47 protein-coding genes and 3 tRNA genes (2 of these 50 running past the window's edge) are annotated in these 56,988 nt (G+C 68.6%); 31 read left to right on the forward strand and 19 right to left on the reverse strand.

The genetic code is table 11. From position 1 onward, the window contains the following. The 4 genes from U1F38_RS13420 to U1F38_RS13435 form a co-directional block, all read left to right on the forward strand. A protein-coding gene (locus U1F38_RS13420) for an anti-sigma factor family protein (protein WP_409987574.1) crosses the window boundary here: on the forward strand, positions 1-348 show its 3' end. 450 nt of this gene lie to the left of the window's left edge; only the last 348 of its 798 coding nucleotides appear in the window; its start codon lies beyond the left edge, outside the window; the stop codon is at positions 346-348. 224 nt (positions 349-572) lie between these two features. Continuing rightward, positions 573-1,583 carry a MerR family transcriptional regulator gene (locus U1F38_RS13425; RefSeq protein WP_409987575.1) on the forward strand — a complete coding sequence of 337 codons (1,011 nt, stop codon included), beginning with the start codon at positions 573-575 and terminating at the stop codon, positions 1,581-1,583. A 39-nt stretch (positions 1,584-1,622) separates the two neighbouring features. Next, positions 1,623-2,498, forward strand: coding sequence for a class I SAM-dependent methyltransferase (locus U1F38_RS13430; RefSeq protein ID WP_409987576.1), 876 nt, complete (start codon positions 1,623-1,625; stop codon positions 2,496-2,498). Positions 2,499-2,538: 40 nt separating this feature from the next. Continuing rightward, positions 2,539-3,846 carry a tetratricopeptide repeat protein gene (locus tag U1F38_RS13435; RefSeq protein WP_409987577.1) on the forward strand — a complete coding sequence of 436 codons (1,308 nt, stop codon included), beginning with the start codon at positions 2,539-2,541 and terminating at the stop codon, positions 3,844-3,846. Positions 3,847-4,085: 239 nt separating this feature from the next. Here U1F38_RS13435 and U1F38_RS13440 read toward each other — a convergent pair whose 3' ends face one another. Next, complete coding sequence (locus U1F38_RS13440) at positions 4,086-7,406, reverse strand: UvrD-helicase domain-containing protein (protein ID WP_409987578.1); 3,321 nt, start codon at positions 7,404-7,406, stop codon at positions 4,086-4,088. A gap of 148 nt (positions 7,407-7,554) precedes the next feature. Continuing rightward, positions 7,555-10,089 (reverse strand): PD-(D/E)XK nuclease family protein, encoded by a 2,535-nt coding sequence (locus U1F38_RS13445; protein WP_409987579.1) that lies wholly within the window; start codon positions 10,087-10,089, stop codon positions 7,555-7,557. 105 nt (positions 10,090-10,194) lie between these two features. Here U1F38_RS13445 and trxA point away from each other — a divergent pair, with 105 nt between their 5' ends. Both trxA and rho read left to right on the forward strand, forming a co-directional pair. Further along, entirely contained in the window at positions 10,195-10,527 is a 333-nt protein-coding gene (gene trxA / locus U1F38_RS13450) for a thioredoxin TrxA (protein WP_409987580.1), read from the forward strand. 245 nt (positions 10,528-10,772) lie between these two features. Further along, entirely contained in the window at positions 10,773-12,038 is a 1,266-nt protein-coding gene (rho, locus tag U1F38_RS13455) for a transcription termination factor Rho (RefSeq protein ID WP_409987581.1), read from the forward strand. Between the two features lie 155 nt (positions 12,039-12,193). Here rho and U1F38_RS13460 read toward each other — a convergent pair whose 3' ends face one another. Next, positions 12,194-13,507 (reverse strand): MFS transporter, encoded by a 1,314-nt coding sequence (locus U1F38_RS13460; RefSeq protein ID WP_409987644.1) that lies wholly within the window; start codon positions 13,505-13,507, stop codon positions 12,194-12,196. A gap of 257 nt (positions 13,508-13,764) precedes the next feature. Here U1F38_RS13460 and U1F38_RS13465 point away from each other — a divergent pair, with 257 nt between their 5' ends. Together U1F38_RS13465 and U1F38_RS13470 are read left to right on the forward strand one after the other, a co-directional pair. Further along, complete coding sequence (locus tag U1F38_RS13465) at positions 13,765-14,019, forward strand: type B 50S ribosomal protein L31 (protein ID WP_409987582.1); 255 nt, start codon at positions 13,765-13,767, stop codon at positions 14,017-14,019. 79 nt (positions 14,020-14,098) lie between these two features. Then, positions 14,099-15,805, forward strand: a complete 1,707-nt coding sequence (locus U1F38_RS13470) for a hypothetical protein (RefSeq protein ID WP_409987583.1) — start codon at positions 14,099-14,101, stop codon at positions 15,803-15,805. A gap of 28 nt (positions 15,806-15,833) precedes the next feature. Here the strand turns inward: U1F38_RS13470 and U1F38_RS13475 are convergent, their stop codons facing one another. The 3 genes from U1F38_RS13475 to U1F38_RS13485 all read right to left on the reverse strand — a co-directional run bounded on the left by U1F38_RS13475 (position 15,834) and on the right by U1F38_RS13485 (position 18,604). Beyond that, positions 15,834-16,589 (reverse strand): tyrosine-protein phosphatase, encoded by a 756-nt coding sequence (locus tag U1F38_RS13475; RefSeq protein ID WP_409987584.1) that lies wholly within the window; start codon positions 16,587-16,589, stop codon positions 15,834-15,836. Positions 16,590-16,782: 193 nt separating this feature from the next. Continuing rightward, positions 16,783-18,111, reverse strand: coding sequence for a tRNA (N6-isopentenyl adenosine(37)-C2)-methylthiotransferase MiaB (gene miaB, locus U1F38_RS13480; protein WP_409987585.1), 1,329 nt, complete (start codon positions 18,109-18,111; stop codon positions 16,783-16,785). An 88-nt stretch (positions 18,112-18,199) separates the two neighbouring features. After that, entirely contained in the window at positions 18,200-18,604 is a 405-nt protein-coding gene (locus tag U1F38_RS13485) for a hypothetical protein (protein WP_409987586.1), read from the reverse strand. 203 nt (positions 18,605-18,807) lie between these two features. On the opposite strand from U1F38_RS13485, the gene sufB reads away from it, so the two are divergent. The 6 genes from sufB (at position 18,808) to sufT (ending at position 24,851) form a co-directional block, all read left to right on the forward strand. Continuing rightward, a complete protein-coding gene (gene sufB, locus U1F38_RS13490; protein WP_409987587.1) occupies positions 18,808-20,301 on the forward strand; it encodes a Fe-S cluster assembly protein SufB in 1,494 nt (497 codons plus the stop codon). Between the two features lie 74 nt (positions 20,302-20,375). Next, positions 20,376-21,140, forward strand: a complete 765-nt coding sequence (gene sufC, locus U1F38_RS13495) for a Fe-S cluster assembly ATPase SufC (RefSeq protein ID WP_409987588.1) — start codon at positions 20,376-20,378, stop codon at positions 21,138-21,140. A 2-nt stretch (positions 21,141-21,142) separates the two neighbouring features. Next, entirely contained in the window at positions 21,143-22,396 is a 1,254-nt protein-coding gene (locus tag U1F38_RS13500) for a SufD family Fe-S cluster assembly protein (RefSeq protein WP_409987589.1), read from the forward strand. Continuing rightward, on the forward strand, positions 22,389-23,660 hold the full coding sequence (locus tag U1F38_RS13505) for an aminotransferase class V-fold PLP-dependent enzyme (RefSeq protein ID WP_409987590.1): 1,272 nt from the start codon (positions 22,389-22,391) through the stop codon (positions 23,658-23,660). The genes U1F38_RS13500 and U1F38_RS13505 overlap by 8 nt, the downstream gene beginning before the upstream one ends. Before the next feature lie 178 nt (positions 23,661-23,838). Next, the gene (gene sufU, locus U1F38_RS13510; RefSeq protein WP_409987591.1) at positions 23,839-24,303 is read left to right on the forward strand and encodes a Fe-S cluster assembly sulfur transfer protein SufU; all 465 of its coding nucleotides are present in this window, start codon (positions 23,839-23,841) and stop codon (positions 24,301-24,303) included. Beyond that, on the forward strand, positions 24,300-24,851 hold the full coding sequence (sufT, locus tag U1F38_RS13515; protein WP_409987592.1) for a putative Fe-S cluster assembly protein SufT: 552 nt from the start codon (positions 24,300-24,302) through the stop codon (positions 24,849-24,851). The genes sufU and sufT overlap by 4 nt, the downstream gene beginning before the upstream one ends. Before the next feature lie 74 nt (positions 24,852-24,925). Here the strand turns inward: sufT and U1F38_RS13520 are convergent, their stop codons facing one another. Both U1F38_RS13520 and U1F38_RS13525 read right to left on the reverse strand, forming a co-directional pair. Continuing rightward, positions 24,926-25,219, reverse strand: a complete 294-nt coding sequence (locus tag U1F38_RS13520) for a DUF2249 domain-containing protein (RefSeq protein ID WP_409987593.1) — start codon at positions 25,217-25,219, stop codon at positions 24,926-24,928. A 43-nt stretch (positions 25,220-25,262) separates the two neighbouring features. Next, on the reverse strand, positions 25,263-26,474 hold the full coding sequence (locus U1F38_RS13525; protein ID WP_409987594.1) for an NnrS family protein: 1,212 nt from the start codon (positions 26,472-26,474) through the stop codon (positions 25,263-25,265). Between the two features lie 273 nt (positions 26,475-26,747). Here U1F38_RS13525 and U1F38_RS13530 point away from each other — a divergent pair, with 273 nt between their 5' ends. From U1F38_RS13530 to U1F38_RS13540, 3 genes are all read left to right on the forward strand, one after another. Next, positions 26,748-29,228 carry an adenosylcobalamin-dependent ribonucleoside-diphosphate reductase gene (locus U1F38_RS13530; RefSeq protein WP_409987595.1) on the forward strand — a complete coding sequence of 827 codons (2,481 nt, stop codon included), beginning with the start codon at positions 26,748-26,750 and terminating at the stop codon, positions 29,226-29,228. A 6-nt stretch (positions 29,229-29,234) separates the two neighbouring features. Further along, entirely contained in the window at positions 29,235-29,759 is a 525-nt protein-coding gene (locus U1F38_RS13535; protein WP_409987596.1) for a peroxiredoxin, read from the forward strand. 299 nt (positions 29,760-30,058) lie between these two features. Beyond that, complete coding sequence (locus tag U1F38_RS13540; protein WP_409987597.1) at positions 30,059-31,033, forward strand: tripartite tricarboxylate transporter substrate-binding protein; 975 nt, start codon at positions 30,059-30,061, stop codon at positions 31,031-31,033. 25 nt (positions 31,034-31,058) lie between these two features. Here the strand turns inward: U1F38_RS13540 and ettA are convergent, their stop codons facing one another. Continuing rightward, complete coding sequence (gene ettA / locus U1F38_RS13545; protein WP_409987598.1) at positions 31,059-32,720, reverse strand: energy-dependent translational throttle protein EttA; 1,662 nt, start codon at positions 32,718-32,720, stop codon at positions 31,059-31,061. Between the two features lie 368 nt (positions 32,721-33,088). Between ettA and U1F38_RS13550 the strand changes: the two genes are divergently transcribed. Further along, the gene (locus U1F38_RS13550) at positions 33,089-34,885 is read left to right on the forward strand and encodes a DEAD/DEAH box helicase (RefSeq protein WP_409987599.1); all 1,797 of its coding nucleotides are present in this window, start codon (positions 33,089-33,091) and stop codon (positions 34,883-34,885) included. Positions 34,886-35,005: 120 nt separating this feature from the next. Here the strand turns inward: U1F38_RS13550 and U1F38_RS13555 are convergent, their stop codons facing one another. Next, complete coding sequence (locus tag U1F38_RS13555) at positions 35,006-35,389, reverse strand: hypothetical protein (RefSeq protein WP_409987600.1); 384 nt, start codon at positions 35,387-35,389, stop codon at positions 35,006-35,008. A 153-nt stretch (positions 35,390-35,542) separates the two neighbouring features. Between U1F38_RS13555 and U1F38_RS13560 the strand changes: the two genes are divergently transcribed. From U1F38_RS13560 to gloA, 7 genes are all read left to right on the forward strand, one after another. Further along, positions 35,543-36,409: a hypothetical protein gene (locus U1F38_RS13560; protein WP_409987601.1), complete on the forward strand. Its 867-nt coding sequence runs from the start codon at positions 35,543-35,545 to the stop codon at positions 36,407-36,409. 187 nt (positions 36,410-36,596) lie between these two features. Continuing rightward, positions 36,597-37,196, forward strand: coding sequence for a sigma-70 family RNA polymerase sigma factor (locus U1F38_RS13565; protein WP_409987602.1), 600 nt, complete (start codon positions 36,597-36,599; stop codon positions 37,194-37,196). Between the two features lie 145 nt (positions 37,197-37,341). Then, positions 37,342-38,754 carry an ankyrin repeat domain-containing protein gene (locus U1F38_RS13570; protein ID WP_409987603.1) on the forward strand — a complete coding sequence of 471 codons (1,413 nt, stop codon included), beginning with the start codon at positions 37,342-37,344 and terminating at the stop codon, positions 38,752-38,754. 92 nt (positions 38,755-38,846) lie between these two features. Further along, positions 38,847-39,308 (forward strand): hypothetical protein, encoded by a 462-nt coding sequence (locus U1F38_RS13575; RefSeq protein ID WP_409987604.1) that lies wholly within the window; start codon positions 38,847-38,849, stop codon positions 39,306-39,308. A gap of 126 nt (positions 39,309-39,434) precedes the next feature. Then, positions 39,435-40,220, forward strand: coding sequence for an SDR family NAD(P)-dependent oxidoreductase (locus tag U1F38_RS13580; protein WP_409987605.1), 786 nt, complete (start codon positions 39,435-39,437; stop codon positions 40,218-40,220). Between the two features lie 136 nt (positions 40,221-40,356). After that, positions 40,357-41,181 carry a metallophosphoesterase gene (locus U1F38_RS13585; protein ID WP_409987606.1) on the forward strand — a complete coding sequence of 275 codons (825 nt, stop codon included), beginning with the start codon at positions 40,357-40,359 and terminating at the stop codon, positions 41,179-41,181. A 185-nt stretch (positions 41,182-41,366) separates the two neighbouring features. Then, entirely contained in the window at positions 41,367-41,780 is a 414-nt protein-coding gene (gene gloA, locus U1F38_RS13590) for a lactoylglutathione lyase (protein WP_409987607.1), read from the forward strand. A 69-nt stretch (positions 41,781-41,849) separates the two neighbouring features. Here gloA and U1F38_RS13595 read toward each other — a convergent pair whose 3' ends face one another. After that, positions 41,850-42,395 (reverse strand): OmpA family protein, encoded by a 546-nt coding sequence (locus U1F38_RS13595; RefSeq protein ID WP_409987608.1) that lies wholly within the window; start codon positions 42,393-42,395, stop codon positions 41,850-41,852. 140 nt (positions 42,396-42,535) lie between these two features. Here U1F38_RS13595 and U1F38_RS13600 point away from each other — a divergent pair, with 140 nt between their 5' ends. Continuing rightward, positions 42,536-43,195, forward strand: coding sequence for a gamma-glutamylcyclotransferase (locus U1F38_RS13600; protein ID WP_409987609.1), 660 nt, complete (start codon positions 42,536-42,538; stop codon positions 43,193-43,195). Then, complete coding sequence (pdxH, locus tag U1F38_RS13605; RefSeq protein WP_409987610.1) at positions 43,192-43,827, forward strand: pyridoxamine 5'-phosphate oxidase; 636 nt, start codon at positions 43,192-43,194, stop codon at positions 43,825-43,827. Before U1F38_RS13600 ends, pdxH begins: the two co-directional genes overlap by 4 nt. A 237-nt stretch (positions 43,828-44,064) precedes the next feature. Here pdxH and U1F38_RS13610 read toward each other — a convergent pair whose 3' ends face one another. Next, positions 44,065-44,325 carry a TIGR04438 family Trp-rich protein gene (locus U1F38_RS13610; RefSeq protein WP_409987611.1) on the reverse strand — a complete coding sequence of 87 codons (261 nt, stop codon included), beginning with the start codon at positions 44,323-44,325 and terminating at the stop codon, positions 44,065-44,067. A gap of 107 nt (positions 44,326-44,432) precedes the next feature. Here U1F38_RS13610 and U1F38_RS13615 point away from each other — a divergent pair, with 107 nt between their 5' ends. Continuing rightward, positions 44,433-44,744: a c-type cytochrome gene (locus U1F38_RS13615; protein WP_409987612.1), complete on the forward strand. Its 312-nt coding sequence runs from the start codon at positions 44,433-44,435 to the stop codon at positions 44,742-44,744. Positions 44,745-44,811: 67 nt separating this feature from the next. Here U1F38_RS13615 and acs read toward each other — a convergent pair whose 3' ends face one another. Further along, positions 44,812-46,794 (reverse strand): acetate--CoA ligase, encoded by a 1,983-nt coding sequence (acs, locus tag U1F38_RS13620; RefSeq protein ID WP_409987613.1) that lies wholly within the window; start codon positions 46,792-46,794, stop codon positions 44,812-44,814. Positions 46,795-47,136: 342 nt separating this feature from the next. Between acs and U1F38_RS13625 the strand changes: the two genes are divergently transcribed. Next, positions 47,137-47,739, forward strand: a complete 603-nt coding sequence (locus U1F38_RS13625; RefSeq protein ID WP_409987614.1) for a TIGR00645 family protein — start codon at positions 47,137-47,139, stop codon at positions 47,737-47,739. Positions 47,740-47,805: 66 nt separating this feature from the next. Here U1F38_RS13625 and fumC read toward each other — a convergent pair whose 3' ends face one another. Further along, a complete protein-coding gene (gene fumC / locus U1F38_RS13630) occupies positions 47,806-49,200 on the reverse strand; it encodes a class II fumarate hydratase (RefSeq protein WP_409987615.1) in 1,395 nt (464 codons plus the stop codon). Between the two features lie 109 nt (positions 49,201-49,309). Here fumC and U1F38_RS13635 point away from each other — a divergent pair, with 109 nt between their 5' ends. Together U1F38_RS13635 and U1F38_RS13640 are read left to right on the forward strand one after the other, a co-directional pair. Continuing rightward, on the forward strand, positions 49,310-50,890 hold the full coding sequence (locus U1F38_RS13635) for a fumarate hydratase (protein WP_409987616.1): 1,581 nt from the start codon (positions 49,310-49,312) through the stop codon (positions 50,888-50,890). Between the two features lie 217 nt (positions 50,891-51,107). Further along, positions 51,108-54,485 carry an alkaline phosphatase family protein gene (locus U1F38_RS13640; protein ID WP_409987617.1) on the forward strand — a complete coding sequence of 1,126 codons (3,378 nt, stop codon included), beginning with the start codon at positions 51,108-51,110 and terminating at the stop codon, positions 54,483-54,485. A gap of 213 nt (positions 54,486-54,698) precedes the next feature. Here U1F38_RS13640 and U1F38_RS13645 read toward each other — a convergent pair whose 3' ends face one another. The 5 genes from U1F38_RS13645 to lon all read right to left on the reverse strand — a co-directional run. Next, entirely contained in the window at positions 54,699-55,325 is a 627-nt protein-coding gene (locus U1F38_RS13645; protein WP_409987618.1) for a DUF6806 family protein, read from the reverse strand. 25 nt (positions 55,326-55,350) lie between these two features. After that, positions 55,351-55,443 (reverse strand) — tRNA-Leu (locus U1F38_RS13650). Positions 55,444-55,525: 82 nt separating this feature from the next. Then, positions 55,526-55,599, reverse strand: a tRNA-Cys gene (locus U1F38_RS13655). An 87-nt stretch (positions 55,600-55,686) separates the two neighbouring features. Continuing rightward, positions 55,687-55,762, reverse strand: a tRNA-Gly gene (locus tag U1F38_RS13660). Between the two features lie 83 nt (positions 55,763-55,845). Then, positions 55,846-56,988 carry the final stretch of an endopeptidase La gene (lon, locus tag U1F38_RS13665; protein ID WP_409987619.1) on the reverse strand. 1,323 nt of this gene lie beyond the right edge of the window, so only the last 1,143 of its 2,466 coding nucleotides appear in the window; its start codon lies off the right edge, out of view; it ends in the stop codon at positions 55,846-55,848.

The raw sequence follows: 56,988 nt of genomic DNA on the forward strand, positions 1-56,988 counted from the left end.
CTGGTGCAGTGGCTGTCCAAGCGGCTGGGCACCGCGCTCAAGGTGCCGGTGCTCGATGAGCAGGGCTTTCATCTGGTGGGCGGGCGCCTGCTGCCGGGCGAGGCCGGCCAGGCGCGCGCGCAATTCATGTACCAGGACGCCGCCGGCCTGCGCCTGACGCTGTACGTCTCGGTGCTGGCGCACCCCGGCACCCAGCCCGCCGCGCCCGCCGCGTTTCAGTGGACCGCCGACGGCGCCACCCAGGGCTTCTACTGGATCGACGGCCACCAGGGCTACGCCCTCAGCGCCGCGCTGCCCCGCGAGCGGCTGCATGCGCTGGCCGAGGTGGTTTATCGGCAGTTGGAATGAGGTCGAATCTCCATTTCAACACCCAATCACACCCACTATTTTTTGCGCGCTTTTGAGCAGTTTGAAATGAGTGGAACTGGGCGTGCCATGGGTTGGTGTGAGCCGACCCTTCGAACAACTTTCCCCGAGCCATACGAGAGTTGACTCGGCGAGAGTGAACTCTTGGGAGCTCGTGCTCAAGTCTCCGCTGCATCCATCGCGGGCAATGCGCCGATACTCCGCTCATGCTTCTCAAGGTTGGTGAACTGGCCAAGCGCAGCGGTCTGACTGTGCGCGCACTGCATCACTACGACAGCATCGGGCTGCTGCACCCCTCTGGGCGCTCCGAAAGCGGCTATCGGCTGTACAGCCGTGACGATGTCGCACGACTGCATGGCATCCAGACCCTGCGCCGCATGGGATTGTCCCTTGGCGATGTCGCGCACTTGCTCGACGGCGGCGCCGTCGCGCTGCCGGCCATCCTCGCGCAGCAGATCGGCGCACTGGATCAGGAGATTGTCCAGGCCCAGGCACTGCGCGAGCGACTTACCGTCATGCAACTCATCCTCGCGAGCGGCGGCCAACCTGAAATCGACGACTGGCTCGCCAGCCTGTCGATGATGAGCACGTTCGAGCAGTACTTCAGCGCTGGCGAACTCAAACTCATCTTCGCGCGGTGGAAGCGCACCGCGGCCGAGTGGCCACCATTGGTGCAGGCGATCCGCGACATGATGGCGCGCGGCGTGCCGCCCGATTCGATCGAGTTGCAGCCGCTGGCGCGACGATGGATGGACGTGTCCGCGCGTTGGATGAACGGCAACGTCGCGCTCCTGACCCGCTGGCGCAGCATGCTGCTCGAGCACCCCAGCCTGCCACTGCCCGGCGGGATGAATCGGACGTTGTTGGAGTACATCGATCAGGCGACTCAGGTGCGATTGAGCGTGCTGGCCAAGTACCTCAGTGCGGATCAGTTTGAACGCCTGGACAAGACACTGGATCCGGAGTGGCGCGCGCTCAGGGAACGCGTCGAGCGCTTGATGGCTGAGGGTGCGCCGCCACATGCCACGCAAGCGCGCCAACTGGCGCGCGAATGGCGGACCCTGCTGGAACGGATGGCGCGGCATGACTCAGCGTTGGGCGCCCGGCTGCTCGCCGCGTACGAGAACGAACCGCTGATTCGGGCAGGAACCGTCTTGACGCCGGAAGTGTGGTGCTATCTGGACCAGGCTGCGGCCCTTGACCCTGACGCAACGTGAGGGTGGACTATGACGCCTTCAGAACCACTGGAGGCACAAATGTCCAGCTTGCCGATCAACATGGTTCGCCAGGGTATTCCGAGCCGTTCCGCCATGGCGGTCGCCTCGTTGCGCGCAGCGCACCAATTGCTCGACGAGCCGCTGGTCCATCCTGACCCGATTGCACTGCCTCTGCTGGGAGCGCCAGCCCAGGCCGCGCTGCGAGACGACCCGTTCCGGCTGAACGATCCGCTGTCCCGAGGCCTTCGCGCCGCCTTGGTCGTGCGCAGCCGATTCGTCGAGGATGAGCTCTCGCGCTGCGTCGCGGCCGGTGTACGCCAGTACGTCATTTTGGGCGCCGGTCTCGACACCTTTGCGTATCGCAACCCATACTGCGATGAGGGCCTGCGGGTGCTCGAGGTGGACCACCCTGGCACGCAACGCTGGAAGCAGCAGCTGTTGGCCGAGGCTGGCATCGATGTGCCTCCGTCGCTGGCGTTTGTGGCGGTGGACTTCGAGCGCGACGATCTGGGCGCTGCGTTGCAGTGGTCGGGCTTCAGGGTCGATCAGCCCGCTTGCATCAGCTGGATGGGCGTCACCATGTACCTGACGGCCAACGGGGTGCTGAGCACGCTCCGCACGCTGGCAACGTTTGCCGCAGGCAGTTGTCTGTGCTTCGACTACCGCGTTCCGGTGTCGATGCTCAACCCAATCGAGCGCACTGTCAGCGACGTTGTCGAGCGGCAGGTCACCGCGGTCGGAGAACCGTGGCTGTCGACCCTCGATCCAGTGCATTTGCAAGCTCAGCTGCTCGAGCTGGGTTTCAGTTCTGCGCACAGTGCCACGCCGGACGAACTCAACGAGCGCTACTTCGCACGTCGCAAGGACGGATTGCGTACCGGTGGAAGTGTTCGCATCATGTGCGCGAATAAGTGAATCCAACCGCCAGTAGTCGCAAACGCCAAGGAGACCTCAAATGAAGACAACGGCCCATACCATGATGCTTGAAGATCGCTACGGACTTCACCTGTCCACATCGAACGCTGACGCCCGCGATGCTTACGTCGCGGGCGTTGACAGCGTGATTTCCGGAGTTGCGGGCTACCGCGAGTCGTTGGCACGTGCGCTCGCGCTCGATCCCTCTTTCGCACTGGCCCATGCCGCGCTGGCCCGCGGGCTGTTCCTCGATGCCGAGGTCGGGCCCGCGAGAACGTCGGCAAACACCGCCCGCGCGCTGTGCGATCGGGTTTCGGAGCGCGAACGAAGCCACATCGACACGATCTGCCTCGGCATCGAAGGCAAGCCCGCGCTCGCGCGCGAAGCGATGCTCAAGCACCTTCGCACTTGGCCTCGCGATGCGATGGTGCTGGCTCCGGCCACCAGCGTGTTCGGGTTGTACGGCTTCAGCGGCGACGCGGACCACGAGGAGCAACTGTACGAGTTGCTCGAGTCACTGGCGCCGGCGTATGGAGAGGACTGGTGGTTCGAGACCGTGTACGGATTCGCGGCCTGCGAAACGGGTCGTCTGAATCTTGCCTGGACCTTGATCGAGCGCAGCCTCGCGAAGAATCCGCGTCATGCACATGCCGCGCACTTCCGGACCCACGTGATGTATGAGCGCGGCGAGATCGGCGAGGCGCTCGAGTATCTGGAAGCGTGGATGCCTGGTCTGGACCCGCGCAGCCTCACACGTTGCCATCTGTCATGGCACGTCACGCTTGCTGCTCTGGCGGCTGGTCGCCACGAGCGCGCTTGGCAAGCGTATCGCGCGTCCGTGCATCCGGGCGGCGCCTGGGGCCCGCCGCTCAACGTCGGCACCGATGCGCCTTCTTTCCTCTGGCGCGCGGAGCTGGCGGGGCAACCTCGCTCCGAGCAGCTCTGGCACGAGGTGCACGACCATGCGCTGCATCACTTTCCGACCGCCGGGATCGCGTTTGCCGACGTGCACAGCATGATCGCGTGCATCGTTGACGGCGATACCGATGCGCTCGGGCGACGTGCTGACGAGATCCGCCAGCGCATCGCGGACGGCCGCTACCCTGCGGGAGAGGTGGTGCTGTGGATTGCCGAGGGCTTCGCCGCATACGCCGCCGGGCACTGGGGCGAAGCGATCAGCGCCCTCGAGCGCGCGCTTGCTCAGACCGTGCGCATCGGCGGCAGCCGGGCTCAGCGCGATCTGGTGGACTTGACGCTTCTGGCTGCCTACCTCAAGGCTGATCGCAGCAGTGCGGCCGCCCATCTCGTCGAGCGACGAATGCATCTTCCGCAGCTACTGAATCGATAGCTATCGCCGTTCGCCTGGTGAGGTCGCCGAGTATCGGCTTTCGTGCGCTGCGAGCGCAGTGATTCAACGGCGTTTCCTCGACACCGGTGTCCCAAACCCTTTGCGGCTACTTGGGATTTGAGCGCTGATGCCCGCAGTGCAGCGGTAGTCGTCTCTCATAGGCTGCCGACTTTCGGCCAGCCTGTCGACTCTGGACAATGGCCCATCGACGGCTTCTTCTTGGCCATTTGCGGCATTCCTCACCCCACCACCCTCCCCTCCCCACTCAAAAACGCCACCCGCACCGCCTGCCCCGGGTGCAGGCGCTCGACGGCGGCGCGGTAGCCGGCCAGCTGGTCGACCAGGGCCGCGTCGCGCTCAGGGTGCGCGGCGCTTTTGTAGTCGAGCACCCACCAGGCCTCGGGGCCGTGGGGGCCGGCGCGGCGGCGCACCAGGCGGTCGATGCGCCGGCGCTGGCCCTGGTGCACCAGCTCGACTTCGTCGAAGGCTTCGATCACCTCGTCGGCGTCCCAGGCCCAGGCGGCTTCGCCGGTGAGGATGCGGCGCGCCATTTGCTCGGCGAGCGCGGCCTGGGCGGCGCTCAGGGCAAAGCGGCGCCGGGCCTGCGCGGGGCGCTCGGGGCGCCAGCCGGCGGGGGTGTCGCCGGCGTGCTCCAGCAGCCAGTGCATGGCTTCGCCGATGCGTGATGCGTCGTCGGAGGCGGCTTCACTTTTGCCCTCGAATGCTTCTGATTTTATAGCTTCTTGCGCTGGCAGGACGGGCGCTGGCGGCAGATCGAGCATGATGAATTCTGCCTGGGCCTGACCGGGGTGCGCGGATGCGGGGGCCGGCTCGGGCACGGGCAGTTCTTGCGCCTGCGGCTGCAGTTGCAGCCACCAGCTGTGCGGCGCCTGCCCGTGCGGCGTGACGCCGGAGAGCACCAGGCGCTGGCGCGCGCGGGTCATGGCGACGTACAGGGCGTTTTGCTCTTCGCGCGACTGGGCAGCGGCCTCGCTGGCGGCCAGCGCCAGCGCGCTGGGCGGCGGCGCGCTGCCCTTGGCCAGAAAGACCAGGCTGCGGGGCACGCGCTGCTCGCCCGGCCAGTCGAGCAGCACGGCGGGCTCGCCGCGCTCCTTCTTGACGGAGGCGGCGTCCAGCAGCAGCACCTCGTCGGCCTCCAGGCCCTTGGCGCCGTGCACCGTCAGCAGTTGCACGGCCTCGGGCGCGGCGTGGCGCGGCACGGGCAACTGCTGGCGGCGCAGCGCGCGCAGCCACTGGTACGCGGTCAGAAAGCGCCCGCCCTGCACGCCCAGGGCGGCGGCCAGCAGCGCGCGCAACTGCGCCAGCACGTGGGCGCGCTCGGGCGCGGGGGCGGCAGCGGCAAAGCGCGCCAGCGCGTCGCGGTGGCTGTAGATGGCTTGCAGCGCGTCGTGCGGGGGCAGGCTCAGGAGCCACTGGCGGTATTGCATCAAATCGGCGTGCAGCGCTTGTCCACTGTGCGCAAGCAGCTCTGTTGTTGATAGCACATCAAGCCATGCCGGGCGCGGCTGGCCGGGCGCTCGCGCGGCCTGCACGGCCAGTGCCAGGCGCGTGAGGTCTTCGTCGCCCAGGCCAAACAGGGGCGACTTGAGCGCGCGCGCCAGCGCCAGATCGTGTCCGGGCGAGACGAGCGCATCGACCAGGGCCAGCACGTCCTGCACGGCGGGCTGTTGGCCCAGCATCTGCTTGTCGGGCTGCTCGCAGGCGATGCCTTGCGCGCGCAGCTCGACCTGCAGCGCCGTGAGCGCCACGCGCTGGCGCGCCAGCACCATGATGTTTTCGGGCTGAACGCCGGCGGCCACGCGCAGGGCGATCCAGCGCGCGGCCTGGCGGCATTCGAGCGTGCGCAGGGTTTCGTCCAGCACGCGGCGCGGGGTGCTCAGGCTGTCGCGCCAGGCCGGCCCGTCGCCGGTGTCGGCGCCGGCCTTGTCCGGGCGCGGGATCAGGGGCAAGGCCTGCACCCAGCCGTCGGCCGCGGATTCGGTGCTGTGCGCGCGAAAGCCGTCGAAGCGGCCGTCGGCCTGGGCCTGCTGCATGACGGCGTTGACGGCGCCCAGCACGGCGGGGGCGTTGCGGCGCGTGTGGTCGGTGGCCAGGCGCTCGCCGCCCAGCGCCTGCACGACGAACTGCTGCGCGTCGATGAAGACCTGGGGGTCGGCGCGGCGAAAGCGGTAGATGCTTTGCTTGGGGTCGCCCACGATGAACACGCTGGGCGCAGCGGCACCGCCGCCCGCGCCGGCATAGCCTGCCAGCCAGGCCTTGAGCGCCTGCCATTGCAGCGGGTTGGTGTCCTGAAACTCGTCGACCAGCAGATGGCGCACGCGCGCGTCCAGGCGCTCCTGCACCCAGGCCGAGATGTCGTGGTCGTCCAGCAGGATGAGCGCGGCGCGCTCGACGTCGTTCATGTCCACCCAGCCGCGCTCGCGCTTGAGCTGGGCAAAGCTGGCGATGAGCTGGCGCGTGAGGCGCGCCATGCGCTGGTGGTGCTGCCACGCGTCGTGCTGCTGGCTGGCGAGCAGCAGGCGCTGCAATTCGGGCTCGGCCTGCTGCGCCGCCTCGAACTTGGTCAGGTGCGCGGTCAGACGGTCTTCCTTGGCCACGAAAAGCGCCTTGCGCAGCGCGGTCAGTCGCTCCTGCGCGTCGGGCTGCTCGAAGGCGTCGATGATCGCGTCCGCGGCGGCGCGGGGAGTCTTGTTTTTTTCTGCGCCCAGGGCCTTGGCAAAGGCGAGCCAGCGGGCGCGCGCCGCATCGCTGGTCAAGGCATCGCAGGGGCGCTCGAAGCCGGCCAGATCGGGCGCCAGCACGTCAAAGCGCGGCACCGCCTCTTGAACATGCCCGGCCTGGTCGGCCAGCTGAAACTCGACCCGGCGCGCCAGCGCGGCGGTCAGCGCCTTGTGGGCCTGGGCGCGGCCCAGCGCGCGCACCAGATCGGCGTAGTCATCGCGCAAGCCGGCATCGGCCGCCACCTGCCGCAGAAACGGCCGCCACAGCTCGGCCACGGCGTCTTCGTCGTCCTCCAGCAGCTCATAGGCCGAGGGCAGCCCCAGCTCGTGCAGCACCGCCAGCGGGGCCGTGCGCAGCAGCGCGGCAAACCAGCTGTGAAAGGTGCGGATCTGCACCGGGCGACCGTGGGCGAGCAGGGATTGATACAGATTTTGTAGCTGCTCGCGCTGGACGGACGCGCGCTGCGGCTCGATTCCTCTTGCAATCAGCTCATCGTGCAGGCGCTGCTGCCACTGCGCGGGGGTTTCTGCGTCTCGGCCCCGGGTCGGGTCGGCCGGCTTGGGGCGGGCAAACTCGCCCAGCCATTGCAGCAGGCGCTCGCGCATCTCGCCGGCGGCCTTTTTGGTGAAGGTGATGGCCAGCACCTCGTGCGGCGCGCTGCCCTCCAGCAGCGCGCGCAGGATGCGCGAGACCAGCATCCAGGTCTTGCCCGCGCCGGCACAGGCCTCGACCACCACGCTGCGCCGCGGGTCGCAGGCGATGGCGTAGAAGTGCTCGCGCGTGCAGGGCGCATCGTTGTGTTGGTAGGCGGGGGTCATGGGCAATACCCCCTCCCCCGCTGGGGGAGGGTTGGGGTGGGGGCCAGCGGGCGCAGCAACAAAGCCTGGGGTGCCATTGCGGCCGCGTGCCCCCACCCCTGCCCTCCCCCAGTGGGGGAGGGTGAAACAGCCCATTTGGCGACTGACATCATGGCGACTCGCTCCAAAAATCCTTGCGGCACAAGCCCCGCGCCTCGCACCAGTCGCACACGCTGCCCTCGCCCAGCGCCGGCAGCGGCGCGCCAGCCTGGATGCGGGCCACGTCTTCGCTCATGCCGTCGTACAGCTGCGCGGCCAGCGCGGGCAAATCGGGCAGCTCGTGCGCGCTGGGTGTTTCGCGCTCGGCCAGGTTCAGGTAGAAGGCGCGCGGGGCTTCGCCGCCGGCCAGCAGAGCGTAGAAGGGCAGTTGCGTGTCTTCGCTGCCGGCCTTCACGCGGTCCCTGGTTTTTGTCAGCGCCTCGGTCTTGTAGTCGATCAGCAGCGGCGTGCCGTCGGCCAGGCGGTCGATGCGGTCGATGCGCCCGCCCAGTTTCAGCGCGCCGCGCTGCACGTCGATGACCTGCTCGGCGGTCTCGAACGCAGCGCCATCCGCCTCGTGCGCGGCCAGCCATTGCAGGTAGGCATCACGCAAGCGGGGCCAGGCAGCCATGAAGGGCAGGAACTCGCCCGGCTCTTCATCCAGGCCCTGCTCGCGCGTGGCCTGCTGCGCGGCTGCGTCCAGCAGGGCGGTGCGCTCGGCATCGGGATCACGCTGCAGCGCCTCGTGAAAGCGGCGCAGCACGGCGTGCAGCCAGGTGCCCCAGTCGCGCTTGTCCACATCCACGTCCAGCTCGCCGTCGTCTTGCAGGCCGAGCTGGCGCAGCGCAAAGAAGCGATACGGGCAGTCGCGCAGCTTTTCGTAGCTGCTGGCGGACAGGGGCAGCACGGGCAAGGCGGCGCCGCTGGGCGCGGGGCATGCCAGCGGCGCGGCGGCCACGGGGCGCGGCTCGCGCGGATCGGGCGGGGCCTGGGCCACATCGGCGCCCCCTTGCAACTGCAGCGCCTGGACCAGGGGCGAGGGCAGCAGCGCCTGCCCGCTGTCGTCGCTGTGGCGCCACAGCACATCGACCCGAGGCACGGCCAGCGCCAGCGCCCACGCGGCCTGCTGCGCGGCCTGCAGGTCGGCGCGCGAGGGCAGGTGCAGCCGCTCGCGCTGCGCGGCGCTCCAGGGGCCGGGCGGCTCGGGCGCGGCAGGCAGGCGCTGCTCGTCGGCGCCGGGCAGCACCAGGGCGGCAAACGGGCGCCCCAGCAACTGCGCCAGGGGCAGCACCACCACCGGCGCGTCGGCCGGCTGGGGCGCGCGGTAGCTGGCGGCCTCCAGGCTTTCGCCCACCCAATGCGTGAACTCGGCCAGGTCCATGCGGCGCTGGGCGGCGGGCTCGCCCTGCCAGGCATCCAGCGCCGCGTCGTCCAGGCCGATGGCTTCGATCACGGCGCGGCCGGCCTCGTCGTGCAGCAGCGCGGACCACAGGCCGCAGCCTTGCAGCAACGCGCGGGTGGCAGCCAGCCAGGCCGTGACCGGGCGCGCCGCGGTCATCGGCGCGCGCAGGGTCTCCACGGCTTCAATCAGGGTCAGCCGCGGCAACGCATGCACCGCCTGCGGCCAGCCGCGCACGCCGTCCTGGCGCAGGCGCTGCTCCAGCGCGCGCAGCGCGCCCGCGTCAAACACCGGCGCCAGCTTGAGCCAGTCCAGCACCGCGTCGCTGCTGGCGCGCGGCGCGCAGGCGCGCAGCGCCGCCATCAGGCTGGCGGCCGCGTGCGTGGTGGACAGCTTCCAGCCGGTTTCGTCGCGCAACTCAAACCCGGGGCGCAGCCCGCGCGCGGCAAGCAGCGCGTTGATGCGGCGGGTGAGCGCGCGATCGCCCGCCACCAGGGCCACGGGCACACGGCCGGCAATCACGTGGCGCAGCACGCAGGCGACGGCGCGCTCGGCCTCGTCCTCGCCGTCGGCGCAGCGGTGCAGCGCGACTTGGCCGCGCGCCGCAGGCGCCGGCAGCGGCAACACGGTGGCCTTTTCGAAGTAATGCTCGGCCAGTGTGTCGGCCAAGGGGTCGTGCTGCAGGCCGGGCACGATGACGAGCGCGTCCAGCGCCTGGGCCATGCGCGGCGCAAACAGCGCGTCGCTGGGGTGCGCGGAGTTGCCCACCCAGGCCGTGGCCACGCGCGCCAGCAGCGCTTCCAGCGCCAGCGGGCCTGCGCCCGCGTCGGGCAGGGCAGCGCGCGCGTGGGCCATCCAGTCGGGCCGCATGTCCGGCGGCAGGCTGGCGGCCAGCGGCGCCAGTTGCGCGGCCTGTTCCAGCAGGGGCGCCGTCAGCAGGGCGCGCTGGGCGGCGCAGCCGGCGGCCTCCAGCAAGCCGGCGGCCACCAGCGCGTCGCGCCCGTGCGCACCACTCCAGTCGTGCGGGCCGGGCGCGAACAAGCCGGCCCGCGCGGCCCAGCTGCGCGTGGTTTCAAAGCGCGGCGCAAAGCTGTCCGGAAACTGCGCGGCCCACTGCTGCGCGGCCAGCGGCAGCAATTGGGCGTAGGGCAGCAGCACCACGCTGCGCGCGGGGTGCGCGGCCTGCTCGCGCAAGGCGGCGTCGATGCGTGCCAGCAGGGCCGGCCAGCCGCCGGGCGCCGGCGCCGGGTCGGTCAGGTCATTCATCACGGTTTTTGGGGGCGGGCCGGCGCTGGTGGCGGCCGGTTTCTGTCACAATGATTCGCACTGTAGCCGCCCCGGCGGCTTGATTTTTTCCTCCAAGGACTTTCCATGGCCAGCGACCTGATCAAACACGTGAGCGACAGCTCTTTCGACGCCGACGTCCTGAAGTCGGACCAACCCGTCCTGGTGGACTTCTGGGCCGAATGGTGCGGCCCTTGCAAGTCCATCGCGCCCGCGCTGGACGAGCTGGCCGGCACCTACAACGGCAAGCTGACGATCGCCAAGGTCAACGTCGATGACAACCAGGCCATCCCGGCCAAGTTCGGCATCCGCGGCATTCCCACGCTGATGGTGTTCAAGAAGGGCGAGCTGGCCGCCACCAAGGTAGGCGCCATGTCCAAAGCGCAGCTGACGCAGTTCATCGACCAGCAGCTGGCCTGACCCGAACCCGGCTCCTTCGCCAGCCCACGCCGCGCCCTGTGCGCGGCGTTTTGTTTTCCTGCCATAATCTCGCCTGAAAGCCGGCGCGCAGGTAAGCGCCGGTCGGCCGCCCGGCACCGCGGGGCGCCGCAAGCCAAGCCCCACGCGGGCGCGGCCAGCCTCCTCCCAATTCAATCCTTCCGCATCTTCCATCGCGCGGTCCGGTCTTGGCGGACTGCGTGTCCAACCCGCATCCACTTCACCCCATGCATCTGAACGAACTCAAAGCGCTGCACGTGTCCGAACTGCTCAAGCAGGCCGAGGCGCTGGAAATCGACAACGCCAGCCGCATGCGCAAGCAGGAGCTGATGTTTGCCCTGATCAAGAAGCGCGCCAAGGGCGGCGAGCAGGTGTTTGCCGACGGCGTGCTGGAGATCCTGCCCGACGGCTTCGGCTTTTTGCGCAGCCCCGACACCAGCTACACCGCCAGCACCGACGACATCTACATCAGCCCCAGCCAGGTGCGCCGCTTCAACCTGCACACCGGCGACATGATCGAGGGCGAGGTGCGCATTCCCAAGGACGGCGAGCGCTACTTTGCCCTGACCAAGCTGGACATGGTCAACGGCGCCGCCGCCGAGCTGAACAAGCACAAGGTGATGTTCGAGAACCTCACGCCGCTGTTTCCGCGCGAGCAGATGCGGCTGGAGCGTGAAGGCTTCAAGGGCGAAGAGAACATTACCGGCCGCATCATCGACGTGATCGCTCCCATCGGCAAGGGCCAGCGCGCGCTGATCGTGGCGCCGCCCAAGAGCGGCAAGACGGTGATGATGCAGACCATCGCCCACGCCATCGCCGCCAACTACCCCGACAGCCACATGATGGTGCTGCTGGTGGACGAGCGCCCCGAGGAAGTGACGGACATGCAGCGCTCGGTCAAGGCCGAGGTGATCGCCTCCACCTTCGACGAGCCGGCCGCGCGCCACGTGCACGTGGCCGAGATGGTGATCGAGCGCGCCAAGCGCCTGGTCGAGCTGAAGAAAGACGTGGTGATCCTGCTGGACTCCATCACCCGCCTGGCCCGCGCCTACAACAACGTCGTGCCCTCATCGGGCAAGGTGCTGACCGGGGGCGTGGACGCCAACGCCCTGCACCGGCCCAAGCGCTTTCTGGGCGCCGCGCGCAACGTCGAGGAAGGCGGCAGCCTGACCATCATCGCCACCGCGCTGATCGACACCGGCAGCCGCATGGACGAGGTGATCTTCGAGGAGTTCAAGGGCACCGGCAACAGCGAAATCCACCTGGACCGCCGCCTGTATGAAAAGCGCGTGTTCCCCAGCATCCAGCTCAACCGCTCGGGCACGCGCCGCGAAGAACTGCTGCTGGCGCCCGAGGTGCTGCAAAAGACCCGCATCCTGCGCCAGTTCATGTACAACATGGACGAAATCGAGGCGATGGAGATGGTCATCAAGAGCATGAAGGCGACCAAGACCAACGTCGAGTTCTTCGACATGATGCGCCGGGGCGGCTGAAGAAGCGTCATCTTCCTGCTGCGCGGGCCGATCTTGCGCCTGCGCTTCTCGCCGTACGGGAGTACGGCTGCGATGCTCGACGCAAGCTCGACCCGCTCGCGACGGAAGCTGATCGCTTCTTTCGCTCCATGGATGCCCAAGTCCAAGCGTCGATGTCAACTCATGGCCGCAGGCTTCTTGCCGTAGGCACTGCCCCCCGGGTTGTCGATGGTCGAATGCGTGCGGTTGTCGTGCATGAAGAGCACGGCGATCAGGCCGCACACCGCGATGCCCGTGACATACCACGGGAACACCTCGCCAAAGCCGTGCTGCTTCATGAACAGCGCGACGTATTCGGCCGAGCCGCCGAACAGCGAATTGCCGATTGCATAGGTAAAGCCCACCCCCAGGCCGCGGATGTAGGCCGGGAACATCTCGGCCTTGACGATGCCCGAGATCGAGGTGTAGAAGCTCAGGAACACCATCGCCACGATGATGAGCAGGCCCGCGTCGAACAGCGAGGTCTGCTTGCCGATGGCGCCCAGCACCGGCACCGGCAGCACCACCATGCCGATGACGAAGATGAGCATGCTGTTCTTGCGCCCGATCTTGTCCGAGATCGCGCCGATCACCGGTTGCATCAGCATGAACACAAACAGGCACACCGTCATCGTGTCGGCCACGTCGCCCTTGGAGAAGCCTGCCGTGTTGATCAGGTACTTCTGCATGTAGGTGCTGAAGGTGTAGAAGGTGAGCGAGCCGATGCAGGTGATGCCGAACACCACCCAGAACGCGCGCTGGTGGTGCCACACCTCCCTGAAAGTGCCCGCACCCTCCTGGTGGCGGTCGGCCTTGGAGGTGGTCTCCGTCAGGCCCGAGCGCAGCCACAGCGACACCAGGGCGGCCAGCGCGCCGATGACGAAAGGCAGGCGCCACCAGCCGGCGGTGATCTGATCGCCGCCCAGGGTGTGGGTCATGATGACCGCCAGCAGGCTGGCCAGCAACTGCCCGCCGATCAGCGTGACATACTGGAACGACGAGAAAAAGCCGCGCCGCCCCGGCTGCGCGATCTCGGACATGTAGGTCGCCGTCGAGCCGTACTCACCACCCACCGCGATGCCCTGGACGCAGCGCACCAGCAGCAGCAGGATGGGCGCCAGCGAACCGGCGGTGGCGGCCGTTGGCAGCACCGCCAGGCACAGCGAGCCGAAGCCCATCATCAGGATGGACACCACCATCGCGTCCTTGCGCCCGAAGCGGTCCGAGATGCGCCCGAAGATGTAGCCGCCCACCGGGCGCATCAGAAAACCGATGAAGAACACCCCCGCCGCCTGCATGAACGCGCCCGTCTGCCCGGTGCCGGTGAAGAACTGCTCGGCAAAGTAGACGCTGAAGAAGGCGTAGATGTAGAAGTCGAACCACTCCACCAGGTTGCCGCTGGAGGCCTTGACGATGGCCCACACCGTCTCGCGGGTGGACAGTTGCCCCATGACCCGGAAGCCTGCCGCGCCACCGTCCTGCGCCAATGTGCCGCTTGCCATGCTCGCCACCTCTTCATGCCAGTTCCTGGGAGGCCCATCGTACGCTTGGGCCCGCATTTTTGCCCAGGCACCGTGCGGGCGGTGTCGCCGCGCCGGCTTGTCGCTATAATGCTGCGTTTTGCGGAAAGTACGCCGAGCAAATCTTGATGCGCAAGGGTTGCGCATGGCCGGCGCGGCTGCCACAGTCCAACCAAACAGGTTTCATCATGCGTGAAGGCATTCACCCCAACTACCGCGAAGTGTGCTTCGTGGATCTGTCCAACGGCTTCAAGTTCGTGACGCGCTCGTGCGCCAACACGAAAGAGACGGTCAAGATGGACGACGGCCGCGAGCTGCCGCTGTTCAAGCTGGATACCTCCAGCGAGTCGCACCCCTTCTACACCGGCACGCAAAAATCGGTGGACAACTTGGGCGGCCGCGTCGAGAAATTCCGCAACCGCTACGGCAAGGTCGCTCGCTAAAATCGCGCGACGCCTTTTTTCCGGCTCTCAAAAGGGCAGCACGGGCAACCGCGCTGCCCTTTTCGCTGCCTGACGCCCCTTGAACCAGACCAGCCCCGCCCTCGTTGCCCAGGACGCCGTGCGCCGCCTGCCGCGCTGGGCGCTGTGGCTGCTGTGCGCGGCCTACGTGATCCCGGGCTATGTGGGGCGCGATCCCTGGAAGAACGCCGACGTGGCGGCCTTTGGCGTGATGCTGGACCTGGCCGGCGACCCCTCGTGGTCGACCTGGCTGCATCCCGGCATGATGGGCATCCCGGCCGACATCAGCGCCCTGCTGCCCTACTGGATCGGCGCCTGGGTGCTGCAATGGGTTCCCGCCTGGGTGGCGCCCGACTTCGCGGTGCGCGTGCCCTTCATGCTGATGCTGGCGGCCACCCTGGCAGCCACCTGGACCGCGGTGTACGACCTGGCGCGCCACCCGGGTGCGCAGCCCGTGGTGTTTGCCTTTGGCGGCGAGGCCAAGGCCGTCGACTACGCCCGCGCACTGGCCGACGGCGGCCTGCTGGCGCTGGTGGCCACGCTGGGGCTGGCCCAGTTCTCGCACGAAACCACGCCGGCGCTGGCCCAGTTGTTTTTCGCGACCCTGGTGTTCGCCGGTTTGGCCGGCCTGCCGTTTCGCCCGCTGGGCGCGCCGCTGATGCTGCTGGTCGGGCTGCCCGGCCTGGTGCTGTGCGGCGCGCCGTCGATTGCCTTGATCTACGGCGGCGTCGCCACGCTGGGCCTGCTGCGCCCCAGCGCCGAGCACCTGGCGCCGGCCACGCGCCGACTCGCCCTGTGGCTGCTGGGCGCCTGCACGCTGGCCTGCGCGTTGCTGGGCTGGTCCACCGATCTGCTGGAGTGGCAGATTGCCACGCCCGCCAGCGACTGGCACGAAGTGCGCGCGCTGGGACAGCTATTCCTGTGGTTCACCTGGCCGGCCTGGCCGCTGGCGCTGTGGACGCTGTGGCGCTGGCGCCACCAGCTGACGCAGCTGGGCCATCAGCGGCATCTGGGCCTGCCGCTGCTGATCGCCGGCGTGCCGATGGCGAGCGCGGTGCTGACACGCGCGGGCGACCGGGTGCTGCTGCTGGCGCTGCCGGCGCTGGCCTGCCTGGCCGCCCTGGCCCTGCCCACCTTCAAGCGCAGCGCGGCGGCGCTGATCGACTGGTTCACGGTGCTGTTCTTCAGCCTGTGGGCGATCGTGATCTGGGTGGTGTGGATCTCGCTGCACACGGGCGTCCCCCCGCAACCGGCGGCCAACGTGGCGCGGCTGGCGCCGGGCTTTGTGCCCCACTTCATGTGGCCGGCCTTCGTGGCGGCCTTGCTGGCCACTGCCGCGTGGATCGCGCTGGCGCGCTGGCGCACCGCGCGCCACCGTGCCGCGCTGTGGAAGAGCCTGGTGCTGCCCGCGGCCGGCGCCACGCTGTGCTGGCTGCTGCTGATGACGCTGTGGCTGCCGGCGCTGAACTACGGACGCAGCTTCGCGCCGCAAATGCAGGAGCTGCGGCACCTGATCGGCAACACCCCATGCGTGCAGGTGCACGGCTTGTCCGCCCCCCAGGTGGCCGCCGTGCGCTTTCATGGAGGCTGGACGCCGGTGCCGGCGCGCAGCCTGACGAGCTGCCCCTGGCTGCTGGTGGACACCGACGCCATGGCCAGCTTGCAGGCCACCGTCAACCTGAGCCAGTGGCGCCTGGCGGGCGAAGCGAGGCGGCCGACCAACCGCGAGGACAACCTGCTGGTCTACCGGCGTGTTGCCACCCCTTGAGCGCGGCGCGCGCGGCCTCGCCCCCGCATCAGCCCGGTGTCGCCTGGAGGTACACGCGCCGCAGATGCTCGCGTGCCTGCGGGCCCACGTCCAACTGCCCGGCCAGGTAGGCATCCATGCCGCCGAAGTCCTCGTCCACCGCCTGATAGGCGGCCTCCAGAAACCCCGCCTGCACGCGCCAGAGCACCTGAAGCACCTCGGGCGACAGCCGTGAATCGCGCGCTGCCGGCATGCGGTAGAACTCGTTGGTGAGCAAGTAGTCGCGCATCACGGTGGCGCGCGGTACGCCCAGGGCCTCCAGGATCAGCGCCGCGGCGAAACCGGTGCGGTCCTTGCCGGCAGTGCAGTGAAACACCAGCGGTTCGTCACTGCGCAGCAGGTGCCCGAACATCTCGGCAAAACGCGGCGCGTTGTGCAGCACGAAATTGCGGTAGGTCAGGCACATCAGCTCGGCGGTGCGTTCGGCCGTCAGCGCCTCGCCGGCGGCCAGGATGCCCTGCATGCCCTGCACCACGGTCGGCTCGATGGGCAAGGGGTGCTGCTGCACGCCGGCGAATCGGTAGGCGGCGCTGGCACGCTCGCCAACGCCGCGAAAGTCAAACGTGCGCTTGACGCCCAGCCCATTGAACACCTGCGCGTCTTGCGGGGTCAGCCCCGCCAGATGGTCCGATCGAAACAGCGTGCGCCAGCGCACCTGCTGGCCGTCGACCGTGCGGTAGCCGCCCAGGTCACGGAAATTGCTGGCGCCGGCCAGGTTCAGGCAGCGATCGGGATGGCTGGGCATGATGGCAGGCAGTGAGCAGGAAACGTCAAACGAACAGGCAGTTGGCACAAACCGTAGAGCATGAAGCCCAGCGAACCAAACGGCCGCGGAGCAGGCCAGGCCAGCGATCGCCGTGGCTGGGGTCTCCCCGGCCACGGGCGGCGCCCCCTTGGGGGAAGGCGGAACATCGCGCAGCGAGTGGAGACTGGGGGTGTCATTTCAATCGTCCCCGCAGCGTGTGCGACAGGGCCTCGGTGATGTCCACCTCGATCATGCGGCCCGCCAGACGTGCGCCCTGGGGACCGCCGTCGAAGTTGACGACCCGGTTGCACTCGGTTCGGCCCATCATCTCCTGCGGGTTCTTGCGCGAGGGGCCTTCGACCAGGATGCGCTGCACGCTGCCCACCCGGCTGGCGCTGATGGCGCGCACGTTTTGCTCCACCACTGCCTGCAGGTGCTGCAGGCGGCGCAGCTTGACGTCGTGGGGCGTGCTGTCGCGCAGGTTGGCCGCGGGCGTGCCGGGCCGCGGGCTGTAGATGAAGCTGAAGCTGGCGTCGAAGCCCACGTCCTCGATCAATTGCATCAGCTTGTCGAAGTCGTCCTCGGTTTCGGTCGGGAAACCGACGATGAAGTCGCTGGACAGGCTGATGTCCGGGCGCACCGCGCGCAGGCGGCGGATGATGCTCTTGTACTCCAGCGCGGTGTAGCCGCGCTTCATCATGCCCAGGATGCGGTCGCTGCCGTGCTGCACCGGCAGGTGCAGGTGGCCGGCCAGCTTGGGCAGCTTGCCGTGCGCGTCGATCAGGCGCTGGGTGAACTCCTTGGGGTGGCTGGTGGTGTAGCGGATGCGCTCGATGCCGGGGATTTCGGCCACGTACTCGAGCAACGTGGCAAAGTCGGCGATCTCGCCCGATTCACCCATCGGCCCCCGATAGGCGTTCACGTTTTGCCCCAGCAGCGTGACCTCCTTGACGCCCTGGTCGGCCAGGTCGGACAGCTCGGTCAGCACGTCCTCGAAGGGGCGGCTGAACTCCTCGCCGCGCGTGTAGGGCACCACGCAGTAGCTACAGTATTTGGAGCACCCTTCCATGATCGAGACAAAGGCCGTCACGCCCTCCACGCGCGCGGGCGGCAAGTTGTCGAACTTCTCGATCTCGGGAAAACTCACGTCCACCTGCGGCGCGTGCGTGCGCCGGCGCTCGGCCAGCAGCTCGGGCAGGCGATGCAGCGTCTGCGGGCCGAACACCACGTCCACATAGGGCGCGCGCTGGATGATTTCCTCGCCCTCCTGGCTGGCCACGCAGCCGCCCACGCCGATCAGCACGCCCTTGTCCTTCAGGTGCTTGACGCGGCCCAGGTCGGAAAACACCTTCTCCTGCGCCTTCTCGCGCACCGAGCAGGTGTTAAACAGGATCAGATCGGCCGCCTCGGGGTCGTCGGTGGCCTCGTAGCCCTCGGCGGCGGCCAGCACGTCGGCCATCTTGGCCGAGTCGTATTCGTTCATCTGGCAGCCGAAGGTTTTGATGAAAAGTTTGCGGGGCATGGCGGTGGTCCATCGACAAAGGCAAAGGCCGGCGTGAGGCCGGCCGGCAACACCCGGGAAGCGCGGGCGCGGCGGCCGCGCGGGCTTCTCAGTTGAGGTAGCCCGAGGCCGGCGCCGGGCGCGCCTGGCCGCTGACGCCGCCGCGCGCGTCGCGCTCGATCTCGGCGGGACTGAGGATCCAGATTTCGCGGATCACGCCGGCCGGGTCACGCAGGTAGTTCACCGTGAAAGTCTGGCCGCGCAAGCTGCCCGACAGCGCCACGCGGTTGTGCACGTCGCGCACCCGCACGCCGGGACCCAGGCGTTCGGCCTTGCCGTTGAGCGTGACTTGCGGCGGCGCGTCGAAGGTGATGGCGCCGCGCTCGGCCTTGGCCGGGAAGGGGCGCACCATTTGCGCTTGGGCGGGCGCCGTGGCCAGCAGGCCGGCGCCGGCAAGGGCTGCGCCCAGCGCCAGTGCGCGCCAGGCTGCGGCGGGTTTCGAGCAGCGGTTCATGGTGTCTGTCCAGAGGCTGTGAAAGTCAGATGCAACCGACCATTTTACTGCGCGTGACGGGCGCACGACGCTCCGGGTCGGTGCGCTTTCATGGCTTCGGCGCACCAATGCCCGCAGAGCCAGTGCTGACACCTCGCCCCACGTGCAAGCGCCTATAAAGTTGCATAAAATCTACATATTTAAATCCCACGCCTCCCACGCCCATGTCTGCCCTCCCCGACGCTCCCGGCGCGCCCGTCGCCAGCGAGGACAAGCCGCAGGACGCCGCCCTGACGCAGGCGCTGCAGCGCAGCTACCAGCACGGCTTTGTCACCGACATCGAGTCCGATTCGCTGCCCCCGGGGCTCGACGAAGACACCATCCGCGCGATTTCGCTCAGGAAGAAGGAGCCCGAGTTCCTGCTGAACTGGCGCCTGGCGGCGTTCAAGCGCTGGCAGGCCATGGAGCTGCCCAACTGGGCCCATCTGAAGATCGCGCCAATCGACTTTCAGGCGCTGTCGTACTACTCGGCGCCCAAGTCCATGAAGGACAAGCCCAAGAGCCTGGACGAGGTCGATCCCAAGCTGCTGGAGACATATGAAAAGCTGGGCGTGCCGCTGCACGAGCGCGCCCGGCTGGCGGGCGTGGCGGTGGACGCGGTGTTCGACTCGGTGTCCGTGGGCACCACCTTTCGCAAGCAGCTGGCCGACGTGGGCGTGATCTTCTGCAGCTTCTCGCACGCGGTGCAGAACCACCCCGAGCTGGTCGAGAAATACCTGGGCACGGTGGTGCCGCAGGGCGACAACTTCTACGCCGCGCTCAATTCGGCGGTGTTCTCCGACGGCTCCTTCGTCTACATCCCCAAGGGCGTCAAGTGCCCGATGGAGCTGTCGTCGTACTTCCGCATCAACGCGCAAAACACCGGCCAGTTCGAGCGCACCCTGATCATTGCCGAAGAAGGCAGCCAGGTCAGCTATCTGGAGGGCTGCACCGCGCCGCAGCGCGACGAGAACCAGCTGCACGCCGCCGTGGTCGAATTGATCGCGCACGACGACGCCTTCATCAAGTATTCGACGGTGCAGAACTGGTATCCCGGCGACGAGAACGGCGTGGGCGGCATCTACAACTTCGTGACCAAGCGCGCGCTGGCCGCGGGCAAGCGCTCGCGCATCGCGTGGACGCAGATCGAGACCGGCTCGGCCATCACCTGGAAGTACCCCAGCGTGGTGCTGCGCGGCGATGACTCGAATGGCGAGTTCCACTCGATTGCCGTGTCCAACCACTTCCAGCAGGCCGACACCGGCACCAAGATGCTGCACATCGGCAAGAACACCTCGAGCCGCATCGTCTCCAAGGGCATCAGCGCCGGCAATGCGCAAAACAGCTACCGCGGCCAGGTGCGCATCAACGCCGGCGCCGCCGGTGCGCGCAACCACACGCAGTGCGATTCGCTCTTGATCGGCCCCGACTGCGGCGCGCACACCTTTCCCTACATCGACGTGGCGCGCAGCGACGCCGTGGTCGAGCACGAGGCCACCACCACCCGCATCTCCGAAGAGCGCCTGTTCTACTGCCAGCAGCGCGGCATCGACGCGCAGGAGGCCACGGGCCTGATCGTGGGCGGCTTCTGCCAGGCCGTGATCGAGGAGCTGCCGATGGAATTTGCGCTGGAGGCCAAGGCGCTGCTGGCGGTGTCGCTGGAAGGTGCCGTCGGCTGATTTTCAAGCAAAAACGGCTGTTGCGCCCGTGTATCAAGCGCAAGCAGCTATCAAAACAATAGGATTTTTCCCACATGACCTCATCTTCTCCCCTGCTGCAAGTGCGTGACCTGCGCGTTGACGTGGGCGAGCGCACCGTGCTGCGCTCGGTCTCGCTGGACGTGCCCGCCGGCTCGCTGATGGTGCTGATGGGCGCCAACGGCAGCGGCAAGAGCACGCTGGGCATGGCGCTGGCCGGCCATCCCAACTACCGGGTCGTGGCCGGCAGCGCCCGCTTGGGCGATGTGGATCTCTTGGGCCTGCCGGCGCACGAGCGCGCGCGCGCCGGGCTGTTCGTGTCCTTCCAGTCGCCCCCCGACGTGCCGGGCGTCAAGAACAACCTGTTCATTCGCACCGCACTCAACGCGGTGCGCGAGGCGCGCGGACTGGAGCCGCAGGACGCCTTCGACTTCCTGTCCAGCGCCAAGCAGGAGGCCCGCGCCCTGGGGCTGGGCGAAGCCATGCTGGGCCGCCCGGTCAACGAAGGCTTTTCGGGCGGCGAGCGCAAGCGCAACGAGCTCTTGCAACTGTCGCTGCTGCAGCCGCGCCTGGCGCTGCTCGACGAGATCGACTCGGGCATGGACGTGGACGGCGTGCGCGCCGTGGTCGAGCTGGTCGCGCGCCTGCGCGCCAAGGGCACGGCCTTCATCGTCATCTCGCACTATCTGCAGATGATCGAGCAGCTGCAGCCCGACGCCGTGCTGCGCCTGGATCAGGGCTGCATTGCCGAAACCGGCAGCGTGGAGCTGGCCCGCGGCATCGCGCGCACCGGCTTTGCCCGCGCCGCCGTGGAGGCCTGAACATGGACAGCGCACGCGCCGACATTCTGGCGGCCGAAAGCCATCTGCAAGCCCATGGCTGGGTGTCTCGCCGCAGCGAGGCGTTTCGCCACCTGCCCCCGCCCGCGCTGGCGCAATGGCTGGAAGGCGCCAGCCCCGACGCCCACTGCGGCGCCCCGGTCCTGTCCGGCACCGGCTGGACGCTGAACCCCGTGGGCAACGCGCCCGCCACCGGCGTTCATGCACGCTGGCTCGACGCGCTGGAGCCCGCGCAGCGCGCCGAGCTGTTTGCCGATTTGCCCGCGCCCGGCGAGGGCGACGCCGCGCCCTTTGCCTGGGCCCATCGCGCGCTGTGCCGCCAGGGCCTGCGTGTGCGGGTCTCCGCCGTGCCCGGCAAGTCCGCGAACGAGCAGGCTCCCGTATGGCTGCACCTGCGCCATCAGCCGCGCGCCGCCGTCGAGGCGCCCCTGCTGGTGCTGGAGCTTCATGAGGGCGTGCGCTGCGTGCTGATCGAGACGCATGAGCGCGAGCCCGCGCAGTGCGACGTCGGCCTGGCCCAGAACCTGCACGCCCATGTGCGGCTGGCGCGCGGCGCGCGCTTGCAGCACCTGCGCGTGGTGGCGCCCGGCGAGCGGGACCGCATCGCCCATTTCGTGCATGCCACGCTGGCGCAGGACGCCCATTACGCCCAGGCGCTGGCCGCCACCGGCAGCAGCTATCACCTGCAGCGCACCCAGGTGCAACTGCAGGGCGCCGGGGCGCAAGCGCGCAGCGCCGGACTGCTGCTGACCGGCGCGCACACGCTGGACCAGCAGGTCTTCAGCCGCCTGGACGCGGCGCGCACCCGCAGCCAGGTCGAGGTGCTGGCCCTGGGCAACGCCAGCGCCCGCACGGTGGCCAATGCCTACACCCGCATCGGCGCCGGCAGCGACGACGCCTCGGTGCACCAGCGGCTGTCGGGCATCGCGCTGGACGGCGAGCCGCGCATGGTGCTGCGCCCGCACCTCGAAATCCTGCACGACCAGGTGCAGGCCGTGCACGGCGCCACCTGGGGCCGCCTGCCCGAGGACGCCCTGTTCTACGCCCGCCAGCGTGGCCTGGACGACACCGCCGCGCGCGCCCTGATCATCGAGGGCATGGCCCGCGCCCTGCTGGAGCGTTGCCTGGACGGCTCGGACGGCCCCGACGTGCTCACGCCCTGGCTGGACGGCGGCTGGCTGACCCAGACCATTGCCGGCCACCTGACCCTTGCCGCCCAGGAGCCCACCCATGGTTGACATCCATACCCCCACGGCCACGCCGGCCCGCGCCCTGGACGTGGCCGCGCTGCGCACGCAGTTTCCGGTGCTCGAACAAAGCATCCACGGCCACGCGCTGGCCTATCTGGACAACGCCGCGACCACGCACATGCCGGTGGCGGTGCTGGACGCCATGCGCGCCTTCGAGGCGCACGACCGCGCCAACATCCATCGCGGCGTGCACACGCTGAGCCAGCGCGCCACCGACGACTTCGAGGCCGCGCGCGCCGTGCTGGCGCGCTTCATCGGCGCGGGCAAGGATCACGAGCTGGTGTTCACCTCGGGCACCACCGAGGCACTCAACATGATCGCCCAGGGCCTGTGGCTGGGCGGGGCGGGCAAGGCCTGGCTGCGCCCCGGCGACGAGATCATCGTCAGCGGCCTGGAGCACCACGCCAACCTGATCCCCTGGCAGCACGCCGCGCAGGCCACCGGCGCCAAGCTGATCGTGCTGCGCCCCGACAGCGAAGGCCGCCTGCACGTGGCCGACCTGCAGCGCCTGCTGAGCGAGCGCACCCGCGTCTTCGCCGTCACGGCCGGCGCCAACGCCACGGGCGAGCGCCCGGCCTACGAAGAGATGCTTGCGCTGGCGTCCGCGGCCGGCGCACTCACCGTGCTCGACGCCGCGCAGGCCGCCAGCCATGCGGTGCCCGATCTTTCCAGACTGGCCTGCGACTTCATGGCCTTCTCGGGCCACAAGATGTACGGCCCCATGGGCACCGGCGTGCTGGCCGGGCGCCGCGCGGCGCTGGAGCGCCTGCACCCGCTGCGCCTGGGCGGCGACATGGTCGAATGGGTCAAGTACGACAGCGCCGCCTGGGCCGCCCTGCCCGCGCGCCTGGAAGGCGGCACGCCCAATGTCGGCGGCGCGGTCGGCCTGGCCGCCGCTGCGCGGTTCATCGACCAGGTCGGCCTCGCCGCCATCGACCAGCATGTGCATGCCTTGCGTGCGCAGGCCGTGGCGGGCCTGGCCGCCATCGACGGCGTCACCGTACTGGCGCCGCACGCCACCGACGCGGCCCTGGTGTCCTTCGTCGCGCAGGACGTGCACCCGCACGACATCGGCACCCTGCTGGACGAACGCGGCATTGCCGTGCGCACCGGCCACCACTGCGCGCAGCCGCTGATCGACCACCTGGGCCGCGGCCCCACCACGCGTGCCTCGTTTGCCCTCTACAACACCGCCGATGAAGTCGATCGCCTGATCGCCGCCGTGACGCACGCGCTGAAAGTCCTGCGATGAAACACCCACCCCCAGTCTTCACTCGCTGCGCGATGTTCCGCCTCCCCCCTCAAGGGGGCATCGCCAGTGGCCGGGGAAACCCCGACCACGGCGATCGCGGGCTTGGCCTGTGCCGCGGCCTTGCGGCTGTTTGTGTTTCATCGGCTGCGGGTGACGCGCAGCGCCATGGACAACTACGATGAACGATGCCGTGAACGATCTGTATCAGGAGGTGGTGCTCGAGCACAAGCGCGCGCCGCGCAACTTCGGGCACCTGCCGCACCCCACGCACCAGGCCGAAGGCACCAACCCGTCCTGCGGCGACCAGATCGCCGTCGAGCTGAACCTGGTCGGCGACCAAGTCCAGGACATCCGCTTCACCGGCCATGCCTGCGCCATCTGCATGGCTTCCACCTCGATGATGACCGAGGCCGTCAAGGGCCGCGACGTCGCCGCCGCCAAAGCCTTGCAGCAGCACTTTCGCGCCGTGCTCACCGGCGAGGAAGAGCCCGAGGGCGCGCCCCTGGGCAAGCTCGTCAGCCTGGCCGGCGTGCGCCAGTATCCCAGCCGCATCAAGTGCGCCCTGCTGGGCTGGCATGCGCTGATGCACGCCATCGCGCAAGACGGCGGCAACGCGAGCACCGAACCGGAGCCCGCCGCATGAGACGCAATCGCGAAACCGTCCTGGTGCGCCGCAACGTGCAGGTCGAGCTGGTGCCCGCCGGCACGCCGGTCGAGCTGGAAGAAGGCACCTGGTGCGAAATCACGCAGGCGCTGGGCTCCTCGTTCACCCTCCTCGTCGAAGGCCAGCTGGTGCGCCTGCGTGGCAGCGACGCCGACGCCATCGGCAAGAAGGACCCCACGCCGGTCGTCGAGCACGGTGACGTGGAAGCAGACGATGTCGAGCCCCTGGTGTGGGAAGCGCTGCGCACCTGCTACGACCCCGAGATCCCGATCAACATCGTCGATCTGGGCCTGGTCTACCGCTGCGAGCTGCGCCCCTTCACCGAGGAGGAAGGCAAGCTGCACGTGGTGATCGACATGACCCTGACGGCCCCCGGCTGCGGCATGGGCGAGGTGATCGCCAACGAGGTCAACGACAAGGTGCTGAACCTGCCGCGCGTGGAGGAGTGCACCGTCAACATCGTGTTCGACCCGCCCTGGGACCGCTCGATGATGACCGAGGAAGCCAAGCTGGCGCTGGGCATGTAGGGCGCGCGCCCATCCACCCACAAAAACGGGCTCCCGCAGGAGCCCGTTTTTCATGCGTCGATGCGATGCCCCGATCAGCCACCGCCGCAGGCGCCGCCCGAGCAGCAGCTCCCGCCCGCATCGCCGCCCGCCTGCTGTTTGCCGATCTGCACGCGCCACAGATCGGGGCCATCCTGCAGATACCGCCACTGCAGCTCGCCGGGCGAGCGGCTCTCCAGTTGCCGCCGCAAGGGCACCGGGTTGTGATCGTTGATGATCACAAAGGCCTCCCCGGGCAGCAAACCGTCAAACTGGTCAAACAAGCGGGCGTGCCGCTCGTGCGGCGCAATCATCCGCACATCGATTTCTTCCATCAACTGGCTCATCATCTTCCTTTCATCAAGTCAAAACCACAGAACAGGCCGCACGACGTCAACCATCCTTGCCATCCAGGCGCGTGCGCAGCAGCCAGGGCGCGTAGATCAGCAGGTAGATCAGGAACGCCAGGCCCCACAGCCCGGCCGCCCAGGCCAGTGCCGCCGCGGTGCTGGACGGCCACAGCGCCGGCACCCCGACGCGCACGATGGCCGCAACCAGCACCAGCGCGTAGGCCACAACCTCGCCTCCCGACGCCTTCAGCGGGCGCCCGGTGTGGCCGCGCGCCGTGCGCGTGATCATCCCGATGATCAAACCGCCGACGGTGCCGACGGCAAAGGCGTGCACCGCCAGCGACAGCGGCACCCAGCCGCCCTGCGCCGCGGCCAGCAGCGCAAAGCCGACGGGCAGCCACGCATAGGCGCCGTGCAGGATCCAGAGGATAGGCCGCGTCAGCGTGACCTGCGGCTTCCACAGCGCCAGGCGCACGGCATGCAGCACGGCGGCCAGGGCGCACAGCGCCCCCGTGACACCCGCCGGCGCGCCGAACACCCACAGCGCCAGCGCCAGGCCGGTGGCGGCCAGCACGCACCACTCCAGCGGCCGCGGCACGCTGTTCTTCAGCCCAGGCGTGACGTTGCGGGTAAACACCGGCACCACGCGCCCGGCCATCACCGTCACCACCATCAGGATCAGCGCCAGCCCGGCGTACAGCGACGATGCCGCGGGCACCGCGAGCACCCCCATCACGCTCAGATGAAACACCGCATTGGCGGCCGCCATGAGCAGGAGCAGCGAAAGCAGCGGGATGTTGCGCCGGTTGCCGGCTCGCACCAGAATGCGCAGCAGCAGCGCGGCCACCAGCGGCAGCAGGGCAAAGTCCAGCACCGCAAACAGTGTGTACGGCCCCGTCACTGCCGCCACGCGCGCAGCCAGCCACAGCAGTGCCAGCGCGCCCAGCAACGGGCCGCGCGGCGTCTCCAGCCCGGTCCATGCGCGCACGCCCGTCAGCAGGAAGCCGATGATGACGCCGGCCGCAAAGCCGAACACCATCTCATGGCCGTGCCACAGCAGGGGCTCCAGGGCAAACGCCGGCGTGACCTGGCCCAGAAACACCGCCACCCACAGCGGCACCGACAGGCAGGCCAGCAAGGCCGCCCCCAGGTAGAACGGCCGAAAACCCAGCCGCAGCACCGGCCAGCCGGTGGGCGCGGCCGGCTGCGGCTTGGCCGACGCAACGGGGATGGAAGAAGCAGTTCGTTGGTTCATGTCAACAGTCGAGAAACTATTTTCGAGCGGCGCGCGAAGCACCCAGGCGGCTCATTTTTATATAGCGCGCCCAACAGTGCCATGGCCTGGTTCAAGAACATGGTTTTGCGTAGGGTTGCTGCGTTTTCAGGTGCGCTTTGGCCACCGCGCACGCAGGGCCGACCCCACGCCGCCCGGGCGTTTCGAATTGCGGATTTGAACAGTGCAAGAATGCTGTTTTTGGCCGTCGGATGCTTCACAGACACCGCCGGCGCCGCCCCAGGAGCCCACCCCATGAAAAGAGATCCGCTGCCCCAGACGCAGCGCCAACTTGCTGCCCAGACCATCAGCGCCGACGTGCTGGCGGAGAAGTATTTCAAGCCGGGCGAGCACTCCCTCGAGCAGCTCTACGCCCGCGTCGCCCGCGCCCTGGCCAGCGTCGAGAAGCCCGAGTTGCGCGCCGAGTGGGAAAGCCGGTTTCTGAGCAATTTGCACGCCGGCGCCATCGGCGCCGGCCGCATCATGAGCGCGGCCGGCACCGACATCCAGGCCACGCTGATCAACTGCTTCGTGCAGCCCGTGGGCGACGCCATCCAGGGGCGCGACGCCGACGGCTACCCCGGCATCTACGAAGCCCTGCGCGAGGCCGCCGAGACCATGCGCCGCGGCGGCGGCGTGGGCTACGACTTCTCGCGCATCCGCCCCAAGGGCGCCTTCGTCAAGGGTACCCACTCCTACGCCAGCGGCCCGTGCAGCTACATGAACGTGTTCGACCAGTCGTGCTCGACGGTCGAGAGCGCCGGCAGCCGACGCGGCGCGCAGATGGGCGTGCTGCGCATCGACCACCCCGACGTGCTGGAGTTCATCACCGCCAAACGCACGCCCGGGCGCTGGAACAACTTCAACGTCTCGGTCGGCGTGTCCGACGCTTTCATGCAGGCCGTGGCCGCCGGCACCGACTGGGAGCTGGTGCACAAGGCCGAGCCGGGCCCGAAGGTCAAGGACGCCGGCGGCCACCAGCGCGCCGACGGCCTGTGGGTGTACCGCAGCGTGCCGGCGCGCGAGCTGTGGGACACCATCATGACCTCGGCCTACGACTTCGCCGAGCCCGGCATCCTGTTTCTCGACCAGATCGGGCGCGACAACAACCTGAACTACACCGAGCAGATCGAGGCCACGAATCCTTGCGGCGAGCAGCCGCTGCCCCCCTACGGCTGCTGTGACCTGGGCCCGATCATCCTGACGAACTTCGTGCGCCACCCCTTTGGCGTGGGCGGCGAGGCGGCGTTCGACTTCGAGCGCTTCGAGCAGGTGGTGGCCACCCAGGTGCGCGCGCTGGACAACGTGCTCGACGTCACCTACTGGCCGCTGCAGCAGCAGCGCGAGGAGGCCGCCGCCAAGCGCCGCATCGGCGTGGGCTTCACCGGGCTGGGCAACACGCTGACGCTGCTCAAGCTGCGCTATGACCGCGAGGACGGTCGCCAGATGGCCGCCGAGATCGGCCGGCGCATGCGCGACGCGGCCTACCGCGCCTCGGTCGAGCTGGCCAAGGAAAAGGGGGCCTTTCCCAAGTTCAAGGCCGATGGCTACCTGGCCCAAGGCACCTTTGCCAGCCGCCTGCCCGACGACATCAAGGCCGCCATCCGCCAGCACGGCATCCGCAACAGCCACCTGCTGTCGATCGCGCCCACCGGCACCGTCAGCCTGGCCTTTGCCGACAACGCGTCCAACGGCATCGAGCCGGCCTTCAGCTGGGGCTACAAGCGCAACAAGCGCGAGGGCGACGGCAGCACCAGCAGCTACATGGTGGAAGACCATGCCTTCCGCCTGTATCGCGAATGGGTAGACGCCAGCGTCACCACCGACGACACGGCCGGCAAGCTGCCCGCCTACTTCGTCAACGCGCTGCAGATGAGCGCGCAAGAGCACGTGGCCATGATGCAGGCGGTGCAGCCCTACGTGGACACCTCCATCAGCAAGACCGTCAACATCCCCGCCGACTACCCCTTCGACGACTTCAAGGACCTGTACCGCCAGGCCTGGCAGGCGGGCCTGAAGGGCCTGGCCACCTACCGCCCCAACAGCATCCTGGGCGCCGTGCTGGAGACCACACCGGTCAAAAAGGACGAACCGGCCATTGCCGTGTCGGCGGCGGCGCCGGCCTACGACCCGATGCGCACGGTGATTGAAAAGCGCCCGGCCGGCGGCCTGCCCGCCGTGGCCGAGAAGATCGAATACTGGACCAGCGAGGGCCAGCAGCGCCTGTACCTGATCGTCACCTTTTTGCCCATGCCCACGGCCGACGGCAAGGGCACGATCGAGCGCGCCATCGAATTTTTCATGCCCGTGGGCCAGAGCGGCGAGTCGCAGCAATGGATCACCGCCACCATGCGCATGCTCAGCCTGGCCGCGCGCGGCGGCTTTCTGGACCGCGCCCTGTCGGACATGCGCAAGGTCACCTGGGACCGCGGCCCGGTGCGCCTGGGCACTTACGAAAAGGCCGACGGCACCCACGTGCCGCGCTGGCACGACAGCGAGGTGGCCGCCATCGGCTACGCGGTCGAGAACCTCATCGCCCGCCGCGCCGAGGCGGCGCAGGCCTCGCTGTTCGAGCCCGACGAGATGCTGTCCGCCGAGCCCGCCGCCGAGACATCGAGCGCCGCCCCCGGCGTCATGGCCGGCAAGAAATGCCCCGAATGCGGCGCGCACGCGATGATTCGCAAGGATGGGTGCGATTACTGCACGCATTGCGGGTTTGTGGGGAGTTGTGGGTAATCGGCCATGAAGCGCCTGGTCGCCCTGACCTTGGCTTGCGCTGCCTGGCTGCCCTTGGGCGCGCACGCCGCGCTCAAGCCCGGCGATGCCGCGCCCGAGTTCAAGACCACCGCCGCGCTGGCCGGCAAACCCTTTGCCTTTGACCTGGCCGAGGCCCTCAAGAAAGGCCCGGTGGTGGTGTACTTCTTTCCCAAGGCCTTCACGCGCGGCTGCACCATCGAGGCCAACGCATTTGCCGAGGCGACGCCCCAGTTCGCCGCGCTGGGCGCGCGCGTGATCGGCATTTCGCACGACGACATCGACACCCTCAAGCGCTTTTCCAGCGAAGAATGCCGCGACCAGTTCGCCGTCGGCTCCGACCCGCGCGGACAGACCATCAAGGCCTATGACGCCGCCTCGCTGCTGCCCGGAGTGGCCAACCGCATCTCCTACGTCATTGGCCAAGACGGCCGGGTGGTGTTCACGCACGAGGGCAGCAACCCGCTCAAGCACGTCGAGGAAACCCTCAAGGCCGTGCAACGCCTGAAATAAAACACCCCCAGTCTCCACTCGCTGCGCGATGTTGCGCCACCCCCTTGCAGGGGGCATCGCCAGTGGCCGGGAAATCCCGGCCACGGCGATCACTGGATTGGCCTGCTCCCCGGCCTCTTGGCTCTATGCGTCTGCGGGCGATGGGAGGTGCTGGGCGTGCGGGCTTTCCCTGCTGCGGATACGATTTGCAGTAATTATCATACGCATGTTTGCTTTTTTCTGACATTGCACACATGATTTTTTCACCAGTCCAACGCATCGCTCGGTTTCTTTCAGGTCCGTGCGGACTGGCGCACGCCGTGGCGCTCCTGGGGTGTGGCGCGCTGGCTTGGGCGCTGGCCCTGCCGGCCACGGCGCAACCCACGGCCGAGCCCATCACCGTCATCGTGCCCTACTCGCAAAACGGCCCCACCGACCGCACCATGCGCGCGCTGGCCAAACCGCTCAGTCAGGCACTGGGCGGCACGCCCATCACGGTGAAAAACGTGCCCAGCCCCGGCGGTGTGCAGGGCCTGGCCGACGTGGCCAACGCCAAGCCTGACGGGCGCACGCTGCTGTTCACCAACACCAACATCGCCCTGTTGCCCGCGCTGGGCGACAAGCTGCCGTTCGACCCCAACACCGCCTTCAGCTACCTGGGCCTGGTGCTGGAGTCGCCCATGGTCATCCTGGGGCGCCCCACGCTGGAGCCAAAAACCGCCCGCGAATTCGCCGACTGGCTGGAGCGCACGGACTCCAGCCAGATCCGCCTGGCCGATGCGGGGGCCGGCTCGGCCTCGTATCTGTGCGGGCTGTTTTTGCAAAGCCTGGCCGGCAAGTCCTTCACACGCGTCGAATTTCCGGGCAGCGCGCCGGCGCTGACGGCGCTGAAGGAAAACAAGGTGGACGTGCTGTGCGACCAGACCCCCTCGGTCAAGGCGCCTTTGCTGGCCAAAACCGTGCAGGGCTATGCCCAAACCACGGGCACGCCCATGACGGGCGCGCCGTTTTCAAGCCTGGTCACGCTGCGGCGCATGTTCTCGCGCGAGCTCGAGCTCTCGATCTGGCACGGTTTTTACGGGCCCAAGGGCTTGCCCCCTGACGTGCAGGCGCGCCTGAACACCGCCATCCGCCAGGCCGCAGCCGACCCGGTCTTCGTGGCCGACCAGCAGGCCCAGGGCGTCATCATGATTGGCGGGCGCCGTCTCACGCCCGAGGGCCACAAGGCCTTTATCGACGAGACGGTGCCGCTGTGGCAGCTGATCGTCTCCATTAGCAAATCGCGCCAGAAATAAGCCGACTGGGCCGGCTCGCCCAGGGCTATTTGAGCCCCTTGTAGCGCATCCGATGCGGCCGCGCGCCCTCCTCGCCCAGGCGCTTCTTCTTGTCGGCTTCATATTCCTGGTAGTTGCCGTCGAAGAACACCCACTGGCTGTCGCCCTCGGCCGCCAGGATGTGGGTGCAGATGCGGTCCAGGAACCAGCGGTCGTGGCTGATCACCATCACGCTGCCGGCGTATTCCAGCAGGGCGTCCTCCAGCGCGCGCAGGGTTTCCACGTCCAGGTCGTTGCTGGGCTCGTCCAGCAGCAGCACGTTGGCGCCCTGCATCAGCGTCTTGGCCAGGTGCAGGCGCCCGCGCTCGCCGCCCGACAGGGTGCCGACCTTCTTTTGCTGGTCCTGTCCGTTGAAGTTGAAGCGCCCACAATACGCGCGGCTGGCCATCTGGAACTTGCCCACGTTGATGATGTCCAGGCCACCGGAGATGTCCTCCCACACGGTCTTGTCGTTGGCCAGCGCGTCACGGCTCTGGTCGACGAAGGCCAGTTGCACGGTCTTGCCGATGCTGACCGTGCCGCTGTCGGGCTGCTCCTTGCCGGCAATCAGGCGAAAGAGGGTTGACTTGCCCGCGCCGTTGGGGCCGATGATGCCGACGATGGCGCCCGCCGGCACCTTGAAGCTGAGGTTGTCGATCAGCAGGCGATCGCCGAAGCTCTTGCTGACGCCGGTGAACTCGATCACCTCGGTGCCCAGGCGCTCGGCCACGGGGATGAAGATTTCCTGCGTCTCGTTGCGTTGCTGGTATTCGTAGTCGCTCAGTTCCTCGAAGCGCGCCAGACGCGCCTTGCTCTTGGCCTGGCGGCCCTTGGGGTTCTGGCGCGCCCACTCCAGCTCTTTCTTCATCGCCTTCATGCGGGCGTCTTCGCTCTTTTTTTCCTGCAGCAGGCGCGCTTCTTTTTGCTCCAGCCAGGTGCTGTAGTTGCCCTTCCACGGAATGCCGTAGCCGCGGTCCAGCTCCAGAATCCACTCGGCGGCGTTGTCCAGAAAGTAGCGGTCGTGCGTGATGGCCACCACGGTGCCGGGAAAGCGCTGCAGGAAGATTTCCAGCCACTCCACCGATTCGGCGTCCAGGTGGTTGGTGGGCTCGTCCAGCAGCAGCATGTCGGGCTTGGACAAGAGCAGCTTGCACAGCGCGATGCGGCGCTTTTCGCCGCCCGACAGGTTCTTGATCTGCGCATCCCACGGCGGCAGGCGCAGCGCGTCGGCGGCGATCTCCAGCTGGTGCTCGCTGTCGGTGCCGGCGGCGGCAATCACGGCCTCCAGCTTGCCTTGCTCCTCGCTCAAGGCGTCGAAGTCTGCGTCGGGCTCGGCATAGGCGGCGTAGATCTCTTCCAGCCGCGCGCGGGCGGCGTTGACCTCCCCCATGGCCAGTTCCACCTCCTCGCGCACGGTGTGCTCGGGGTTGAGCTGGGGCTCCTGCGGCAGATAGCCGATGTCCAGGCCCGGCATGGGCGTGGCCTCGCCTTCGATCTCTTTGTCGATGCCGGCCATGATCTTCAGCAGCGTCGACTTGCCCGAGCCGTTCAGGCCCAGCACGCCGATCTTGGCGCCGGGGAAAAAGCTGAGCGAAATGTCCTTCAAGATCTGCCGCTTGGGCGGCACGATCTTGCTGACGCGGTTCATGGTGTAGACGTATTGGGCCATGGGTAACTCTCAAAAAGATAGCTGTCCGCGCTTGCCTGACGGGCGCCACAAGGAAAAACAGCCTTGAAAATGAAGAAGCGGCCTGATGTGCCGGCGCTGGCGCGCCGCAAGCCGCGTGCCCCCGATTATCGGCCTTGCGCGGGCTGCCTGGCGCGGCCATGCGATAATCTGAAGGCTGACGGTTCACCAGTTCCCCGTTTCAGCCAGCCCTTCCGCTGGGGCGCCTCGCGAAAGCGCAGCCGGACACGGCCCACCGCGCATCGCAGCGCCCACCCCCAGAAGAACCCGCCTATCGCCCACCTGACTGGCCGGCATCCGCCGGATCGGGCCCTAGGCAGCCGCGCCGCATTGCACGGCGCACCCCATCGATGAACTTTGACGATCTGAACCTGGCGCCGGCAATCCTGAAAGCCGTGCACGAGCTGGGCTACACCGAGCCCACCCCTGTTCAAGCCCAAGCCATTCCCGTCGTGCTGCAAGGCCACGACCTGCTGGCCGGCGCGCAGACCGGCACCGGCAAGACGGCCGGCTTTGCCCTGCCGCTGCTGCAACTGTTGTCCACCCGCCCGGCGCCGCGCCGCGGCGCCATCCGCGCCCTGGTGCTCACGCCCACGCGCGAACTGGCCGCCCAGGTCGAAGAGGCCGTGCGCAGCTACGGCAAGCACCTCGAGCTGAGCTCCACCGTGATCTTCGGCGGCGTCGGCATGAACCCGCAGATCGAGCGCATCCAGGCCGGCTGCGACATCCTGGTGGCCACGCCCGGGCGCCTGCTCGACCTGGAGCAGCAGGGCCACCTGGACCTCTCGCACGTGGAGATCCTGGTGCTGGACGAAGCCGACCGCATGCTCGACATGGGCTTCATCCACGACGTCAAGAAGGTGCTGGCGTTGCTGCCGCGGGACAAGCAAAGCCTGCTGTTCTCCGCCACCTTCAGTGACGAGATCCGCGCGCTGGCCGCCGGCCTGCTGAAGGATCCCAAGAGCATCCAGGTCACGCCCCCCAACACCACGGTCGAGCGCATCGCCCAGCTCATCTACCCCGTCGGCCGCAACCGCAAGAAGGACGTGCTGGCCCACCTGATCGGCGAGGGCAACTGGAGCCAGGTGCTGGTATTCACGCGCACCAAGTTCGGCGCCAACAAGGTAGCCGACTACCTGAACGACCGCGGCATCAAGGCCATGGCCCTGCACGGCAACAAGAGCCAGAGCGCACGCACCCAGGCGCTGGCCGAGTTCAAGAGCGGCGAGCTGCGCGCCCTGGTGGCCACCGACATCGCCGCGCGCGGCATCGACATCGACGAGCTGCCGCACGTCGTCAACTACGACATCCCCAACGTGCCCGAGGACTACGTGCACCGCATCGGCCGCACCGGCCGCGCCGGCGCCAGCGGCGAGGCCGTCAGCCTGGTGTGCATGGACGAAGAGGGCTTCATGCACGAGATCGAGCGCTTCACGCGCCAGCAGATCCCCGTGCAGATCCTGGACGCCTACGGCCCCGAGGAAGGCGAGCGCGCCGAGCCCATCGCCATGGGCCGCCAGACGCTGTGGGGCGGCCTGGGTCGCGCCCCCGGCCGCGAGGTGATGCAGGCCGCCGCCCGCGCCGCGCGCCAGGAGATGATGCAGCGCATCCGCGAAAACAAGGCCGGACAAGGCCCGCGCGGCCGTGGCCCGGGCCCGCGCCCGGCCCGCGCCGCCGGCGCCAGCGCAGACGATGGCAACGCCCTCCAGCAAGCCGACCAGGCCCCGCGCGCGCCCGCCGCCCATGCGGAGGACGGCCAGGGCCCGCGCAACGGCCGCAACCGCAACCGCCGTCGCGGGCGTGGCGGCAACGGCAACCGGCCGGATGGGCCCGACACCCCGCGCAACCACGGTCAGCACGCCCCCGCGCCGCGCCCCGCACCGGCCACGCGCGAGTTCGGCTATGACGACGAGGACGAGCGCGAGGTCGACCGCCTGCCGCGCAACATCGACCCGCTGCAAACCAACCTGCACGGCCGGCGCAACGCCCCGCGCGGCCCCAGCCACGGCGCGGTCGGCCAGCCCGACCCGATGCGCACCAGCATCGACGGCATGGGCGGCAAGAGCGGCGGCGGTGGCCGCAACAAGCAGCGCGGCCGCGGCGGCTTTGGCGGTGGCGGCCAACGTGGCGGCGGCTACGGGCGCTGAACGCCGACGGGCACGCAGCAAAAAGGGCTTGTGCGCAAGCCCTTTTTTTATGTCGTTTGGGCTTATTGCCCTTGTCTGAATTGCGCTGGCAGCTATTTCATCGATAGCATCTCGTTCAACTCAGGCACGCACGAACAGCGTCACCAGCGGATCGTCCCCCAGCAGCCGGCTGCGGTGGCCATGCACCTGGGGATCGAAGCGGGCGCCGGCCGGCAGCGTGTCGTTGGAGTAGAAGCACTCGCCCGGCCCGAACACGCGCGCCGTGCCGTCGCGCAAGCCGATTTCCATGCGCCCTTGCAGCACCACCAGCCACTGCGGCGTGCCGGTGCAGTGAAAGTCGCTGGCAAAGCCCACCGGGCTGCGGCGAAACTGGCAACCGCCCGACGCCATCAGGCTTGACAGGCGGGCGGCGGGCGTGCCTTCGGAGAGCGCCACGGGCCAATCGCGAAAACGCGCGCGGCCGTCGTCGGCGGTGTAGAGCTCGGTCAGGGTCAAAGTGGTCATGGGCTGGCAGCGCCAAGGTGTTGGAGCGTGAATTGCGCCCCAGTGTAGGGCTGGTGGCGCTTACCCACGCTTACAACACCATCACTCCGGCTCAACCCCATCGGCCGCCGGACTTCGTTTCTGTCATCTCCACCCCCTGAAACGGAGCCCCGCATGAAATCACCCGCCTCCCTGCTCTGCGCCATCGCCCTGGCCGCCGGCACCCTGCTGGCCAGCGCGCACGCGCACGCCGTCGGCCGCCTGCTCGACGTCGACGTGATCGACCGCGACACCGGCGCGCCGCTGCCGGTGTACCGCCACGGCAGCGACTGGTGGATCGCCGGGCGCCCCGGCGCGCGCTACGCCATCCAGGTGCGCAACGCCAGCGGCGAGCGCGTGATGGGCGTCATGTCCGTCGACGGCGTGAACGTCATCACCGGCGACACCGCCGCCTGGGACCAGTCCGGCTACGTGCTGTCCGCCTGGCAGAACGCGCAGATCACCGGTTGGCGCAAGAGCGACGCCGAAGTCGCGGCCTTTCACTTCACCACCCTGCCCCACTCGTACGCCGCGCGCACCGGGCGGCCCGCCAACGTCGGCGTGATTGGCGTGGCGGTGTTTCGCGAACGGCTGCAGCCACCGCCGCCGCCCATCGGGCCGATGGCCGCGCCGATGGAGCGCCGCAGCGCGCCGGCCGCGGGCGACGCCGAAGCCGCCAGCCCCGCGGCGTGCGCGGAAGAATCGCAAGACAAGGCGGTCGAGGCCGACCGCAGTACCAGCGCCAGCGCAGCACGCCCCCGGCAGGCCGCACCGCATCTGGGCACCGGCCACGGCGCGCGCGAGAGCGCCTGGGTCAGCCACACCCGCTTCGAGCGCCGCAGCCCGCGGCCTCAGGAAGTCATCTCCATCCGCTATGACAGCCATGAAAACCTGGTGGCCATGGGCGTCATCGCGCCCGACCGCCGCCTGCTGCCGCAGCCGCAGGCCTTTCCGGATTCTGCAAGCAGCGGCTACACGCCCGATCCGCCGGCCTGGCGGTGAGATGAACCGACAACACCCCCTTTCCTCACGCTGCGCGTGGGAAGGAAGACGCAGCCAGCGCGGCGGGACAGCCCTTGCGCGGCCGCCCGCGCATGGCCCACGCCGATTTCATGCGTTGCGGGAGCGCGAACGTCCGGCGGTTGATCGGAAGGCGGCTCGCGCCCGCGCCCTCGCCATAATCGGGCCCATGCCGCCGCCGGACGACGCCACCGACGAGACGCTCATGCAGCGCTATGCCGCGGGTGACGCACGCGCCTTCGAAACCCTGTACGACCGCCACGGCCTGCGCCTGTGGCGCTACATCTTCCGCAGCATCGGGGATGTGGCCACGGCCGACGAACTGGCGCAGGACGTGTGGCTGCGCGTGGCCCGCAACGCCGCGCGCTACCGGCCGCTGGCGGGCGACGCGGGCCAGCCGGTGGCGCGCTTCACCACCTGGCTGTTCACCGTGGCGCGGCACCGCGTGGTCGACCACGTGCGCGCCGCCCGCCCCACGGTCAGCCTGGACGAGGCGGTCGATGACGCGCACACGCTGGCCGATACGCTGGCCGCGCCCTCGGGCTTTGGCCCCGTGCGGCGCATTGAAAACCGCCAGCAGGCCCGGCAACTGCTGGCGGCGCTGGAGCAACTGCCCGCCGTGCAGCGCGACAGCTTTCTGCTGCAAGCCGAGGGCGAGATGAGCGTGGCCGAGATCGCCGCCGCCACCGGCGTGGGCATCGAAACCGTCCGCAGCCGCCTGCGCTACGCCCGCGCCGCGCTGCGCCGGACGCTGGAGAACATGGCATGAGGCACCCGGTGTCAACCCGCCGTTGCGGCAAGTGCAGGTCGAGTGCCGCAATGGCGAGCCGGGCCCTGGCCCGGGTGGCCGATCCCGGCGCGCCGCGCCGCTCGCCAAGGCGCATGCTGCAGCGCGCAGCACGGAGGGCAGGTCCGTGAACTCGCCCACGCAAGACACCTTGGCACAACCGCCCGAGGACGAGATCCTCGCCCGCTATCGCGAGGCCAGCGCGCTCGACGACATCGGCCCCGATGCCAGCCTGCGCGCGGCGGTCCTGGCCCAGGCCCAGGTGCAGGCCTGGCTGCACGCCGACCACGCCACGGATGCCGAAGACACCGATGCCGATGCCGGCGCCGACCGCTCGCCCCCCCACAGCGGCGAGCTCGACTTCGCCTCCGGTCCGCTGGCACCGACCCCCGGCGCCGACGCGGCCAACGACCGGCACTGGGTCCGCACGGCCGTCGCCAGCGTCGCCGTCCTCGGCCTCGCCGGTTTGCTGGCGGTGCAACTCGACCGCGGCGCGGACGACGAACGGGACCTGGCGCTGGGCCGCGGCGCAACCCCCGTGACGGCGGCGCCCGCAACCGCAGGCCGCGCCGAGGCGGACGCTGCATCGCCCCATGCGGCGGCGCCGTCCGCCGCGGCGCCCGCAAACGCCCAGGACGCATCCGAACGCACGCCGCAGCGCCGTGCCGACAGCCAGGCCGCCGCGCCGACGGCCAGTGACACGGCGCGCACCAGCGCCGACGCGCCACCCACCCCCGCCGCCACGCTCGCCCCAGGCAGCCTCGTCGAGCCGCAGCGCGCCGCGCCCCGGCCCGCCGAGGAGCGCGCGCCCGCCCGCAAGCGCCCCGACGAGCCAGCGGCCGCCCAGACCCAGCGCGCGCCCGACGCCCGGCCGGCCACCGCACACAGCGAGGCAGCCGCCCCGGCAAAAGCGCAGGGCGAGCAAAGCCCGGCCCCCGACGCACAGGCCGAACGGCGTCGGGCCGCGGCGTTGCGGCGCGCCGCCAAGCTGGCCGACGCCAGCGACGCCGCGGGCAGCACCAGCACCGCACGCCCGGCCGCCGCAGCGGCCCCTTCTTCGGCGCACCCGCCAAACGCCAGCAACCCGCCCCCCGGCGCGAATGCCGCCGCGCCGTCGCCGGCTCGCCAGGACGCGCCCCCAAACGCCGCGCCCGCACCCACCGTGGCGGAAAACCTCACCAACCGGGCCAGCGCCGAGCAGCCCGCCCCCCAGCTCGCGGCCAGCCCCGCGCCGCGGAGCCCGCCGCCTTCTCTAACGCCCAACCAGCGCCTGCTGGCCGCTGCCACGTCCGGCCAGGACGCCGCAGCGCGCAACGCGCTGGAGCGCGGCGCAGCCGTCAACACCGCCGACGACGCCGGCCGCACCGCACTGATGCTGGCGGCGCGCCGTGGTGACGCGGCCCTGGTGCAACTGTTGCTCAATGCCGGCGCCGACCCGGCGCGCACCGACCGCGCCGGCCGCAGCGCGGTTGACCATGCGCGCGACGCCGGCCACGCCGCGCTGGCCCAGCGCCTGCAGGTGGGCAGCATCAAACCGTGAGGCGCTGACACGCCGCTGTGTCGATGTGGCACGAGCCAGTCGCCCACGCGCAATCGCCATCGCAATCGCAATCGCCACAGCGTGAACCTGCCATGCCGACCTTCACCGTTTCCACCCCGCTGCCCATCGCACCTGAGGCTTTCTGGGCGCGCATGTCCATGGCAGCAGTCAATGCCGAGCTTTGGCCGTGGGTGCACATGACCGCCCCCGCTGGTTGGCGGCGCTGCCCGCTGGCGCAATGGACCACGGAGCGGGTGCTCTTTCGCAGCGTCGTTTTGCTGCTGGGTGTGCTGCCCGTCGATGTGCACGCGCTGCGCCTGGCGCACATTGACCCTGATCGCGGCTTTCTGGAAGAGTCGTCCTCATGGACCAACAGGCTGTGGCGCCACGAGCGCACCACCACCCGCACCGAGCGCGGTTGCGTCGTGACCGACACGGTCACCATGCACGGCCGGGTGGCGCTGCTTGCGGCGCTGATGACACCCATCTACCGGCTGATTTTTCAGCATCGGCACCGCCGCCTCAGGCGCTTGCATGCCGGTGCGGGCCGCTGACAGACCTGCTTGCCGTGACTTGTCGGGGGCCAGGATCGAGTGCTTTCATAAAATTCATCGACACCACCGTCGACCCTGCCGCGCCAGCCAGCGCCTTGCAAACCGACTGAACCCAGCACGCACACCATGGCAACGTCCAATTCCACTTCGATCTCCTTTGGCCTGCAAGACCGCGTCGTCATCATCACCGGCGCCGCGCAAGGCATCGGCGAGGCCTGCGCGCGGCGCTTTGCGCGCGAGGGCGCGCAGGTGGTCATCGCCGACGTTGCGGACGCGCGCGGCCAGGCGCTGGCGGCCGAGCTGGGCGCAACCTACCAGCACTGCGACGTGGGCGACAAGGCGCAGGTCGACGCGCTGGTGGCCCAGGTGCTGCACCAGCACGGCCGCATCGACGTGCTGGTCAACAACGCCGGCATCTTCAAGGCGGCCAATTTCCTCCAGGTCACCGAGGCGGACTTCGACGCCGTGCTGCGCGTCAACCTCAAGGGCGCCTTCCTGGTCGGCCAGGCGGTGGCGCGCGTGATGGCGCAGGCCGGGCGCGGCGCCATCGTCAACATGAGCTCGGTCAACAGCGTGCTGGCCATTCCCGACATCGCCAGCTACAACGTCAGCAAGGGCGGCATCAACCAGCTCACGCGCGCCATGGCGCTGGCGCTGGCCGACAAGGGCGTGCGCGTCAACGCCGTGGGCCCCGGCACCATCGCCACCGAGCTGGCCGCCCAGGCCGTGCTGACCAGCGAGGAGGCCAAGAACAAGATCATGATGCGCACGCCGATCAAGCGCCTGGGCGAACCCGCCGAGGTGGCCGACGTGGTGGCTTTCCTGGCCAGCGACGCCGCCAGCTACATGACCGGCGAGATCGTCATGGTCGACGGCGGGCGCATGGCGCTGAACTACACCGTGCCCTTGTGAAACCGCGACTTATTTCCGCCCCGCGCCAGCGCCGTGCGACCCGACTGCGCTGAAAAGTTTCAATTTGTCTCGGATAATGGCGCGCTTGTCGACGGCCGCGCCACACCGGCCTGCCGTCCGTGCACACACCGCTCTCATGCTGATCGCGCACATCACCGACCCGCACATCGGGCTCCAGCCGGGCCTGCTGACCGGCCCCGTCGACCCGAGCGGCGGCCTGCGCCGCGCGCTGGAGCATGTGCGCGGCCTGCAACCGGCCATCGACGTGCTGCTGCTGACGGGTGACCTGGCCGACAGCGGCCAGGCGAGCGACTACGCCGAGATCGCCGCCCAGCTCGAGCGCGCGCTGCCTCCGCCCGCCGCCGGCGGCCCGCGGGTGCTGGCGATCCCGGGCAACCATGACCTGCGCAGCGCGGCACGCCAGCACTTGGCCTCGGTCATGCCGGTGGCCAGCGACGCGCCGGGCGACTGCATCTGTCTGCACGCCACGCAGGGCGACATGCACTTCATTGGCCTGGACACGGTGGTGCCGGGCGCCCCGCACGGCGCGCTCGGGGCCGATCAGCTCGACTGGCTGCAGCGCCAGCTGGCGGCCTGCGCAGGCCAGCCGGTGCTGCTGTTCATGCACCACCCGCCCCTGGTCAGCGGCATGAGCGCCATGGACAACTGCGGCCTGCTGCACGGCCGCGCCGAGCTGGGCCGCCTGGTGGCCGCGCACGGCGGCGTGCAACTGATCGCCTGCGGCCACATGCACCGGCCCATCGTCGGGCAGTTGGGCGGCGCGCCGGTGGTGGTGGCGCCCTCCAGCTCGCACCAGCTCGCACTCGACCTGCGCCCCGACGCGCCGCTGGCCTGCCGCTTCGAGCCGCCGATGATCGGCCTGTACCGCTGGACGCCCGCAGACGGGCTGGCCTGCCATTTCAGCTACATCGAGTCCTTCGGCCCCAGCCACCTGATCTGATCGGCGCCACGCGCGAGGCGCAAGATGCTATTGTTCATGTAGCTGTTTGCGTCCGTCCAACAAGGGCAAGAGCTCTATTTGATTCATTTCCGCGACAACAAACACGGTTGCCGCAGCACGCTCTCCCTCTGTGCGCCGGCCGCATTCGGCTCACCCTGGTCACGCCGCACGGGCACAATGGCCGCATGAGAATCCTGCACACCATGCTGCGCGTGGGCAACCTCCAGCGCTCGATCGACTTCTACACCCAGGTGCTGGGCATGCAATTGCTGCGCACCTCCGAGAACCCCGAGTACAAATACTCGCTGGCCTTCGTCGGCTACGAGGGCGGCAACCCCGGCCAGGCCGAGATCGAGCTGACCTACAACTGGGGCACCGAAAGCTATGACCTGGGCACGGCCTACGGCCACATCGCCCTGGGCGTGCCCGACGCCCACGCCGCCTGCGAGGCCATCAAGGCCGCCGGCGGCCAGGTCACGCGCGAGGCCGGGCCCGTGAAGGGCGGCACCACCGTCATTGCCTTCGTCACCGACCCCGACGGCTACAAGATCGAGCTGATCCAGCGCGGCGCCGCAGCGGCCGGCGGCGGCCTGCGCTGACTGCCTTCGCCGCTCCCATGAAAAAACCCGGCGGCCGCCGGGTTTGTTCGTGTCGGAGCCGCCGTCCGATCACTGCAGCGTCACCTCGACGCGCCGCGCCTCGGTGTTGCTGCCGCTGGCCGTGGTCACCTCGGGCTTGCGCAGCTCGATCTTGTCCTCGCCGATGCCCAGCGCCTTGAGCGCGCCCTGCACCGCCAGCGCCCGCTGCTTGGCCAGCTCCTCGTTGACGGCGGCGTCGCCCGTCGCGTCGTGATAGCCGCTGATCACCGCCTTGCGGCCCGCCGCCACGCCCTTGACGATCTCGCCCAGCGCATCGGGCGCGCCGGCGGCCAGCTCGGTCTTGCCGCTGGCAAAGTAGAACTTCACCACCTCGCCCTCCACGCGCACGCTGGCCCCATCGCCGCTGGCGGCGTCCGCACCGCCGACCGTGCCCACCACCGTGGCAGCGGATGCGACCGCCGGGCCGCGGGCCTGCGCCGCTGGCGCGCCGGCCGGCAACGCCCCCGCTCCCGCGCGGCCCAGCACCAGCCCGAACACCAGGCTGATCACCAGCACGATCAGGCCAAACACCACGCCCAAGACCAAACCCTGGGAATCATCGTTTTGTGCAGACATTTCCGTCCTTCTTTCAAGATTCAAGTTGTTGCGGGCCGCCCGCGCCATCGACCGGAATCGGCCGGGCACGCGCCACAAAACGCGGGCCGAACCGCCGCCGATGAGACGCCCGAAAACCTTTGATTGTATAAAGTCCGGCCATGGACTCCGAAACAGCTGGCTACGCCGCCTATGAGCACCTGCGCCCGCCCGGTCGCGACCCCGTGCAATTGCGCGAACAGACGCGCACGCAGTGGCGACACCAAGCGGGCGGCCGCGCGACCGATCTGTGGATCTTCGGCTACGCCTCGCTGATCTGGCGGCCCGACTTTGCCGCCGTCGAGCGCCACGCCACGCGGGTGCACGGCTGGCACCGCTCGCTGGCCATGTGGAGCCGCGTCAACCGCGGCACGCCCGAGCAACCCGGCCTGGTGTTTGCGCTGCTGCCCGGCGGCAGCTGCCAGGGCGTGGTCTACCGGATTGCCGCGCGCGATGCCGACGCCGTGTTCGACACCCTGTGGGCGCGCGAAATGCCCAGCGCCGTGTACGACCCGCGTTGGCTGAACTGCGCCACGCCGCACGGGCCGGTGCCCGCGCTGGCCTTCACCCTCTCGCGCCGCTCGCCGTCCTACACCGGCGAACTGACGCCCGCGCAATACCGCAGCATCTTCCGCCTGGCCCAGGGCCGCTATGGCAGCACCCTGGAGTACGCCCGCCAGACGCTGGACAGCCTGCAAGCCAATGGCGTGCGCGACACCCGCCTGAGCCAGTTGCTGCGCTACGCTGACGACAGCCCACCGACAACGGACGACTGTGCATGACCGACATCGCCAACCTGCGCAAAAGCTACGAGCGTGCCGAGCTGTCCGAGGCCGCCTCGCACGCCGACCCTTTGGGGCAGTTCACCCAGTGGTTCGACGAAGCGCGCCGCAGCGCGGTGCCCGAGCCCAACGCCATGACGCTGGCCACCGTGGGCAGCGACCTGCGCCCCAGCACCCGCGTGGTGCTGATCAAGGATTTCGACGCCCGCGGCATCGTCTGGTATACCAACTACGACAGCCGCAAGGGGGGCGAGTTGGCCGGCAACCCGTTCGCGGCCTTGCAGTTTCACTGGGTCGAGCTGGAGCGCGTGGTGCGCATCGAAGGCCGGGTCGAAAAAGTCGGTGACGCCGAAAGCGATGCCTACTACGCCAGCCGTCCGCTGGACAGCCGCATCGGCGCCTGGGCCAGCCCGCAAAGCCAGGTGATCGAAAGCCGGAGCGTCCTGGTCAAGGCTGCCGCCCAATACGGCGCCCGCTTTCTGCTCAGCCCGCCGCGCCCACCGCATTGGGGCGGCTTTCGGCTGGTGCCCGACCGCTGGGAATTCTGGCAGGGCCGCAAGAGCCGGCTGCACGACCGCTTGCGCTATCGCCTGCAAGCCGGCGCCTGGGTGCGCGAGCGGCTGGCGCCCTGAACCTCACCCAGATGCCGGGCAGAACGCAGCGAGGCAGGACGAACGCCCGGCCGCAGTGGGCGAAGAGGATCTGCCGAAAACGCGAAAAGGTGGTTTCACAACTATCAAATTGGTAGCTGCTTGCGCTCTCCCATCAAGCGCCAGGACCACATTTGATTCAAATGTCGTGTTCTTTTGCGTCTTCTGCGCAATTTCTGCGTCCGGCGGTTTGAAAGCGTCTTGCGCTCCTCGACGGACTCAGCGCCGGCGTGGCGGCGGCGGCGCGGTCTTGGGTTTTTGGCCCAGCGCCGCGCGGTGGCGATTGATGCGCTCGAGCTTGCGCTCGTCGTCGCGCTCCATCGCCTTGCGCTTGGTATAGCCCGACCAGTCGGCCCAGGTCCACCACAGCATCGCGCCGACGAAGGGGCTGAGCACCCACCACCACGACCAATCGGCCACCATGCCGATACCCTGCCACTTCAGCAGCAACAAAATGATGCCAAGGCCCAACAAGTACATGGTCTATTCCTCTGTTCGCCAGTGGGGGATTTGCGCGACGGGTCAACGGCTGATCCTACAATGGCGTTGAGTCTTTGCAACTCGATCCCCACGACAGAGGAAACATTATGAAGCGTGTTCTGCTCACAATTGCCGCCCTGACCGCCGTTGCGGCCGCCAGCCCCGCCATGGCCGACGAAGCCATGGCCAAGGCCAAGAACTGCATGGCCTGCCACGCCATCGACAAAAAGGTCGTCGGCCCGGCCTACAAGGATGTCGCCAAAAAGTTCGGCGGCCAGGCGGGCGCGGCCGACATGCTGGCCGACAAGATCATGAAGGGCAGCTCGGGCACTTGGGGCCCTGTGCCCATGCCGCCCAACACCAACGTCAATGCGGCCGAGGCAAAGAGCCTGGCCACCTGGATTCTGAGCCTGAAATAACGTCTCCAATCCCCAACAAAAAAGCCTGCGCATCGCGCAGGCTTTTTTGCTTTGGCGCAAACCTTGGTCAGTGGGTCTTGCCCAGTTGGCTCAGAATCGTCGGGTTCTCCAGCGTGCTGGTGTCCTGCGTGATCTCCTCGCCCTTGGCCAGCGAGCGCAGCAGGCGGCGCATGATCTTGCCCGAGCGCGTCTTGGGCAGGTTTTCGCCAAAGCGGATGTCCTTGGGCTTGGCGATCGGGCCGATCTCCTTGGCCACCCAGTCGCGCAGCTCCTTGGCGATCCGGTCGGCCTCGGCGCCCTGCGGCAGCGCGCGCTTGAGCACCACGAAGGCGCACACCGCCTCGCCGGTCAGGTCATCGGGCCGCGACACCACGGCGGCTTCGGCCACCAGGTCGGACTTGGCCACCAAGGCGGACTCGATCTCCATCGTGCCCAGGCGGTGGCCGGAGACGTTCAGCACGTCGTCGATGCGGCCGGTGACGCGCACATACCCGGTGTTGGCATCGCGCACCGCGCCGTCGCCCGCCAGATAAAAGCCCTTCATCTCTTCCGGGAAGTAGGTCTTCTTGAAGCGATCCGGATCACCCCAGATGGTGCGCACCATGCTGGGCCAGGGCTTCTTGTAGACCAGCATGCCACCGGTGCCGTTGGGCATCTCGTGGCCGGTCTCGTCGACGATGGCCGGAAAGATGCCCGGCAGCGGCAGCGTGCACGAGCCCGGCACCAGCGGCGTGGCGCCCGGCAGCGGGTTGATCATGTGGGCGCCGGTTTCGGTCTGCCAATAGGTGTCGATGATGGGGCAGCGCTCGCCGCCCACGTTTTTGTAGTACCACATCCATGCTTCGGGGTTGATGGGCTCGCCCACGCTGCCCATGATGCGCAGGCTGGACAGATTGCTGTGCCTGGGGTGCACGGCGTCGTTGGTCTCGGCCGCCTTGATGAGCGAGCGGATGGCCGTGGGCGCGGTGTAGAAGATGCTGCACTTGTGGCGCTCGATCATCTGCCAGAAGCGGCCTGCATCGGGGAAGGTGGGAATGCCCTCGAACACGATCTCGGTCGCGCCCGCGGCGAGCGGCCCGTAGGTGACATAGGAGTGGCCCGTCACCCAGCCGATGTCGGCGGTGCACCAGAACACGTCATCGGGCTTGAGGTCGAAGCTCCAGTCCATCGTCAGCTTGCACTGCAGCAGATAGCCGCCGGTGGAATGCTGCACGCCCTTGGGCTTGCCGGTGGAGCCGGATGTATAGAGGATGTACAGCGGGTGCTCGGCCTCGACGCTGACCGGCGCGCATTCGGTGGGCTGGCCCTTGAGCACCTCGGCAAAGGTCTTGTCGCGGCCGGCCGTCATCGGGCAGGCGCTGGCGCTGCGCTCATAGACGAAGACGTTGCGGATGCTCTCGCAGCCACCCATGGCCAGCGCGTCGTCGACGATGGCCTTCAGCGGCAGCTCCTTGCCGCCGCGCATCTGGTAGTTGGCGGTGACCACGGCCACGGCGCCGCCGTCGATGATGCGCTCTTGCAGCGCCTTGGCGGAGAAGCCGCCAAACACCACGCTGTGGATGGCGCCCAGGCGTGCGCAGGCCTGCATGGCCACCACGCCCTCGATGGTCATGGGCATGTAGATCAGCACGCGGTCGCCCTTCTTGACGCCGTGGGCCTTGAGCGCGTTGGCAAACTGGCACACCCGCGCCAGCAGCTCCTTGTACGTGACCTTGGTGACGGCGCCGTCGTCGGCCTCGAAGATGATGGCCGTCTTGTTCTCGACCGGCGTGCCCATGTGCCGGTCCAGGCAGTTGACGCTGGCGTTGAGCATGCCGTCGTCGAACCACTTGTAGAACGGCTTGTTGGACTCGTCGAGCACGCGCGTGAACGGCTTGTCCCAGGTCAGGTTCTCGCGCGCCAGGCGGCCCCAGAAACCGTTGAAGTCCTTCTCGGCCTCGGCGCACAGCGCACGGTAGGCGTCCATGCCGGAAATGCGGGCGGACTTGACCAGTTGCGCACTGGGTTCGAACACGCGGTTTTCAACCAAAACGGACTCGATGGCACTCATGACTTTGTCTCCTTGATTCGTTGCGAGCGACACGGCACAACCGCCGCGCCTGGCCGGGCAATCATCGCGCGAGGCTCTTACAGACTTCTGACGCGCCTGCAAACCCTGCGTCAAGGCCAGCGCAAACGCCCACTGCACGCGCCCACCGGCCTCAGTGTGAACGATACGCCAATTTTCACGGCGCGGTCTTGCCGGGTTGCCGATGTCCGCGCGCGCTCACGCCCGTGGCCCCGGCCCGGCGCGCGCCCGTGCCGTGAGAGTCAGCCGCCGCCCATCCGTGCGAATAGAATGCCGGGCCCGATTCAGTCCCCCCCTTTTTCCGATTCCGCCCCCAAACCGGCCATGCCCGACCTCGCCCAAGCCACCGCCAACCGCCCGCTGCGCCCCCTGCCTTCGCTCATCTTTGCCAGCCGCTGGCTGCAACTGCCGCTGTACCTGGGCCTGATCGTGGCGCAAGCCGTGTACGTGGCGCATTTCCTGGTCGAGCTGTGGCACTTGGTCGAGGCCGCCTTTGGCGATTCGCATGCGCTGGAGGCGCTGGTCGCCGGCATCGGCTACAAGTCCGACGCACCGGTCACCCAGCTCAACGAGACGGTGATCATGCTGGTGGTGCTGGCGCTGATCGATGTGGTGATGATCTCCAACCTGCTGATCATGGTCATCGTGGGCGGCTACGAGACCTTCGTCAGCCGGCTCAACCTGGACGAGCATCCCGACCAGCCGGAATGGCTCAACCACGTCAACGCCAGCGTGCTCAAGGTCAAGCTGGCGATGTCGATCATTGGGATCAGTTCGATCCACCTGCTGAAGACCTTCATCAACGCCGACAACTACACCGACAAGGTGCTCATCGCGCAGACCGTCATCCACGCGGTGTTCCTGCTGTCGGCCATCGCCATCGCCTACACCGACCGGCTGATGAGCGCGCCGTCGGAAAAGCACTGATTCGAATTGATTTGAGCCAAAGCGCCCACCCAATGGGCGCAAGCAGCTATCAATTCGATAGTTTTTTCACACCATGTCCTGCGGCCGCACCCAGGCGTCGAACTGCTCGGCCGTCAAGAAACCGCTGGCCACGGCCGCTTCGCGCAGGCTGATGCCCTCGTGGTGCGCGCGCTTGGCGATGGTGGCGGCCTTGTCGTAGCCAATGTGGGTGTTCAGCGCCGTCACCAGCATCAGCGAGCGCTGCACCAGCTCGTCGATGCGCGCACGGTTGGGCTCGATGCCGACGGCGCAGTGCTCGTTGAAACTCCGCATCCCATCGCCCAGCAGACGTACGCTCTGCAAAAAATTGTGGGCGATCATCGGGCGGAACACGTTCAGCTCGAAATTGCCCGAGGCGCCCCCCACGTTGATGGCCACGTCGTTGCCCAGCACCTGCGCGCACAGCATGGTCATGGCCTCGCACTGCGTCGGGTTGACCTTGCCGGGCATGATCGATGAGCCGGGTTCGTTCTCGGGGATGCTGATCTCGCCCAGGCCGCTGCGCGGGCCGCTGGCCAGCCAGCGCACGTCGTTGGCGATCTTCATCAGGCTGGCGGCCAGGCCCTTGAGCGCACCGTGCGCCTGCACCAGGCTGTCGCAGCTGGCCAGCGCCTCGAACTTGTTGGGCGCCGTCACGAAGGGCAGCCGGGTGAGTTGCGCCAGCTCGTCGGCCACGGCCTTGGCGTAGCCCTTGGGCGCGTTCAGGCCCGTGCCCACCGCCGTGCCACCCAGCGCCAGCTCGCACAGGTGCGGCAGCGCGGCGCGCACGTGCTGCTCGGCATGCTGCAGCTGGGCCACCCAGCCCGACAGCTCCTGCCCCAGGGTGACCGGCGTGGCGTCCTGCAAGTGCGTGCGGCCGATCTTGACGATGTCGGCAAAGGCAGCGGACTTGGCGGCCAGCGTCTCGCGCAGCGCGGCCAGCGCCGGCAGCAGGCGCTGCTCGATCGACTCGACCGCGGCCAGGTTCATGGCGGTGGGATAGGTGTCGTTGCTGGACTGGCTCTTGTTCACGTCGTCGTTGGGGTGCACCAGGCGCTCCTCGCCACGCACGCCGCCCAGCAGCTCGCTGGCGCGGTTGGCCAGCACCTCGTTGACGTTCATGTTGGTCTGCGTGCCCGAGCCCGTCTGCCACACCACCAGCGGAAATTCGCCGTCATGCTCGCCCGCCAGCACCTCGTCGGCGGCGCGGATGATGGCGCCGGCCTTGGTCGGGTCCAGCTTGCCCAGGCGCTCGTTGACCGCTGCCGCAGCGCGCTTGACCAAGGCCAGCGCGCGGATGATTTCCTTGGGCTGGCGCTCGCCGCTGATGTCGAAGTTCTGCAGCGAGCGCTGCGTCTGCGCGCCCCACAGACGCTCGGCGGCCACGTCGATGAAGCCAAAACTGTCGCGCTCGGCACGGGTGGTGTTGTCAGGTTCGGTCATGGTTGGCCTGTCAAAATAAGGGATTGTCTGGCTGGCAAGTTAGCACAAGCCTGCAAAACCTTGCTGCCGCCCCCGTTGTCCCACGACGCCCCGCGCCAGGAAAAGCCCCATGACCACCACCATCAAGCAAGACGACCTGATCGAATCCATCGCCGCCGCGCTGCAGTACATCAGCTACTACCACCCGGCGGACTACATCGCGCACCTGGCGCGCGCCTACGAGCGCGAGCAAAGCCCCGCCGCCAAGGACGCGATGGCGCAGATCCTCACCAACAGCAAGATGAGCGCCACGGGCCACCGCCCGATCTGCCAGGACACGGGCATCGTCAACGTGTTTCTCAAGATCGGCATGGACGTGCGCTTCGAGGGTTTTGCCGCCGGTCAGAGCCTGGAAGATGCGGTCAACGAAGGCGTGCGCCGCGGCTACCAAAACCCCGACAACACCTTGCGCGCCAGCGTGGTGGCCGACCCGCTGTTTGCGCGCAAGAACACCCGGGACAACACCCCGGCCGTCATCAACGTGCAACTGGTGCCCGGCAACACGCTCGACGTGACGGTGGCCGCCAAGGGCGGCGGCAGCGAGAACAAGTCCAAGATGATCATGATGAACCCCAGCGACAGCCTGGTGGACTGGGTGCTGAAAACCGTGCCCACCATGGGCGCCGGCTGGTGCCCGCCGGGCATGCTGGGCATCGGCATCGGCGGCACGGCCGAAAAGGCCGTGCTGCTGGCCAAGGAAAGCCTGATGGACGACCTGGACATGTACGAACTGCAGGCCAAGAGCGCGCGCGGCGACAAGCTCGATCAGGTCGAGGAACTGCGCCTGGAGCTGTACGAGAAGGTCAACGCGCTGGGCATCGGCGCGCAGGGCCTGGGCGGCCTGTCCACGGTGCTGGACGTCAAGATCAAGATGTACCCCACGCACGCGGCCAGCAAGCCCGTGGCGATGATCCCCAACTGCGCCGCCACGCGCCACGCGCACTTCGTGATGGACGGCAGCGGTCCGGTGTACCTGGAGGCGCCCAGCCTGGACCTGTGGCCCAAGGTGCAATGGATGCCCAACACCGAGACCAGCCAGCGCGTGAACCTCGACAGCTTGACCAAGGGAGAAGTGGCCCGCTGGAAGCCCGGCCAAACGCTGCTCTTGAGCGGCAAGATGCTGACGGGCCGCGACGCCGCGCACAAGCGCATCCAGGACATGCTGGCCAAGGGCGAGAAGCTGCCGGTGGACTTCACCAACCGCGTGATCTACTACGTGGGCCCGGTCGATCCCGTGCGCGATGAAGTCGTCGGCCCCGCCGGCCCCACCACCGCCACGCGCATGGACAAGTTCACCCGCATGATGCTGGAGCAGACCGGCCTGATCGCCATGATCGGCAAGTCCGAGCGCGGCCCCGTGGCGATCGAGGCCATCAAGGACAACGGCAGCGCCTATCTGATGGCCGTCGGCGGCGCGGCCTACCTGGTCAGCAAGGCCATCAAGCACGCCCGCGTGGTGGGGTTCGAGGACCTGGGCATGGAAGCCATCTACGAGTTCGACGTGGTGGACATGCCCGTCACCGTGGCCGTGGACGCCAGCGGCACCAGCGTGCACAACACCGGCCCGGCCGAGTGGCAAAAGCGCATTGCCAGCGGCGAGTTCCCCAGCGTGCAGAGCTTCACCGCGCGCAAGGCGAGCACGCCGGCCTGAAGAACCGGTCGCTGCCCGGTTGCGTCAATGCAGGTGGCGCGGCCGGCGGCGACCCAGCCAGTCCGCGCGCCGGCAAACGGCGCCTCTGGGCGCGCCTGACTTTTTGTAACAGCAGCGCACGAGGGACGCCGCTACTGTTACGGCACAAGCCCCGCACCCCCGCCGCGAACCCCACGCAGCGGACGGATGCGGAGCACGCCGCAGGAGAGACCCGGTCATGGCGCATCCCATTCAGCACGTCGTCGTGCTCATGCTCGAGAACCGCTCCTTCGACCATCTGCTGGGCGCACTGGACCAGCGCATTGCGGGGCTGGAAGGCGTGCAGGCGGCGCTGCGCTACCTGGCCGATCCGGCGCACGCCAACGCGGCGCGGCCGGGCAGCCCGGCGGTGCCCTTCACCGGCGACGCTTCGCCCAGCCTGGACCGCAAGAGCCTGGGGGAAAGCGCGGACTTCGACCCCTCCCACGACTTCGTGGACGTGAAACGCCAGCTCGGTGGCAACCTGTCCGCCCTGGTGATGAACGGCTTCGTCGCCGATGCCTACGACAAATACCAGTCCGTCTTCAACCCGGCGACGCTGGACCGCAGCATCAGCCAGGTCATGCGCCACTTCCCGGCCGACACCACGTCCGCCGGCGCCATCCCCGCGCTGCACACGCTGGCCACGCAGTTCACCACGTGCGATCGCTGGTTCTCCTCCATTCCGGGGCCCACCTGGCCCAACCGCATCTTTGCGCTGGCGGGCACCACGCGCGGCAATCTGCGCATGCCCCAGGGCCTGACGGGCATGGGGCCGCTGTTTCGGCACTACGACCTGCCGACCATCTTCAACCGCTTTCACGACGCGGGGCTGCGCACACGCATCTACAGCCACGACGTCTCGCTGACCCTGCTGCTCACCCGGACCTGGTCCATCCCCGATCTGCGCAGCTCGGCCGACCGCTTTGCCCAGGACGTGGCCCAGTGCAAGCCCGAGGACTTTCCCGAGTTCGTCTTCATCGAGCCGCGCTACTTCAAGCTGCCCCTGGCCGACAAGCCCAACGACCAGCACCCGCCGCACGACATCGGCCTGGGTGACCAGCTCATCGCCGACGTCTATGGCGCGCTGCGTGCCAACGAGGCCTTGTGGCAGCAAACCCTGTTCGTGGTGCTGTACGACGAGCATGGCGGCTTCTTTGACCACGTCCCCCCGCCTGCGGCCGTGCCGCCCGACGACCAGGTGGCACCACTCGGGCCCGATGGCGACCTGGGCTTCGGCTTCGACCGCCTGGGCGTGCGGGTGCCCGCCGTGCTGGCCTCGCCCTGGTTGGCCGCGGGGGTGGACTCCACCGTGTACGACCACAGCAGCCTGTTGGCCTTCATGTGCCAGCGCTGGGGCCTGGCGCCGCTGGGCGCACGCTGTGCAGCGGCGCTGGCCACCAACCCGTTCCAGGGCCTGTTCTTGCCCTCACCGCGCCTGGACACGCCCGCCGCCTTGCCGACACGCGCGGTGAGCACGACCCGCACCCTGGCACTGGACACCACGCCCCCCAACGACAACCAGCAGTCGCTGGCCTGGATGGTGCAGTACCTGGCGGACCAACTGGGCGTCGCCGAATCCGATGCCGTCAGCCGCGCCCTGCTGCCGGACACGCCCCTGGCGGCCGATACCATGCGCCGCACGCTGGACAAGATCGAGGAGCGCCTCAACGCCCAGGCGCACGCCCAGGCCCTGGCCGCCCAAGGCCAGCTGCCGCCCACGCAACCCTTGCCGTCGGCCCGCGTGTCGGCGACACAAGATCCGACGCCCTCGCCGGCCGATGCGGCGCCGCTGCGCGTGTGGATGGTTAACGGCGGGGTCCATGGCGACGAGCCCGCCCAGGCCCGGTGGCAGCGGCAGTGGCAGGGCGCGTTCGAGGCCAGCGCGCGCAAGGCGGGCTATCAGGGCGCGCTGGAGTACCGCTTCGCGCGCTACGACGCGCTGTTTGACGACCATCCGCTCGACGCCTGGACGGTGACGCGCGCCCTGGTCTGGCTGGGTCTCCAGGCCCCGGGCCCGGCGCCCGCCCTGGACAACGCCGGCCTGATGGAATCGATCGACGAGCAAGTGCGCTGGACGGCCGGCATGGCCTTGAAATGGTCGGAAAGCCCGCCGCTGCGCGATGCGCTGGTGAACACCCTGCGCCAGCAATACCAGGACTTCCGGCCGCAGTTGGTGTGCGCGCACAACCTGGGCAGCCTGGGCTGCTATGACCTGTTCCGGCGCATGGTGGCCGCCGACGAGGGGGCGCTGCTCAGCGGCTGCGGGCTGTTCACCTTCGGCTCGCAGCTCGGACATCCGGCCCTGCGCTCGGCCTTTGGCGGGCGCATCGAGCCGCTGTACGACGCCCAGGGCCAGGGCATCGGCCAGTGGTTCGAGCTCTACAACCCCCAGGACATGGTCTTCACGCGCCCGCTGCCCGGCAACGACGCGCGCACCCACACCGTCACCGAGAGTTTTCTGGCTCCGCCCGTCCACCACGATGGCGCGGCCTACCTGGCGCAGCCGCGCGTGGCCAGCGATATCCTGCCGCGCCTGCTGCCCGAGTCCGCCATCCGTCCGGGTCCGCGGCCCGCTGCGCCGTTGCCGGTGCCGCGACGCGTGAAGCGGCGCGCGCTGCTGATGGGCATCAACGAATATCCCAAGCCCGACATGCGCCTGAACGGCTGCATCAACGACGTCTATCTGATGAGCGCGCTGCTGCAGGAATGCGGCTTCGCGGCCGATGACATTCGCGTGCTGACCGATGCGCGCGCCACCCGTGCCGGCCTGCTGGAGCGCCTGGCCTGGCTGGCCGATGGCGTGGGGCCCGACGACGAGCGCGTGTTCTTCTACTCCGGCCACGGCGCGCAACTGCCCCGCTACGGCGCCGACGGCCAGCCCGAGCGCAGCGACGAAACCCTGGTGCCGGTGGACTTCGACTGGCAGCCCGAGCACGCCTTCACCGACAAGGACTTCCAGCAGTACTACAGCCAACTGCCGTATGGCGCCAACTTCCTGGCCATCTTCGACTGCTGCCATGCCGGCGGCATGAGCCGCGGCGGGCAGCGCGTGCGCGGCATCGACCCGCCCGACGACGTGCGCCACCGCATGCTGCGCTGGGACGCGGCCCACCAGATGTGGGTGCCGCGCGACTTCGTCGAGCAGGCCGCGCGCGCGGGGCGGACTTTTCGCGCCGACAAGAAGGCGCAACGGCAGCTCCCCGACGCCACCCAGCTGTGCCGTCGGGGACTGGGTGAGGCCAAGGCGCTGTGGTCCACCGACCGCGACAGCTTCGAAGCGGCCAAGGCCGCGCTCGGCCACTTCGGCCCCTACGTGCCCTTGTTGCTGTTCGCGGCCGACGAGCAGGAACTGGCGGCCGAGTACGACCACGGCAGCACCGCCTATGGCGCGTTCACCTTCACGCTGGTCAAGCGCCTGCGCGCCTCGCACCGGGCCTTGAGCTTTCAGCAACTGGTACTGGGCGTGCGCCGGGAACTCAAGGACCTGGGCTACCACCAGACCCCGACCATCAGCGGCCCCAAGGTCAAGCGCGAAGGCAAGCTGCCGTTCGGCCGCTGGACGCGGCAGGCTTGAGCCTCAACCCGAAGGGGCACGAGGGGGCCGCGCCGGGGCGGTGACAGGCCTTCTGTGCCTTGTTGGCGCGCACTGCGCATCTCGCATCGGCAACATGGATATCGATCGACCGCGGGGCCAGCGCGATGGCGCCCCAATCCTTCAGGCTCGAACTCCGGACAATCGCCTGAAGAGCGCCGCCAAGGAAAGCGACCAAAGCCCGAAGGCAGGTTGTCAATGCAGATGGCGCGGGCGCCGGCCACCACCGTGGCCCGGCGAGCCCCCGCCGGCGCCGCGTGGCGGCTTGCTGATCTGCAGCGAGTTCACCAGCGCGTCGAAGCGCGCCGAGAACAGCTTGTCGATCTCGCCCACCACGCCGCTCAGCTCGGCGCCGTCGAAGTGGCGCTCCATCAGGTTGACCACGTCTTCCACCAGCAGGTCGCGCTGCGCCTGCATGATGGCCTGCGGCGTGGGGCCGACGAACAGCAGCACGAAGTCGTCGCGCGACTCGCGCCCGGCCTCCTCGTCGTCCTCGTCGTATTCGGCGTCGTACAGCGTCACCTCGATGGCCGCGCCCTCGGCGCTGACCTCGTTGAGGTTCATGCACATGTCGTCCAGCTGCTGGCGAAAGTCCTCGTCGCCGGCCAGCGTCCAGCACATCTGCAGCAGGTGCTCGGCCGGATCGAACCGGATGCCCGGCTCGTCTTCGTACAGGCTGGCGGCGCCATCGGCCAGCGAGCGCGCACCGGCGTACTTCCAGAGGGGTTTGAGGGCGTCCTGCAGGGCATCGAAGCCCACGTCCGGACGCAGCTTCACGTCGCCATGCACGTGAATCTCGAAGGGTGCATCGTCGTGATTCATGGCGTTGATTCCTTGTGTTGTGACCTGGTACCCCGGGCCGGGGTCGAACCGGCACGCGCCCTTGCGGGAAAGCGGCGGATTTTAAGTCCGCTGTGTCTACCGATTTCACCACCGGGGCCAACGTGCATTGTCGCAGGCTGCACGCTCCCGCGTTGACATGAGCAGCGGGCGGCGTCGATCGGAATGCAGGGTGGGGAAGGTGGAGGCGCGATCCGGAGTCGAACCGGACTGGACGGATTTGCAATCCGTTGCATAACCGCTTTGCTATCGCGCCGTGTTCGGCCAGCTGAAAAAAAAGGAAGCGGATGCTTCCTTTTTCTTGGCTGGAGCGACCGGCTTGGTGAACCGGACACTGGATGATTGGAGCGGGAAACGAGGCTCGAACTCGCGACCTCAACCTTGGCAAGGTTGCGCTCTACCAACTGAGCTATTCCCGCGTTGCAAGCCTTGCATTGTAGCCTGAAAAACGGCAGCGTTCGAGCGAGAAGCCAAAAATTTTTGCGCGGCCGGCCGTGCCTTGTCAGTGTTTGACCGCGCCGCCTCTCACGGTCTTGCGCTTGGCCTCGGGGGCCGCCGCGGCGGCGGCCACGGCAGCGGCGGCCACGGCAGCGGGCGGCACCACGCCGGCGTCGTCGTCGGCCAAAGGCATGGGCCGGCGCTCCAGCGCGATCTCCAGCACCTTGTCGATCCAGCGCACCGGCGTGATGGTCAGGTGCTCTTTGACGTTGACGGGAATCTCCTGCAAGTCCTTGACGTTCTCCTCCGGGATCAACACCGTCTTGATGCCGCCACGCAGGGCCGCCAGCAGCTTTTCCTTCAGGCCGCCGATGGCCGTGATCTCTCCGCGCAGGGTGATCTCGCCGGTCATGGCCACGTCGGCGCGCACCGGGATGCCGGTGAGCGCCGACACCATGGCCGTGGTCATGGCCGCGCCGGCGCTGGGGCCGTCCTTGGGCGTGGCGCCGTCGGGCACGTGGATGTGGATGTCGCGCTTGTCGAACTGCTCGTCCTTGATGCCCAGCGCGTGCGCGCGCGAGCGCACCACGGTGCGCGCGGCGTCCACCGACTCCTTCATCACCTCGCCCAACTGGCCGGTGCGCTGGATGGCGCCCTTGCCGGGCATGGTGGCGGCCTCGATGGTGAGCAGATCGCCCCCCACCTCGGTCCAGGCCAGGCCGACCACCTGACCCACCTGGTTCTTGTGTTCAGCCCGGCCAAAGCTGAATTTGCGCACGCCCAGAAACTCGTTGAGGTTCTCGGCCGAGACCACGACGCGCGGCTTCATCTGGCCGAGCTGCAGGGCCTTGACGACCTTGCGGCAGATCTTGGAGAGCTCGCGCTCGAGCGCACGCACGCCGGCCTCGCGGGTGTAGTAGCGCACGATGTCGCGCACCGCGTCTTCGCCGACTTCGAGCTCGGCTTCCTTCACGCCGTTGTTCTTGAGCTGCTTGGGCAGCAGGTACTTGACGGCGATGTTGACCTTTTCGTCCTCGGTGTAGCCCGCCAGGCGGATCACCTCCATGCGGTCCAGCAGCGCCGGCGGGATGTTCATCGAGTTGCTGGTGGCCACGAACATCACGTCCGACAGGTCGAAATCCACCTCGACGTAGTGGTCGCTGAAGGTGTGGTTCTGCTCGGGGTCCAGCACTTCCAGCAGCGCGCT

The organism is Ottowia sp. (assembly GCF_046348305.1).
GTDB lineage: Bacteria > Pseudomonadota > Gammaproteobacteria > Burkholderiales > Burkholderiaceae_C > Ottowia.

Excerpts from the sequence above, each read along its gene's own strand:
- U1F38_RS13425 (WP_409987575.1), top strand. The coding sequence starts at position 573 with ATGCTTCTCAAGGTTGGTGAACTGGCCAAGCGCAGCGGTCTGACTGTG.
- U1F38_RS13430 (WP_409987576.1), top strand. The coding sequence starts at position 1,623 with ATGTCCAGCTTGCCGATCAACATGGTTCGCCAGGGTATTCCGAGCCGT.
- U1F38_RS13435 (WP_409987577.1), top strand. The coding sequence starts at position 2,539 with ATGAAGACAACGGCCCATACCATGATGCTTGAAGATCGCTACGGACTT.
- U1F38_RS13440 (WP_409987578.1), bottom strand. The coding sequence starts at position 7,406 with ATGACCCCCGCCTACCAACACAACGATGCGCCCTGCACGCGCGAGCAC.
- U1F38_RS13445 (WP_409987579.1), bottom strand. The coding sequence starts at position 10,089 with ATGAATGACCTGACCGACCCGGCGCCGGCGCCCGGCGGCTGGCCGGCC.
- trxA (WP_409987580.1), top strand. The coding sequence starts at position 10,195 with ATGGCCAGCGACCTGATCAAACACGTGAGCGACAGCTCTTTCGACGCC.
- rho (WP_409987581.1), top strand. The coding sequence starts at position 10,773 with ATGCATCTGAACGAACTCAAAGCGCTGCACGTGTCCGAACTGCTCAAG.
- U1F38_RS13460 (WP_409987644.1), bottom strand. The coding sequence starts at position 13,507 with ATGGGGCAACTGTCCACCCGCGAGACGGTGTGGGCCATCGTCAAGGCC.
- U1F38_RS13465 (WP_409987582.1), top strand. The coding sequence starts at position 13,765 with ATGCGTGAAGGCATTCACCCCAACTACCGCGAAGTGTGCTTCGTGGAT.
- U1F38_RS13475 (WP_409987584.1), bottom strand. The coding sequence starts at position 16,589 with ATGCCCAGCCATCCCGATCGCTGCCTGAACCTGGCCGGCGCCAGCAAT.
- miaB (WP_409987585.1), bottom strand. The coding sequence starts at position 18,111 with ATGCCCCGCAAACTTTTCATCAAAACCTTCGGCTGCCAGATGAACGAA.
- U1F38_RS13485 (WP_409987586.1), bottom strand. The coding sequence starts at position 18,604 with ATGAACCGCTGCTCGAAACCCGCCGCAGCCTGGCGCGCACTGGCGCTG.
- sufB (WP_409987587.1), top strand. The coding sequence starts at position 18,808 with ATGTCTGCCCTCCCCGACGCTCCCGGCGCGCCCGTCGCCAGCGAGGAC.
- sufC (WP_409987588.1), top strand. The coding sequence starts at position 20,376 with ATGACCTCATCTTCTCCCCTGCTGCAAGTGCGTGACCTGCGCGTTGAC.
- U1F38_RS13500 (WP_409987589.1), top strand. The coding sequence starts at position 21,143 with ATGGACAGCGCACGCGCCGACATTCTGGCGGCCGAAAGCCATCTGCAA.
- U1F38_RS13505 (WP_409987590.1), top strand. The coding sequence starts at position 22,389 with ATGGTTGACATCCATACCCCCACGGCCACGCCGGCCCGCGCCCTGGAC.
- sufU (WP_409987591.1), top strand. The coding sequence starts at position 23,839 with ATGAACGATGCCGTGAACGATCTGTATCAGGAGGTGGTGCTCGAGCAC.
- sufT (WP_409987592.1), top strand. The coding sequence starts at position 24,300 with ATGAGACGCAATCGCGAAACCGTCCTGGTGCGCCGCAACGTGCAGGTC.
- U1F38_RS13520 (WP_409987593.1), bottom strand. The coding sequence starts at position 25,219 with ATGATGAGCCAGTTGATGGAAGAAATCGATGTGCGGATGATTGCGCCG.
- U1F38_RS13525 (WP_409987594.1), bottom strand. The coding sequence starts at position 26,474 with ATGAACCAACGAACTGCTTCTTCCATCCCCGTTGCGTCGGCCAAGCCG.
- U1F38_RS13530 (WP_409987595.1), top strand. The coding sequence starts at position 26,748 with ATGAAAAGAGATCCGCTGCCCCAGACGCAGCGCCAACTTGCTGCCCAG.
- U1F38_RS13535 (WP_409987596.1), top strand. The coding sequence starts at position 29,235 with ATGAAGCGCCTGGTCGCCCTGACCTTGGCTTGCGCTGCCTGGCTGCCC.
- ettA (WP_409987598.1), bottom strand. The coding sequence starts at position 32,720 with ATGGCCCAATACGTCTACACCATGAACCGCGTCAGCAAGATCGTGCCG.
- U1F38_RS13550 (WP_409987599.1), top strand. The coding sequence starts at position 33,089 with ATGAACTTTGACGATCTGAACCTGGCGCCGGCAATCCTGAAAGCCGTG.
- U1F38_RS13555 (WP_409987600.1), bottom strand. The coding sequence starts at position 35,389 with ATGACCACTTTGACCCTGACCGAGCTCTACACCGCCGACGACGGCCGC.
- U1F38_RS13560 (WP_409987601.1), top strand. The coding sequence starts at position 35,543 with ATGAAATCACCCGCCTCCCTGCTCTGCGCCATCGCCCTGGCCGCCGGC.
- U1F38_RS13565 (WP_409987602.1), top strand. The coding sequence starts at position 36,597 with ATGCCGCCGCCGGACGACGCCACCGACGAGACGCTCATGCAGCGCTAT.
- U1F38_RS13575 (WP_409987604.1), top strand. The coding sequence starts at position 38,847 with ATGCCGACCTTCACCGTTTCCACCCCGCTGCCCATCGCACCTGAGGCT.
- U1F38_RS13580 (WP_409987605.1), top strand. The coding sequence starts at position 39,435 with ATGGCAACGTCCAATTCCACTTCGATCTCCTTTGGCCTGCAAGACCGC.
- U1F38_RS13585 (WP_409987606.1), top strand. The coding sequence starts at position 40,357 with ATGCTGATCGCGCACATCACCGACCCGCACATCGGGCTCCAGCCGGGC.
- gloA (WP_409987607.1), top strand. The coding sequence starts at position 41,367 with ATGAGAATCCTGCACACCATGCTGCGCGTGGGCAACCTCCAGCGCTCG.
- U1F38_RS13595 (WP_409987608.1), bottom strand. The coding sequence starts at position 42,395 with ATGTCTGCACAAAACGATGATTCCCAGGGTTTGGTCTTGGGCGTGGTG.
- U1F38_RS13600 (WP_409987609.1), top strand. The coding sequence starts at position 42,536 with ATGGACTCCGAAACAGCTGGCTACGCCGCCTATGAGCACCTGCGCCCG.
- pdxH (WP_409987610.1), top strand. The coding sequence starts at position 43,192 with ATGACCGACATCGCCAACCTGCGCAAAAGCTACGAGCGTGCCGAGCTG.
- U1F38_RS13610 (WP_409987611.1), bottom strand. The coding sequence starts at position 44,325 with ATGTACTTGTTGGGCCTTGGCATCATTTTGTTGCTGCTGAAGTGGCAG.
- U1F38_RS13615 (WP_409987612.1), top strand. The coding sequence starts at position 44,433 with ATGAAGCGTGTTCTGCTCACAATTGCCGCCCTGACCGCCGTTGCGGCC.
- acs (WP_409987613.1), bottom strand. The coding sequence starts at position 46,794 with ATGAGTGCCATCGAGTCCGTTTTGGTTGAAAACCGCGTGTTCGAACCC.
- U1F38_RS13625 (WP_409987614.1), top strand. The coding sequence starts at position 47,137 with ATGCCCGACCTCGCCCAAGCCACCGCCAACCGCCCGCTGCGCCCCCTG.
- fumC (WP_409987615.1), bottom strand. The coding sequence starts at position 49,200 with ATGACCGAACCTGACAACACCACCCGTGCCGAGCGCGACAGTTTTGGC.
- U1F38_RS13635 (WP_409987616.1), top strand. The coding sequence starts at position 49,310 with ATGACCACCACCATCAAGCAAGACGACCTGATCGAATCCATCGCCGCC.
- U1F38_RS13640 (WP_409987617.1), top strand. The coding sequence starts at position 51,108 with ATGGCGCATCCCATTCAGCACGTCGTCGTGCTCATGCTCGAGAACCGC.
- U1F38_RS13645 (WP_409987618.1), bottom strand. The coding sequence starts at position 55,325 with ATGAATCACGACGATGCACCCTTCGAGATTCACGTGCATGGCGACGTG.